Genomic DNA, 45,787 nt, shown 5'->3' with positions numbered 1-45,787 from the left:
GGGGCTACGGCGGCCCCGCGCGTCAAGGCGCCCCAGCGCGTGGCCGCCGTAGCCCCCGAGGCAACCTCCGCCATCGCCGCCCCGCCGCCCGTCGCGGCAGCACCCTCCGCGGGCGGTGGCGGCTACGCCGTCCAGCTCGGCGTCCGCACCAGCGAGAGCGAGGCCCAGGCCGCCTTCCGCCAGATGCAGGGCAAGTACAGCCAGCTCTCCGGCCAGCCGGCCCTGATCCGTCAGGCCGAGGTCAACGGCAAGACGATCTACCGCGTCCGTGTCGGGCCCCTCGGCAAGACCGAGGCGACCAGCCTGTGCACCCAGCTCCAGGGCGCGGGCGGCCAGTGCTTCGTGGCCAAGAACTGAGGTCCAATCCGGGCCCCTGAAATGACCGGGCGCCGGCGCGCGCCCGGTCGCCCGGCCGGGCGGCGAGCGCGGCGCCTTCCGGGAGCCCATCCCACCCTGTGGCCACCAGGCCACGCGTGCTTTCTCCCATGCCCCCCCATTCCGTTCGACGTTTTCCGGCCGCATCCTGCCCCGATTGGCGTAGGGTCGATTCGTCGCCGAGCCCTTCCGACGGCCGTCCCACCCCGCCAGTCCACTCCCCGAGCCAATCCACCGAGGATGCGTCCCCGATCATGACCTCCCGTGCCCTGATCCTTGGTTGCGCCGGCAAGACCCTCTCGGCGCAGGAGGCCGCCTTCTTCCGGGACGTGGCGCCCTGGGGCTTCATCCTGTTCAAGCGCAACATCGGGACGCCCGACGAGGTCCGCGCGCTCACCGACGCCCTCCGAGAGACGGTCGGCCGCGCGGACGCCCCGATCCTCATCGACCAAGAGGGCGGCCGGGTGCAGCGCATGGGACCGCCGCATTGGCCGGCCTATCCGGCGGGGCGTCGTTTCGGCGGGCTCAACGGCTCGGCCGCGGCGATCGCGCATCTGGGCGCCCGGCTGATGGCCCATGACCTTGCCAGCGTCGGCATCAACGTCGACTGCGCCCCTGTCCTCGACGTGCCGGTGGCCGGAGCCCATGACGTGATCGGCGACCGCGCCTACGACACCACGCCCGACCGCGTGGCCGAGATCGGCCGGGCCGTGGCGGAGGGCCTGATGCAGGGTGGCGTGCTGCCTGTCATGAAGCACATTCCCGGGCATGGCCGCGCCGGCTGCGACAGCCACAAGGGCCTGCCGGTGGTGGAGGCCGACCTCGCCACCCTGAGCGCCCAGGATTTCATACCCTTCCGGGCGCTCGCCGACCTGCCGATGGCCATGAGTGCCCATGTGGTGCTCACCGCCCTCGATGCCGCCCACCCGGCGACGCAGTCGGCCATCGTGATTCGCGACATCATCCGCGGCGCCATCGGCTTCGACGGGCTGTTGATGACCGACGACCTCTCGATGCACGCCCTCCAGGGCACGTTCCGCGGCCGGACCGAGGCCTGCTTCGCTGCCGGCGTCGATGTCGGCCTGCACTGCAACGGCGATCCGGACGAGATGCAGGGCGTCGCCGAGGGTGCGCCTGCCCTGGCCGGCGCGGCCCTGCGTCGGGCCGAGGCTGCCCTGGCCCGCCTGCCCGCCGGGACCGACACCTTCGACGTGCAAGAGGCCCGGGCCCGGTTCGCGGCGGCCCTGTCGATGGCCGCGTGAATTCCCGCTCTCCCGCCATCCCGCGCACCGCGCGCCGGATGAGGCGACAACGGCGCGCGGCTGGTCTATGAACCGGCGGCGGGCCGGAAACTTGCATGCCCGCGATGCGGCGATCGGAACGGAGCGAGAGTCACCCGCACTTCTTGTGCTCGGGGTACCCGATCCTTAGGTTCGCCCTCAACCGACACACGAGACGGCGCCGCGCGGTGTTTGAGCTGCGGCGCGGGAGGTTGCCATGGGCAGCATGAGTATCTGGCACTGGATCATCGTCGCCGGCATCGTGATGCTGCTGTTCGGTCGCGGCAAGATCTCCGACCTGATGGGTGACGTCGCCAAGGGCATCAAGGCCTTCAAGAAGGGCATGGCCGAGGACGAGACGCCGGCCACCACGGCCGTGCCGCCGCCGAGCGCGGGCGAGCCGGTGCGGACGTTGCCCCATCAGGGGGAGCCCGCCACCGCCAACACGGTGTCGGCCGACCGCAAGGTCGTCTGATCCCCTACGCGAGAATCGGGCGCTGCGGCCGATCGCGGGTCTGGCGCAGGGCGCCACGACCTGCCATGGGCGGCGCGCCGTTGATGGACGGCGCACGGTCGCGGGACAGTCGACACCATGTTTGACATGAGTTGGGGCGAGGTGATGCTGATCGGCGGCGTCGCCCTCATCGTCATCGGCCCGAAGGATCTGCCGAAGGCCCTGCGTACGGTGGGGCAGATCACGGGCAAGATGCGCCGCATGGCCGGCGAGTTCCAGTCGCAGTTCAACGAGGCGATCCGTGAGGCGGAGTTCGACGAAATCCGCCGCGAGGTGGATGGGGTCAAGCGCTCGGCGAGCACGATGGGGCCGACATTCAACCCGGTGCAGACCATCCGCGACGAGCTGAAGGGGGCCGTCGACGGTCGGACCGAGACGAAGACGACCCCTTCGCCGACCCAGGGCCTCGCCAACGTCGCCGACCAGCTGGCCGAGCGCGAAACTTCGTCGTCCGGGCCCGTTCGAGACATGCCAAACCCCGTGCCAGCCCCCGTGGAAGCGCTGCCCGACCTGCCGCCGCACCCGTCTTCGGGGGCGCCCGGTCCGGCTGCGACCCACGCCTGGACCGCCGAACCGCCGCCCGGCTCCCCCGACCCAGCTCCCAGCGCGTCGCCTCACTCCGAGACGCCGGCCAAACCCCAGCTTGATTCCGGCCGATGATCAACGAGACCGACGAAGCCGAGATCGAAGCCTCGCGGGCCCCGCTCCTCGACCATCTCATCGAGTTGCGGTCGCGGCTGATCAAGTCGCTGGCTGCGTTCGTGGTGATGTTCTTCGGGTGCTTCTTCTTCTCGCGGCACATCTACAACATCCTGGTCTACCCCTACGTCTCCGTGGTGGGTGTCGAGAACGCGAAGCTGATCGCGACGCACTTCCTCGAGCAGGTGTTCACCAACATCAAACTCAGCGTGTTCGGGGCCGGCTTCCTGGCCTTCCCGGTCATCGCCACGCAGATCTACGCCTTCGTGGCCCCGGGCCTCTATCGCAACGAGCGCCAAGCCTTCCTGCCGTACCTCATCGCCACGCCGATCTTCTTCATCCTCGGCGCCCTGGTGGTGTTCTTCCTGGCGATGCCGCTGCTGATCCAGTTCTCGGTCTCGCTGCAGCAGATCGGCCAGCCCGGCGAGGCGACGATCGCACTCCTGCCGAAGGTGGACGAGTACCTCTCGCTCATCATGACGCTCATCTTCGCCTTTGGCATCGCTTTCCAGCTGCCCGTAATCCTGACCCTGCTCGGGCAGATCGGCGTGATCGACACAGCGTTCCTGCGCGAGAAGCGCCGCTACGCCATCGTCCTGGTCTTCGTGGCCGCCGCCGTGCTCACGCCGCCGGACGTGATCTCGCAGCTCTCGCTCGCAATCCCGATGCTGCTGCTCTACGAGGCCTCGATCTTCTCGGTGGCCCGCGTCGAGCGCCGTCGAGCCGCCCAGCGCAAGGCCGAGGGGCTCGACCCGTAAAACGCCGCCCCTACGGGGCCTCGGCCGTCACGGCCGAGGCGACGGGCGCGGCAGGATTACGCCAGCGGTTCAGCTCGGCGTCGATCGCCCCCTGCGTCCCACGCATGAACTCAGCGCCGCTCAGCCCCGGGGGCAGGGGCGGAAGGTAGCTCACGGTCACGGCGCCGGGGCTGTGGCGGGCGCCGCCATGGGGCCAGTACAGGCCGGAATTCACCGCCACCGGCAGCACAGGTAGGCCGAGCTTGGCGTAGAGCAGTTCGACCCCGCGCTTGAACTGGACCGGCTCGGCGATGCCGCCGCGGGTGCCTTCCGGAAACATCAGCACCGAACGCCCCTGCGCGATCGCCGCGCGGCTCTCGTCGATCATCACCCGCAGGGCCTGGGTGCCGTTGGCCCGGTCGATGATGATCATCGGCGAGCGGCGCAGGAACCAGCCGACGATGGGGATCGCCACCAGCTCGCGCTTGGCCACGATGGCGACGTTGGGCACCAGAACGAGGAAGGCCAGGGTTTCCCAGGCCGACTGGTGGTTAGCCACGATGAGGCAGGGCTCGACCGGAATGCGGGCGCGGCCCTCCTCCACATAGGTGAGCCCGACGATGCGGGCGAGGCCGAACAGGATGCCCCGCGACCACAGGCGGGTGAAGGCCCGGATCGGCCGTGCCGGCGCGCCCAGCAGGGCGAGCACTGCCAGCGGCAGGATGAACAGGGCGGTCCAGGCGGCCCAGTAGGCGTTGAAGAGCGCGGAACGGATGCGCGACACGTGACGATCCCTCGATCTCGCCCCGGGTGCGATCCCTCGCGGATCAGGAGCCCCAGGCGCGGCATTTCCCCGGCGACGGCGGCGGCGATCCGGTCTATGCCGGCCCGCCGCGCCGACGCGCGCACGATCCTTTAAACATTTTCCAGTTTCACGCGAGCCGAACGCCGTGCGCCTCACCGTCACCACCTGGAACATCAACTCGGTGCGCCTGCGCATCGATTCGGTCCTGCGCTTCCTCGCCGAGGCCCAGCCGGACGTGCTCTGCCTGCAGGAGACGAAGTGCCCGGACGACGCGTTTCCGCTGAAGGCCCTGCGGGGCTCCGGCTACGAGAACGTCGTGTTCGCCGGCCAGAAGGGCTATAACGGCGTCGCGATCCTCTCGCGCTTTCCCCTCCTCACGCGCGACGTGATGGCGTTCTGCGAGCGCCAGGACGCGCGTCACATCTCGGCGGTCCTGGGGCCCGAAGCCGGGAAGGCGGCCGGGATCGTGCTGCACGATTTCTACGTGCCGGCGGGCGGCGACGTCCCCGACCGCGGCCTCAATCCGAAATTCGCGCACAAGCTCGACTTCCTCGACGAACTGCGCGCCTGGGGTGGGCGGCGGGTCACGGGCCCGGCGATCCTGGTCGGCGACCTCAACGTGGCGCCGCTGGAGCACGACGTCTGGTCGCACAAGCAGCTCCTCGATGTGGTGAGCCACACCCCCATCGAGACCGAGCGGCTCGAGACCCTGCGGGGCGAGGCCGGCTGGGTCGATGCCGCCCGCCTGCTGGTGCCGGAGCCGACGAAGATCTACACGTGGTGGAGCTACCGCTCTCCCGACTGGGCGGCGGCCGACAAGGGCCGGCGCCTCGACCATGCCTGGGTCTCCTCCGACCTTGCCGGCACGGTGCGCGACATGACGGTCGCCCGCCACGTCCGGGGCTGGGACCGCCCCTCCGACCATGCGCCGGTGACGCTGACCCTGGAACTCTAAGGGCTGTCACCGGCCGGTCATGCGCGAGGCGTAGGGGCGGCGTCCATCATCCCCGATGGACAGTCCGAGAGCCCGCATGAATCCCGCAGCACGGGCGGTCCGCCGCGAAACCAGCCTCGGCCTGACCCAGGCCGTGCATCGCAGCCGCGCCCTGTCCCGCGCCGGCTTGTCCGAACGGCTGTTCACCCTGGCCTTCAGCGGGCTGGTCTATCCCCAGATCTGGGAGGATCCGGCGGTCGATCTGGAAGCCCTGGCGCTGGGGCCGGAGGACCACGTCGTCGCCATCGCGTCGGGCAGTTGCAACGTCCTGTCCTACCTCACCGCCGATCCGGCACGGATCAGCGCGGTCGATCTGAACGGCGCGCACATCGCCCTGGGGCGCCTCAAGCTCGCGGCCCTGATGCGGCTGCCCGATTCGGCAGCCTACCTGCGCTTCTTCGGGCGTGCCGACACGGCCGGCAACATCGCCGCCTACGATGCGCGAATCGCGCCCCACCTGGACGCCACCGCGCGCGCGTATTGGGAGGCCCGTCGCCTGGATGGGCGCCGGCGCATCGCTGCCTTCTCCGAGAACGTCTTCCGCCACGGCCTGCTCGGGCGCTTCATCGGGACCGGGCATCGGCTGGCCCGGCTCTACGGCTGCGACCTCTCCGCCGTCCTCAAGGCCCGCGACCGCGCCGAACAGCGCAGCCTGTTCGCGGCACACGTGGCGCCGCTGTTCGAGAAGCGCCTCGTGCGCTGGCTGATCCGGCGCCCGGCCTCCCTCTACGGCCTCGGGATCCCCCCGGCTCAGTACCGGGCCCTCGCCCAGGACCACCCGGGCGGCATGGTCGACGTCCTACGCCACCGCCTGGAGCGCCTCGCCTGCGACTTCGACCTCGCCGACAACTACTTTGCCTGGCAGGCCTTCGGCCGGGGCTACGCCCCGGGTCCGGACGCGGCCCTGCCGCCCTACCTGCAGCCGCGCCACTTCGAGACCCTGCGGGCCCGGGCCGGACGCGTGAGCTACCGCCAGCAGTCGATGACGGCGTTCCTGGCGGCCAGCCCGGACAGGAGCGCGGATGCCTACGTGCTCCTCGACGCGCAGGATTGGATGAGCGACGCCGACCTGACCGCCCTGTGGACGGAGATCACCCGTACCGCCCGGCCGGGCGCACGGGTCATCTTCCGCACGGCCGCCGACGAGCGCTGCCTGCCGGGCCGGGTGCCGGACGGGATCCTCTCCGCCTGGGACTATGCCGAGGCCGAGAGCCGCGCAGGACAGGCCCGCGACCGCTCCGCCATCTACGGCGGCTTCCATCTCTACCGTCGGCGGGCCGCGTGAGCGACGCCGCGCAGGCGATGGACCGGATGTACCGGCGCCAGCGCCACCTCTACGACGCCAGCCGCAAATTCTATCTCCTCGGGCGCGACCGGGCGATCGCGGACCTCACCGTTCCGGCGGGCGGTACGGTGCTGGAGATCGGCTGCGGCACCGGACGCAATCTCGTGCGCATCGCCCGAACCTACCCGGAGGCCGCCTGCCACGGCCTCGACGTCTCGGCGGCGATGCTCGCCACGGCCGCCCGCAGCGTCGCGCGCGCCGGACTCGAGTCCCGCATTCGCCTCGCGCGCGGGGATGCGACGGCCTTCGACCCGGAGGCCCTGTTCGGGCGGGCAAGCTTCGACCGGATCGTAATCTCCTACGCCCTGTCGATGATCCCGCCCTGGGAGCGGGTGCTGGCCGAGGCCGCCGGACACCTCGCACCGGGCGGACGTCTCCATGTGGTGGATTTCGGCGATCAGGCGGGCCTGCCCCGCCCCGCCCGCAGCCTCCTCAACCGATGGCTCGCGGCCTTCGCGGTGACGCCGCGCGCAGCCCTGCCACAGGCGGTCGCGGCCGTGGCCTCCACCCTGGACGCCGAGGCGCAGGTGCACCAGCGCTTCCGCGGCTACTGCGTGCACGCGGTGATCACGCGCTGAGGGCGCAGGATCCGCCTGGCGAGCGCCCATCGCAGAGATTGATTCAGCCGGCTTCGGCGGAACGCCCTGGCGCGACCCCGCATTGGGTTTCCGACGCGGCGGCTTCCAGGCCGCCCATCCCAACCGGAGGTTTTCCCATGCGCAAGCTCCTCGTCGCCTTCCTGCTCCCGAAGCTCGTCTCCTATCTGCGCCGGCGCTATTCCGGCCGTCCGAGCCCGCGCCACTACTCCTGAGATTCAGCGCGCCGGGACGGCAGGCAGTCCCGGCGCGCTCATCCGGCGCAGCCGAGCCGCCCGTCGACCGTATCCGAAATAGATCGCCAGCCCCACGACGAGCCACAGGGCGAGCCGCAGCCAGGTGTCCACGGGCAGGCCGAGCATCAGCCCGAGGCAGGACAGGATGCCGAGGATCGGCACCACCGGCATGCCCGGCACCCGGAAGGGGCGAGGGCGCCCCGGATCCGTCCGGCGCAGCACCAGGACGGCGGTGCAGATGACCACGAAGGCGAAGAGTGTGCCGATGCTCACCAGTTCGCCCAGGAGGTCGATCGGAACCAGCCCCGCCACCAGGGCCGTCACGGCACCGATGGTGATCTGACTGGTCGCCGGCGTCCGGAAGCGGGGATGCACCCGCGCGAAGGCCGGCGGCAGCAGACCGTCGCGCGCCATGGCGTAGAAGATCCGGGCCTGCCCGTAGAGGGCAGCGAGCGCCGCCGTGGTCAGGCCGAGGATCGCCCCGAACTTGATCGCAACCGCGAAAGCCCCGAAGCCGATCGCTTCCACCGCCTTGGCGATGGGGTCGGGCACGTCGAGGGCCCGATAGGGGACGAGGCCGGTGAGCACCGCCGCCACCGCCACGTAGAGCACCGTGCTGATCGCCAGCGACCCGAGGAGCCCGATCGGTGCGTCGCGTTGGGGACGGCGCGTCTCGCCCGCCGCGGTCGAGATCGTCTCGAAGCCGATGAAGGCGAAGAACACCACGCCGGCCCCGCGCAGCACGCCGCTCCAGCCGAACGCACCGAAGGTGCCGGTGTTCTCCGGCACCAGGGGAGACCACAGGCCCACATTCACGTGGGCCGCACCGACGCCGATGAAGGCCAGGATGATCGCAACCTTGATCGCCACCATTAGGACGTTCACCCGAGCCGATTCGCGGTTGCCGCGCACGAGGAGCAGGGTCAGCAGGCCGATGATGGCCGCCGCCGGCAGGTCGAACCCTGCGTTGACCCCGCCGGGGAGGGGGGTGAAGGGCGCCGCCGAGAGGAATGGAGGAAGATGCAGGCCGACATCGGCGAGGAGCGAGCGGGCATAGCCCGACCAGCCCACCGCCACGGTCGCAGCGCTCATGGCGTATTCGAGGACGAGGTCCCAGCCGATGATCCAGGCGCAGGCCTCACCTAGGGTTGCGTAGGCGTAGGTGTAGGTGCTCCCCGGGACCGGCACCATCGCGGCGAGTTCGGCATAGCAGAGCGCGACGAACCCACAGGCGATGCCGCCGAGCACGAAGGACAGGGTCAGGCCCGGACCGGCATAATTGGCCGCCGCCGTACCGGTGAGGACGAAGATGCCCGCCCCGATGGTCGCCCCGACCCCGAGGGCGACGAGGTCGAAAGCCGAGAGCGAACGCGGCAGGCGCGAGGTCCCATCGCCATCGGCGTCGGCCGCCAGGATGTCGGCGATGGATTTTCGCGCGGTGAGGCGGTTGCCCGTCATCGGCCGGACCTTCGCATGACGGTGGATCGTGTGCCAATCCGGGCAAGTCCCGCGCCAAGGCCTTCTCTCGCACCAAGGCCTTCTCCCGCACCAAGGCCTGCGTGCCGAACACCGGTCCAGACTTTCTCGCCAGGATCAGCTCTCGCGCCAGGCAGCAACCTGGCCGTGTTGTCAGCGCCGGTCCCCTCTGGTAGATCTTGAACAGCATCAAGAGTCGGGGCGATCCCTGACGCCAACCTGCTCTCCCGGGCAAGGTGGCACCCTCCGGCAATCGGCGGGGATGTGGCCGGACCGGCAACCGAACGGGCTTCGCCATATCTCTATCCGGTCGGTCGCTGCACTCCTGATGCGGACCTTGACCAGACGAGAGCGACCGATGCCCCCCGAGCCCCAGCAATTCGCGAGCGACAACTACGCCGGCATCTGCCCCGAGGCCTGGGCCGCCATGGACGCGGCCAATCGCGGCGCGGTGCCGGCCTACGGCGAGGACCCGTGGACGAAGCGGGCCGCCGATGCCTTCAGGACCCTGTTCGAGACCGACGCCGCCGACGTCTTTTTCGCCTTCAACGGGACGGCTGCCAACGCCCTGGCCCTGGCCTCCCTCTGCCAGTCCTACCACAGCGTCATCTGCTCGGCCTCGGCCCATGTCGAGACGGACGAGTGCGGCGCGCCCGAGTTCTTCTCCAACGGCTCGAAGCTGCTCGTGGTGGCGAGCCCCGACGGCAAGCTGGACCCGGCCTTGATTCGAAGCGTCGCCACCGGTCGCTCGGACATCCACTTTCCGAAGCCTCGCGTGGTCACGATCACCCAGCCCACCGAGACGGGCCAGCTCTACAGCCTCGCCGAGATCCGGGCGATCGCCGCCACATGCCGAGATCTGGGCCTGCGCCTCCACATGGACGGAGCGCGCTTTGCCAATGCCTGCGCCAGCCTCGGCTGCAGCCCCGCCGACATGACCTGGAAGGCCGGCGTCGATCTCCTGTGCTTCGGCGGCACCAAGAACGGCATGGCGGCGGGCGAGGCGATCCTGTTCTTCGATGCCGCCCTGGCGGAGGATTTTGGCTATCGCTGCAAGCAGGCGGGCCAACTCGCCTCGAAGATGCGCTTCCTCTCGGCGCCCTGGGTCGGCGTGCTGGAGGGCGGTGCCTGGCTGCGCCACGCCGCCCATGCCAATGCCTGCGCGCAACGCCTCGCTGCCGCCGTGGCGGACGTAAGCGCCTTCGCGCTGATGTTCCCGGTGGCGGCCAACGCGGTCTTCCTGCGCGCTGCACCCGAGCACCTCGAGGCCCTGCGCACCCGGGGCTGGCGCTTCTACACCTTCATCGGTGGAGGCGCGCGCTTCATGTTCGCCTGGGATTCGGATCCGGCACGGATCGAGGCGCTCGCAAGGGACATCCGCGCGGTGGCCGGATGCGAGGCCGCCGCGGCCTGAGCGCTTCCCTCTTCCAACGCCTCCGTACCGGGCCGCGACACCCCGAGGGCTGGCGTCGGAGCGGGTTTCGTGTATGGTCCGCGCCGCTCCGACCCGTGCGAACGGGGCCGGGGCACAAGCTGCTTGTGGGTCTGACCGTGCTGGACGACATCCCGGCACCGGCCTTCCACGAGCGTGGCGCGGCCCTCGCGACGAGGCCGCCCTTTCCGAAAACCCGTACCGAAAGGCACTGCGATGTCGATCACGGCAGAGCGCAAGACCGCGCTCATCAAGGAATACGCGACCGGCGGCAAGGACACCGGTTCTCCGGAGGTCCAGGTGGCGATCCTGACCGAGCGGATCACCAACCTGACCGGCCACTTCAAGACCCACGGCAAGGACAACCATTCCCGCCGCGGCCTCCTGAAGATGGTCTCGCAGCGCCGCTCGCTGCTCGACTACGTCAAGCGCAAGGACGAGGCCCGCTACCGCAGCCTCATCGAGCGTCTCGGCATCCGCCGCTAAGCACAGCACTCTCATGCGGTTCCGGGCCCGGCCCGGGGCCGCGTTTTGACAGTTCGGGCGGCCGGAATGGGTCCGGCCACCCGAAGACCCGGGCGACTTGAAGGCGGATGCGTCGGGGACAGGATCGCGGGGGGCACGGCGTGCGGCGCCCCCCGCCATCTTGCCCCTGACGGCGCCGGGTTCGCCCGATCGCAGGAAGGCTAGACACTATGTTCGATATCCAACGCGAAGAGCTGATGTGGGGCGACCGCAAGCTCGTCCTCGAGACGGGTAAGGTCGCCCGCCAGGCCGACGGCGCCGTGATGGCGACCTACGGCGAGACCTCGGTGCTCGCCACCGTCGTGTCCGCCAAGGAGCCAAAGGCCGGCATCGACTTCCTGCCGCTCACGGTGAACTACCAGGAGCGTGCCTACGCCGCCGGCCGCATCCCCGGCGGGTACTTCAAGCGCGAGGGCCGTCCGTCCGAGAAGGAGACCCTGGTCTCCCGCCTCATCGACCGTCCGATCCGCCCCCTCTTCATCGAGGGCTGGCGCAACGACACCCAGGTCGTCGTCACCGTCCTGACCCACGACCTCGAGAACGATCCCGACATCCTCGCGATGGTCGCGGCCTCCGCTGCCCTGACCCTGTCGGGCGTGCCCTTCATGGGTCCGATCGGTGCCGCCCGCGTCGGCTACACCAATGGTCAGTACACCCTGAACCCGCACGTGGCCGACCTCGAGGCCTCGACCCTCGACCTCGTCGTCGCCGGCACCCAGGACGCCGTCCTGATGGTCGAGTCCGAGGCCAAGGAGCTCGACGAGGAGGTCATGCTCGGCGCCGTGATGTTCGGCCACAAGCACTTCCAGCCGGTCATCGAGGCGATCATCCGCCTCGCCGAGAAGGCCGCCAAGGAGCCCCGCAACTTCTCCGCCCCCGAGAACGGCGACGTGGAAGCCGCCGTGCTCGAGGTCTGCGAGGCCGACCTGCGCGCCGCCTACAAGAACACCGTCAAGCAGGAGCGCTACGCCGCCGTCGATGCTGTGAAGGCGAAGGTGATGGCCGCGCTCTGCCCCGCCGAGGGCGAGGCGCGCTTCCCGGCCGAGAAGGTCAAGGCCGCGTTCAAGGAAGCGCAGTCGAAGGTCGTGCGCTGGAACATCCTCGACACCGGCTCGCGCATCGACGGCCGTGACGTCCGCACCGTGCGACCGATCGAGTCCCAGGTCGGGGTGCTGCCCCGCGCCCATGGCTCCTCGCTGTTCACGCGCGGCGAGACCCAGGCCCTCGTGGTCGCCACCCTCGGCACCGGCGAGGACGAGCAGTTCATCGACGCACTGGAAGGCACCTACAAGGAGACCTTCCTGCTGCACTACAACTTCCCTCCCTACTCGGTGGGCGAGACCGGCCGCATGGGCTCCCCGGGCCGTCGCGAGATCGGCCACGGCAAGCTCGCCTGGCGCGCCGTGCATCCCGTGCTGCCGCCGGCCCACGAGTTCCCGTACACGATCCGCGTCGTGTCCGAGATCACCGAGTCGAACGGCTCCTCCTCGATGGCCTCCGTCTGCGGCGCCTCGCTGTCGCTGATGGATGCCGGCGTGCCGCTGCGCCGTCCGGTGGCGGGCATCGCCATGGGCCTCATCCTCGAGGGTGAGCGCTACGCGGTGCTGTCCGACATCCTCGGCGACGAGGATCACCTCGGCGACATGGACTTCAAGGTCGCGGGCACCGAGTCCGGCATCACCTCGCTGCAGATGGACATCAAGATCGCCGGCATCACCGAGGAGATCATGAAGGTCGCCCTGCACCAGGCGCAGGAAGGCCGCGTTCACATCCTCGGCGAGATGGCGAAGGCCCTGACCGACGCCCGTCCCGAGCTCGGCGAGTACGCGCCGCGCATCGAGACGATGCAGATCCCCACCGACAAGATCCGGGAAGTGATCGGCACCGGCGGCAAGGTGATCCGCGAGATCGTCGAGAAGACCGGCGCCAAGATCAACATCGACGACACCGGCACGGTGAAGATCGCGTCCAGCGACGGCAAGGCCATCAAGGCCGCCTACAACTGGATCCGCTCGATCGTGGCCGAGGCCGAGCCGGGCATGATCTACGATGGCACGGTCGTGAAGACGATGGAGTTCGGCGCTTTCGTGAACTTCTTCGGCGCCAAGGACGGCCTCGTCCACATCTCGGAGCTCGCCGCCCAGCGGGTCGCCAAGGTGACGGACGTCGTTAAGGAGGGCCAGAAGGTCAAGGTGAAGTTCCTCGGCCAGGACGATCGCGGCAAGATCCGCCTCTCGATGAAGGTCGTCGACCAAGAGACCGGCGAGGACATCACCGAGAAGCTCAAGGCCGAGCGCAACGCCGAGCAGGACCGCGCCCGCGGACCCCGCCAGGAGGCGTAAGCGACCAGTTCCGGCCGGGTGCGTCAGCGCTCGGCCGAAGCGATCAAAACGAGAAGAGCGCGGTCCCGTCAGGGCCGCGCTCTTCTTCGTTTTGAGAGCAAGACTTAAGCTGCGATCGGCCGCGGCTCAGGCCGCTCGCTCCCGCAGGTGCGCGACCAACACGGCGGCGGCGCTGTCCGGATCGCGATCGTTCCAGATCGTGTACTCGGCGGCAATTGGGACGACGCGGTCGAGGCGGGTGCGCAAATCGCCGTCCTCGGGCCGGGCGCGGGCGGCGAGGCGTTGAGCGAGCACCGCCGGAGCCGCCGTGATGGCGACGACGCCGACATGCGGCAGGGTCGCGCGAGCCTGCGCCACGATGTGCCGGGAGACGTTGCAGATCACCACCCGTCCCGCCTGCGCCTGGTTCCGGGTCTCGCCGGGGATCGCGTAGCCGAGACCGTGCGCCCGCCAATGCAGGGCGAAGGCGCCAGCGGCGGCGCCCGCGGCAAAGGCCTCCTCGGTGAGGGCGACATTGTCCTCGTGGGCCGAGGGAGCCCGGGTGACGAGGCGACGTGGGAAGACGAAGCGCGGGTCCGGGCCGAGCGTATCGCGCGCGAGCCGCAGGAGGGTATCCTTCCCGGCGCCGCTCGGGCCGACCACGAGAACGAAGCCGCCCGGCATCACACCACCCGCTCGCCGGCCCGCCAGACCTGGCGTACCACCGGCACGCCCCGGGCGAGGCGGACGCGGACGAGATCGGCGCGCAGGCCCGGCGCCAGCCGTCCGCGATCGGTCAGGCCAGTGGCGCGGGCAGGGTTGGCCGTCACGGTGGCCAGGGCCTCTGGCAGGGTGATGCCGGGAACGCGCTCGGGCAAGCCGAAAGCCGCCATCAGCAGGCTCGCCGGTACGTAGTCCGAGGACAGGATGCTGAGGGTCCCGGCCTCCGCCAGGGTGTGAGCCGCGACGTTGCCGGAATGCGAGCCGCCCCGGATCAGGTTGGGCGCCCCCATCATCACGGTGATGCCGGCCGCGTGCGAGGCCTCGGCCGCCTCCAGGGTGGTGGGGAATTCGGCGAGCACCACGGATTCGTCCCGCGAGAGCGCGACATCCGCCAGGGTGGTGTCGTCGTGGCTGGCCAGAGGGATGCCGTGGGCGTGGGCGAATGCCACCAGGGCGGGCCTGTTCACGGCGTTGAGGGCGTGGCCGTCGCGCATCTTACGGGCGGTGCTGCGCTTTATCTCCTCCAGGGAGCGGCCGCCGCGCCCGGCATACACGTAGTACTTGTCGACGTCACGGAACTGGCGCTGGCCCGGCGTGTGGTCCATCAGCGACAGCAGGCCGATGGCGTAGCGCCCGGCGAAGGCGCGCACGGTCTCGACCACGTCGGGGGAGGGAATCTCGCAGCGCAGGTGGGTGCGGTGCTCGGCCCGGAACAGACCGGCCTCCTGCGCCTCCGCCAGGGCGGCGGCGAGCAGCTCCAGCTCGGTGCCGAGGCCGCTGCCGTCCGGATCGGTGCCGGCGCGCAGCGAATCGAACACCGTGGTGATGCCGGACGCCGCGATCTGCGCGTCGTAGGCCAGCACCGCCCCGAGGGGATGCCAGCGCACGCCGGGGCGCGGGGCGTAGTGGCTCTCCAGGTGGTCGGTGTGGAGCTCGACGAGGCCCGGGATGAGGATGTCGCCGGCGCAGTCGAGGCCGCGCCCGGGGGCACGCCCGGTGCCGATCTCGGCGATGCGCCCGTCGACCACGGCGAGCCAGCCATCCTCGACCCGGTCGGGCAGGACCAGGCGCGCGTTCTCGAGGATCTCGACCCGATCCGTGCGGCTTGGCTGATCTTGCAGGCTCGCCTGATCCCGCACGCTTGCCTGGTCCCGCACGCTTGCCTGGTCCCGCATGCTCGCCTGTTCCCGATCCGGTGTCATGCCGCCAGCGCTCCGTGGAAGGCCGAGACGTCGACGATGCGCGTCGCCACCGCCTGGCGCACGTCCGCATCGTGGAAGATGCCGAGGATGGCGGTGCCGGCGGCCCGCTTCTCGGCGATGAGGTCCACCACCACGGCGCGGTTCTGCGCGTCGAGGGAGGCGGTGGGCTCGTCCATGAGCAGGATCGGCCGGTCGGCGATGAGGCCCCGGGCGATGTTCACCCGCTGCTGCTCGCCCCCCGAGAAGGTGGCGGGCGGGAGCGCCCACAGGCGCTCGGGCAGGTTGAGCCGGGCCAGCAGGTCGGCCGCCCGGGTCCGGGCCGCCGCGGGGGCGAGGCCGCCCTCGATCCCGGCGGCCTCCACCACGGCGCGGGCGCCGACCCGGGGGATCACCCGCAGGAACTGCGAGACGTAGGCGAGGGTGGTGCGGCGAAGCCCCAGGATCTCCCGCGGCGCGGCCGTGGCGAGGTCGACGCTGCGGTCCCCGTCGCGGACCCGGATCGCCCCGGCGGCGCAGCGGTAGTTGCCGTAGGCCATCTTCAGCAGGGAGGACTTGCCCGCGCCGGAGGCCCCGCCGAGCACGACGCACTCGCCCGGGTGGACCGCCAGAGTGGCGCCGGCGATCACCGGCAGCACGGCGCCGCCGCGCAGGTGCAGGGTGAAGCTCTTGGCCACGTCTTCGAAGACGAGGAGGGGGAGAGGAGACGGGGAGGGAGCGGGCGTCATGCGGCGAGCACCGAGGAGACGAGGAGCTGGGTATAGGCGGCCTGCGGGTCGTCGAGGACCTGGTCGGTCAGGCCGGTCTCGATCACCCGGCCGGCCCGCATCACGAGGACGCGGTGCGAGAGCAGGCGCGCCACGGCGAGGTCGTGGGTGACGATGATGACCGCGAGGCCGAGCTCGGCCACCAGGCCCCGGATCATGTCGAGGAGCCGGGCCTGGACCGAGACGTCGAGGCCCGAGGTCGGCTCGTCCATCAGCACGAGGCGGGGCGCGGTGACGAGGTTGCGGGCGATCTGCAGGCGCTGGCGCATGCCGCCGGAGAACCGGGTGGGCGGGTCGTCGATCCGGTCCGCGGCGATCTCGACGCGGGCGAGCCAGTCGAGGGCGGTGGCGCGGATGCGGCCGTAATGGCGGTCGCCGACCCCCATCAGGCGCTCGCCGACATTGCCTCCGGCCGAGACCGCCATGCGCAGGCCCTGCGTCGCGTCCTGGCGCACGAACCCCCAGTCGGTGCGCATCAGCGCGCGCCGCTCGACCAGGCTCAGGGTGTCGAGGTCGCGCGTGGCGCCGTCGCGCATGCGGTAGGCGACCGACCCGGCATCGGCCGCGACCTCGCCGGCGATGAGCGAGAGCAGGGTCGACTTGCCGGAGCCCGATTCGCCGACCACCGCCAGGACCTCGCCGGGGTCGAGGGTGAAGCCGATGCCGTCGCAGGCGAGGCGGCCGCCGTAGCGCTTGGTCAGGCCCGCGACGCTCAGGAGCGGTTCCATCACGCGGCCTCCCCGGTATGGCCGTCGGCAAGACGGGTTTCGGCAAGACGGGTTTCGGCAAGGCGGGTCTCGCCAAGACGGGTTTCGGCAAGACGGGTCTCGGCAAGACGGGTCTCGCCAAGGCGGGCCTCGGCAAGGCGGGTTTCGCAATGGTCGGTGTCCGAGCAGACGAACATCCGACCGCCGGCATCGTCGAGGACGACCTCGTCGAGGTAGACGTCCTCGGCGCCGCAGAGGGCGCAGGGGCGATCGAAGCGCTGGACCCGGAAGGGATGGTCCTCGAAGTCGAGGCTGCGCACCCGGGTGTAGGGCGGGATCGCGTAGATGCGCTTCTCGCGGCCGGCCCCGAAGAGCTGGAGGGCGGGGCAGTCGTCCATCTTGGGGTTGTCGAATTTCGGGGTCGGGGAGGGGTCCATCACGTAGCGGCCGGCCACCTCCACCGGGTAGGCGTAGGTGGTGGCGATGTGGCCGTGGCGGGCGATGTCCTCGTAGAGCTTGACGTGCATGAGGCCGTACTCGGCCAGCGCGTGGAGCTGGCGCGTCTCGGTCTCGCGCGGTTCGAGGAAGCGCAGGGGCTCGGGGATCGGCACCTGGTAGACGAGGACCTGCCCCTCGGCGAGCGGCGCCTCCGGGATGCGGTGGCGGGTCTGGATCACCGTGGCCTCGGCCGTCCGCGTCGTGGTGGCGATTCCGGCGGTGGCGGTGAAGAAGCGCCGGATCGAGACCGCGTTGGTGGTGTCGTCCGCCCCCTGGTCGATCACCTTGAGCACGTCGGCGGCGCCGAGGATCGCGGCGGTGACCTGCACCCCGCCGGTGCCCCAGCCGTAGGGCATCGGCATCTCGCGGGCGGCGAAGGGCACCTGGTAGCCCGGGATCGCGATGGCCTTGAGGATGGCCCGGCGAATCATCCGCTTCGTGCCCTCGTCGAGATAGGCGAAGTTGTAGCCGGCGCCGGCCGAGACGGTGACGGTTGCGCGGGCGACGGCAGGATTTGGCGGGTTCATTCGGCGGCCTCCCGCAGGGGGGATTCGTCGGAAGCGGGCGCCGGCGCGGCCGCCCGGGCGGCGTGCTCGGCCCGCAGGCGCCGCACCAGTTCGAGCTCGGCCTGGAAGTCGACGTAGTGCGGCAGCTTCATGTGCTCGACGAAGCCGGTCGCCTGCAGGCTGTCGCAATGGGCGAGGACGAATTCCTGGTCCTGGGCCGGCACCGCCACGGGCTCGCCGAGTTCGGCGGCCCGGAGCGAGCGGTCGACCAGCGCCATCGCCATGGCCTTGCGCTCGCCCTGGCCGAAGACGAGGCCGTAGCCCCGGGTGAATTGCGGCGGCACCGCGCCGTGGCCGTGGAACTGGTTGATCATCTGGCACTCGGTCAGCGCGACCGTGCCGAGGCTGACGGGAAAGCCGAGCTCCTCCGGCGTGAAGGCGAGCTCCACCGCCCCGACCCGGATCTCGCCGACGAAGGGATGGGTGCGGCCGTAGCCGCGCTGGGTCGAGTAGCCGAGGGCCAGGAGGAAGCCCTCGTCGCCCCGGGCCAGCCCCTGGAGCCGCACCGCGCGGTCGGCCGGGTAGTCCACCGGCTCGCGGGTGAGGTCGCCGACGGGGGCGCCTTCGTCCGGGGGGGAGGGTTCAAGCAGGCCGGCCTGGCCCAGGAGATCGGTGACCCGCGGGCAGGCGGCGGCATCGGCCTCCGGCTCGGCCTCGGCGGCGGGGTCGGGGGAGCCTGCATCGGCCAGGCCGAAATCCACGAGGCGGTGGGTGTAGTCGAAGGTCGGGCCGAGCACCTGTCCGCCGGGCAGGTCCTTGAAGGTGGCGGAGATGCGCCGCGCCAGCGTCATCGCGCCGGTGTCGACCGGCTCGGTGGCGCCGAAGCGCGGCAGGGTGGTGCGGTAGGCCCGCACCAGGAACACCGCCTCGACCACGTCCCCCCGGGCCTGCTTCAGGGCGAGGGCGGCGAGGTCCGGGTCGTAGAGGGAGCCCTCGGTCATCACCCGGTCGACGAGGAGGCGCATCTGCTCGCGGATCTGCGCCACGGTGAGCTCGGGCACGGCCGGGTCGCCGCGCCGGACCTCGGCCAGAAGCCGGTGGGCGTTGTCGATGGCGGCCTCGCCGCCCTTTACCGCGACGTACATGGCAGTGCCTCCGAACCTGCAGACCCGTCCGACCCCGGCACGGTTTCAGCGTCGACGGGCCGGGCCGAGCGGGGCAGCCCAGCGAGGCGGCCCGGCGCCACAAAGAGACAATCGATCCCGAGCGGGAAGCCCGCATGATTCGCGGCCCAGCGCGCGGTCCAGTCGGCGGGCAGGGGCCCGGCGGCGAACGGCGCCGTGCCGCGGATGCCAGGTCCGGCGAAAACCTGTCTCGCGCAAGCCTGTTCCGCGAAGTCCCGCCCATCCGCGTCCGAGAGGGTGTCGACGGCCAGGATCAGCGTGGCGGAGGCATCCGGGTAGGCGGGGGTGCCCGGCGCGAAATCCGTGAAGGGCGGGCAGCGGGCCGGATCGGCGATCAGCGCGAAGGCCGCCCCTCCGGGGTTCGCGACCAGGGGCGCCCCGGTGTGGAAGCGCAGGAAGCCGGCGACCGCCGGGTCCGCCCACAGGGGTGCATCGAGCCAGACCGGCGTGTCGGCGTCGGTGAGCGCCAGGGCCAGGGCCGCGAGTTCGGGGGTGAGGGGGGCGGGGGGCGCCAGGGCGGTGACCAGGGGGCGGATCCGGCCGGGCCGGCTCAGGGCCTCCATGGCGGCGCGGAACACGGCCTGACCCGCATGGACGGGGTCGGCGAAGCCGTGGGCGAGCGTGGGCGCCATCAATTCTCTCCCCGCGCCAGGGTGAAGAAGGTCACCCGGGTGGCCGCTGCCTTGCGGGCGGCCTGCTGCGCCGCGTCCGCCCGGCGGCCGGCGATCTCGGCCAGGGCCGCCGCGAGGGCCGGGCGCGCCTCCGGGCGCTGCCAGTGGGCATCCAGGATGGCGGCGAGGCGGGCGCGGGCCCGGTCGCGGCCGAGGTGATAGGCGAAGCCGGTCTCGCCGCCGGGCAGGCGCACCGCCGCCCGGGTCACCGTGGCCTCGCCGGCATTGAAGGCCCGGCCGTCGCCGCCGATCCGGCCGCGAACCATGACGAGGCCCGTCTCGGGGGCCCGCAGGTCCTCCGCCTCCGGGAGGGCGCCGGCCTGCGCCAGGGCGTCCCGCAATTCGTCGGCGGTCGCCGCACCGGCCCACGCCATCGCCTGCCGGCGCGCGGCGAGGTCTGGCATCCCGGGCTCAGGTGGTGTTTGGCTGGCGCTCGGCATCGATCGGTCTCCAAACCTGTCTATATGTATAGACAAGTGGATGAGCGGGCGCAAGGGCTATCGAAGGGCTATCCAAAGGCTATCGAGGACGTGATGCAGGCCACCCACGCGAGACATCCATGACCGAGGCGGGCGACACCCGCGTGACGGCGCTCCAGCGCGGGGGCGGCCTCGCCGCCTGGCGGCAGATCGCGGACACCCTGGCGGGCGAGATCCGCAGCGGGACCCTGGCCGCCGGGGCGCAGCTGCCGGCCGAATCGGCCCTGGCGGCGCGCTTCGGCGTGAACCGGCACACGGTGCGCCGGGCGCTCGGCGTGCTGGCCGAGGGCGGGCTGGTGCGGACCACCCAGGGCCGGGGCAGCTTCGTGGAGCAGGGGCCGATTGCCTATCCGATCGGCCCGCGCACCCGCTTCTCCGAGATCGTGTCGCGCACCGGGCGCGAGGCCTGGGGCGACCTGATCACGGCCGCCACCGTCCCGGCGGATGCCGACTGGGCCGAGGCCCTCGGGATCGCCCCGGGCGCGCCGATCCTCGAACTCCTCACCGTGCACCGGGCCGACGGCGCCCCGATCTCGACGGCCCGGACCTGCCTGCCCCTGCCGCGCTTCGCCGGCTTCGACGCCGCCTACGCCGCCAGCGGCTCGCTCACCCGCGCCTATGCGGGCTTCGGCGTGGCCGACTACACCCGGCTCTCGACCCGGATCGGCGCCCGCCCGGCCAGCCCCGAGGAGGCGGAGCGCCTGGACATCGCCCCCGGCCGCACCCTGATCGCCCTGTCGAGCGTGAACGTGGACGGCGCCGGCACACGCATCCAGGCCACCCGCAGCCTCTTCGCCGCCGACCGGGTGGAGCTGGTGGTGGAGTGAGGCCCCCCGCCGGGGCGGGCGAGGCGCCGGCGGCAAGGGGAGGGCGCGGGACGCGGCAAGGGAGGCGGCAAGGAAAACGGCAAGGGACGGGGCAAGGGAAGCGGCAAGGTGGACGGACGGCCCGCGGCAGCCGCCCGGATGCCGTCGCGGCATCCGGTCCCCGCGCGCTTCGTTGAGCTCGCGGCCCGGTCGGGCTATGCACGGGCCCCATGGACCTCCAAGCTTCCGTGAGTCGATCCGTGGCTCCCCTCGCCTGCACGCCGCCGCTGAACAGGACGGCGGCGCCGTTCCTGCCCATGAGTCGCGCCGAGATGGACGCGCTCGGGTGGGACGCCTGCGACATCGTCCTGGTGACGGGTGACGCCTACGTGGATCATCCGAGCTTCGGCATGGCCATCATCGGCCGGCTGCTCGAGGCGCAGGGCTTCCGGGTCGGCATCATCGCGCAGCCCGACTGGCAATCGGCGGAGCCGTTCAAGGCGCTGGGCCGGCCGACGCTGTTCTTCGGCGTCACCGGCGGCAATCTCGACTCGATGGTGAACCGCTACACGGCGGACCGGCGCCTGCGCAGCGACGACGCCTATACGGCCGGCGGCGAAGGCGGCGCCCGGCCGGACCGCTGCACCATCGTCTACACGCAGCGCTGCCGCGAGGCCTACAAGGACGTGCCGATCATCCTCGGCGGCATCGAGGCCTCCCTGCGCCGCATCGCCCACTACGATTACTGGTCCGACAAGGTGCGCCGCTCGATCCTGGCGGATGCCAAGGCCGACCTGCTCCTCTACGGCAATGCCGAGCGCGCCGTGGTCGAGGTGGCCAACCGCCTCGCGGCCGGCGAGGCGCCGCAGGATCTCCATTCGGTCCGGGGCGTCGCCCTGTTCCGCCGCGTGCCCGAGGGCTACACCGAACTGCCCGCCGACGACCTCGATTCGGCCGACGAGGCCGCGAGCCGCCGCCCCGGCGAGACCGTGATCCGGCTCCCGGCCTACGACGAGGTCAAGGACGACAAGGAGGCCTATGCCCGCGCAAGCCGTGTGCTGCACCGGGAGGCCAACCCCGGCAACGCCCGTCCCCTGGTCCAGCGCCACGGCGACCGCGACCTGTGGCTGAACCCGCCGCCGATCCCGCTCTCCAGCGCGGAGATGGATGCGGTCTACGACCTGCCCTACGCCCGCGCCCCCCATCCGGCCTACGGCGACGCGAAGATCCCCGCCTGGGACATGATCAAGTTCTCGGTGACGATCATGCGCGGCTGCTTCGGCGGCTGCACCTTCTGCTCCATCACCGAGCACGAGGGCCGCGTCATCCAGAACCGCTCGGAGGGCTCGATCCTGCGCGAGATCGAGCACATCCGCGACAAGACCCCGGGTTTTACGGGCGTGATCTCCGACGTGGGTGGGCCCACGGCCAACATGTACCGGATGGCCTGCAAGGACCCGAAGATCGAGGCGGCCTGCCGGCTGCCCTCCTGCGTCTTCCCCGACATCTGCCCGAACCTGAACACCTCGCACGACGACCTGATCCGGCTCTATCGCAAGGTCCGCGAGGTGAAGGGCGTCAAGAAGGTGATGGTCGCCTCCGGCGTGCGCTACGACCTCGCGGTCCGAAGCCCCGAATACGTCGAGGAGCTGGTGACCCACCACGTCGGCGGCCGCCTCAAGATCGCCCCCGAGCACACCGAGCGCGGGCCTCTCGACCTGATGATGAAGCCGGGCATCGGCACCTACGACCGCTTCAAGGAGATGTTCGACGCCGCCGCCCAGAAGGCCGGCAAGAAGTACTACCTGATCCCGTACTTCATCGCGGCGCATCCGGGCACGACCGACGCGGACATGCTGAACCTCGCCCTGTGGCTGAAGAAGAACGACTACCGGGCCGACCAGGTCCAGACGTTCCTGCCCTCGCCCATGGCGACCGCCACGACCATGTACCACACCGAGATCAACCCGCTGCAGGGCGTGCGGCGCGGCGGCAGCGAGCCGGTCGACGCGATCAAGGGGATGCGGCAGCGCCGGCTGCACAAGGCGTTCCTGCGCTATCACGACCCCGAGAACTGGCCGCTGCTGCGCGAGGCGCTTCGGGCGATGGGCCGGGCGGATCTCATCGGGCCGCGGCCGGACCAGCTGATTCCGGTCTCGCAGCCCTTCGGAACCGGCCCTGCGGCGGGCAAGGGGCGCGGCCAGCCGCACCCTGCGCGCCATCCGGGCGCACCGCGCTTCACCACGAAGGGCGTGCCGCTGCGCAAGTGACCGCCCCGGGCCGATGACGGCCGCGCGCCATGTGCGCCGTCTCACCCCGCTTCGGGGACGGGGGGCTTACGCAGGCCGGATGAGCATCCCTCTCTACGACGTCAGCGTCCCGGTCTTCGTCAACGCCCTGCGCGCCATGAGCGCGTGGCTCGACAAGGCGGCCTCGGAACAGCCGGAGGCCGCGCTGATCGGCCGGAGGCTGGCGCCGGACATGAAGCCGCTGCCGGCCCAGTACCAGATGGCGTCCGACAGCGCGAAGAACGCGGTGGCCCGGCTCGCCGGGATCGAGGCGCCGGCGATGCCCGACGTCGAGGCGACCTTCGCCGAACTCCAGGCCCGCTGCGCCCGGACGATCGCCTTCGTCGAGGGCGTCGATCCGGCCGCCCTGGCCGCGGGCGCGGAGCGCGCGGTGGAGCTGAAATTCCCGAACGGCATGGGATACCGCTTCAGCGGGCAGGCCTACCTCACCGGCTTCGCGCTTCCGAACTTCTTCTTCCACGTCACCACGGCCTACGGAATCCTGCGCAGCGCCGGCGTCGGCCTCGGCAAGGTCGACTACCTCCAGCATCTCGGCCCGCCGACCCTCCACGCGGCGAAGTAGCCGCGCCGGCGCCCTAGCGCGCGGCCCCGCCGATCAGGGCCCGGCGCAGGCGCCCCGAAACGGCGTCGATCAGGGCCACCGTGACCAGGATCATCAGGATCAGGAAGGCGACCTGGCGCAGTTCGAGCACGCGGATCAGCTCGCTGAGATACTGGCCGATGCCGCCCGCGCCGACGATGCCGATGATGGTGGCCGAGCGGGTGTTCGATTCGAAGAAGTACAGCACCTGGCTGCCGAGCACCGGCAGCACCGCCGGGATCAGGCCGAAGCGGACGCGGTGCAGCGCGGTGCCGCCGGAGGCGGCGACGCCCTCGCCGGCCTTGGCGTCGGCGGTCTCCACCGCCTCGGAGAACAGCTTGCCGAGCGCTCCGAAATCCGCGCACGCGATGGCGAGGGCCCCGGCGAAGGGGCCGAGCCCGACGACGTTGATCCAGATCAGGGCCCAGATCAGCACGTCGACGGAGCGCATCACGTCGAGGCCGCGCCGGACGGCGAAGTGCACGAAGGGGTTCGGCACGACGTTGCGGGCGGCGAGGAACGCCACCGGGAAGGCCAGGAGCGCGGCCGTCAGCGTGCCGATGAAGGCGATGCCGAGGGTCTCGGCCAGCGCCTGCAGGAAGGCCCAGGCCCGGCCGCCGGTCTCCGGCGGCAGCATCAGCAGGCTGAACTCGCCGAGGCGGCCGAGGCCGGCGAGGAGGCGCGCCGGGGAGACGTCGAGGCGGACCAGGGCGTAGCCCGCCAGGGCGAGGAGGCCGGCGAGGGCGAGGCCCCCCAGGAGGCGCCCCCGCCAGGCCGGCCGGAAGCTGTCGGGAAAGCGCCGGCGCAGGGCGGCGATCTCGGCCGGGCCGAGGTCGGGGCCGGTCATCGCAGGCCTCCGAGCAGCCCGTGGCGCAGGCGCTCGGTGCCGAGGTCGATCGCCATCACGGTGAGGATGATCAGGACCAGGATGGCGCTGACATCGGCGTAGTAGAAGTTCCGGATGGCCACGAGGAGCTCCTGCCCGATGCCGCCGGCCCCGACGAAGCCCATCACGCCGGCGCCGCGCACGTTGATCTCGAAGCGCAGCAGCCCGTAGGAGGCGAAGTTCGACAGCACCTGCGGCAGCACGGCGAAGCGCAGGATCTCGATCCGCCCGGCCCCGGCGGCGGTGAGGCTCTCCACCGGCTTCATGTCGATGTTCTCGACCACCTCGGCGAACAGCTTGCCCAGCGCCCCCGTGGTGTGGATCGCCAGGGCCAGCACGCCCACCATCGGCCCCAGGCCGAAGGCGATGACGAAGATCAGCGCGAACACGATCTCCGGCACGGTGCGGCAGACCTCCAGCCCGCGCCGCACGAGGATGCAGGCCGTCCGGCTGCCCGCCACGTTGGCGGCGGCGGAGAAGCACAGGAGGAAGCCGCCGATGCCCCCCAGGAGGGTGCCGAGATAGGCCATCAGCAGGGTCTCGCCCAGGAGCCCGAGCCATTTCGGCCCGCCCCAGTACCAGTCCGCCAGGTCCCCCGGCAGGTTCGCCAGGGTCAGGGGCGGCAGGATCTGGACGATGTAGTCGGTGAAGCGGCCGAGATGGGTCGCCAGCACCCAGGGGCGCACCTCCGCGGCCCAGGCGGCGAGGCCGGTGAGGACCACGAGCCCGGCGAGGCCGGCCCAGGTCCGGCGCCGGGTCGCGGCGATGGCGGCCTCGTAGGCCCCCGCCAGGGCGGCGGCCCGGTCCGGAGGCAGGGGCGTGATCCGCTCAGGCATCGGTCGTCACCGGCGCGCCCGCGCGCCCGCGTCCCGGGACGGGGCAGGTCAGGAGGGGCGGGATCAAGATTTGCGGCGCTGGTCGTCGTTGAACTTCAGCATGTCGATGATCGGCTGGTAGTCCTTCAGGGTCACGGGGGTGAGGCCCAGATCCTTGCCGTCCGAGAGCCGGTCGAAGGCCGCCTTGTCGGCCGTGGGCATCGCCACCAGGGCCTCGCGGATCTTCGCCTTGAGGGCGTCGGGCAGGCTCGCCAGCATGGCGAAGGGCCCCTCGGGCAGGAAGTCGGACTTGAACACCACCCGGAAATCCGCCTGCGTCAGCGGCGTCCCGTCGGGCTTCTTCAGCATGCCCTTGGCGGCCATGCGGGTGACCATGGTGTCGGTGTCGGTGTTGTAGAGGTTGGCCGCCGCGTCCACGGTGCCCTGCACCAGGGCCAGGACGGCGTTCTCGTGGCTGCCGGCATAGACGGTCTTGCCGAAGAACGTGTCGACCGGGTGGCCGGCCTTGTGCAGGAAGTAGCGCGGCGCCTGGTTGCCGGAGGTGGAGTTCGGGTCGACCAGGGCGAGGTTCTTGCCCTTCAGGTCCTCGATCGTCTTGTACGGGCTGTCGGCGCGCACGTAGATCACCGAGTAGTAGCCCGAGGCGCCGGTGTCGTGGCGCTGGTTGACGATGGGCTCGACCTTGACCCCGGTCATCACCGCGCGGGCGAAGGAGGCGGGGCCGTAGAAGGCGAGCTGGGCGTTGCCGGCCCGCTGGCTCTCGATCACGGCGGCGTAGTCGTTGGCGATGCGCAGCGTCACCGGAACGCCGAGGGCCTTCGACAGGTAGGCGGTCATCGGCGCGTAGCGATCGGTGGTGCCCGAGGCGTTCTCGGCCGGGATCACCGCCAGGGTCAGGGCCGGATAGGCGGCCTTCCAGTCCTGGGCCGCGGCCGGGAGGGCGAGGAGGGCGAGCGCGACGGCGCCGGCGAGGGATCGACGGGTCAGCATGGGAAACTCCCGGTGGGGGTGGGAAATCAGGCCGCAGGATCGGGGCGAAGGATCGAGCCGGAGGATCAGGCAACCAGGGCGGCGGGATAGGTCGGGGGCCGCACCGGCTCGGGGGCATCGAGGACCTCGCCGGCCTCCAGCCCGTAGAGCTGGCGGGCCACCGCCTCGGTGAGGTCGGCGGGGGCGCCGTCGAACACGAGGCGGCCGTCGGCGAGGCCGACGAGGCGGTCGCAGTAGCGGCGGGCCAGATCCAGGGAATGCAGGTTGCACAGGACCGTGATGCCGTGGCGCCGGTTGGCCTCGGCCAGGGCGTCCATGACGATGCGGGTGTTGCGCGGATCGAGGGAGGCCACGGGCTCGTCGGCGAGGATCAGGTCGGGGGCCTGCATCATCGCCCGCGCGATGGCGACGCGCTGCTGCTGGCCGCCGGAGAGCTGGTCGGCCCGGTGCCCGGCGAAATCGCCCATGCCGAACCCGTCGAGGGCGGCCAGGGCCAGGGCGCGCTCGCGCTCGGACCAGAGCTTGAGCAGCGCGCGGTGCCGGGGCACCTCGGAGAGCCGGCCCATCAGCACGTTGCTCAGCACGTCGAGGCGGCCGACGAGGTGGAACTGCTGGAAGATCATGGCGCAGCGCGTCCGCCAGCGCCGCAGCTCGCGGCCGCGCAGGGCCGTGACGTCGAGGCCGTCGAACAGGATGCGGCCACCCGTCGGCTCGGCCAGGCGGTTGATCATCCGCAGCAGGGTCGACTTGCCGGCGCCCGAGCGCCCGATCACGCCCACGAAGCGGCCGCGGGGGATGGCGAGGGAGACGCGCTCCACGGCACGGCGGTCGCCGTAACGGCGCGTCAGATCTTCGAGGATCAGCATGCGGGTATCCGGCGATTCACGATGAGCGCCGGTAAACCCGCGGGGCACGACAGCATCATGACAGTTGTTCGGCTAACCGATAGCCGGAACGCTTATGCCTCTGCTTCGTAGCGCTCCAGGAACGCGTCGATCGACAGGGCACGGAAATCCGGCAGGGCCCGGCGCAGGCGCGCATGGTCCCAGTCCCACCAGGCCAGCGCCTGCAGGCGCTCGGCGATCGCCTCCGGGAACCGGCGGCGCACCACCCGGCCCGGATTGCCGACCACGATCGTGTAGGGCGCCACGTCGCGGGTCAGGATGGTGCCCGCGCCCACCACCGCCCCGGTGCCGATGCGGCGCCCGGGCAGGATGACGGCGCCGTGCCCGATCCAGACGTCGTGGCCGATGCTGACGGGCAGGGCCCGGCGCCGGGCGAAGAAGGCCGCCTCGTCCGCTTCCCCCGGCCAGTAGGCGCTGGCCCGGTAGGTGATGTGGGATTGCGAGGCCCGCTCCATCGGGTGGTTGCCGGGGTTGATCCGCACGTGGGAGGCGATGGAGCAGAACTTGCCGATGGTGGTGTCGTCCGCCTGCCCGTCCTCGACGATGTACGAGTAATCGTCGAGGCTGGTCTCGCGGAGGCGGGTGCGCGCGCCGACCTCGGTGTAGCGGCCGAGGCGGCCCCCCGAGATCTGGGCGGTCGGGTGGACGGCCGGTTCGAGGCCGAGGCGATCGGAGGCCATCGCGGGATCCTGTCGGGCGGGCAAGGGATGTCGGGCGGGCAAGGAATGTCGGGCGGAGAAGGGATGTCAGGCGGAGAAGGGGAGGCGGCGCAGCAGGCGGAACGGCGCCGCGCCGTCCTGGACCACCACGCTCACCGCATCGACCGCCAGGTCGGGCAGGCCCGCGGCCGCCGCGGCCAGGAGGGGCAGGGCGGTCGCCCCGTCCTCCGGCCCGAGGGGGCCGGTGAGCGTCATGTGGAAGCGGAAGGCCTCGAAGACGTGCGGGTAGCCCCAGCGCTCCAGCAGCGCCCGGCCGCGGGGATCGAGCCGCTCGGGGCGGCGGCGGGCCCGCTCGGCCTCGGTGAGGGGGGCGCGCAGGGGATCGAGGGCCGCGACGCACTCGGCGGCCAGGAGGCCGAGGGCGGCCGGGGGCGCTTCCGGCACCAGGGCGGCGAAGGCCCCGAGGGCGGTGACCCGCAGGGGGCCGACGGGCAGGGGGCTCCGGTGCGCCGCCAGGGCCTCGGCCGCCGCCAGGAGATCGGCCTCGGTGGCGCCGGGGGCGAGGCGCATCGGCGCCTTCAGGGTGGCGTGGAACCCGTAGGTGCGCGGCTCGGCGGTGTGGGCGGCCAGGATCGCCCGGAGCGCCTCCGGGCCGGGCGCCGGGCCGGGACCCAGGATCGCGTCACCGAAGGCGGCCAGGGCCGAGCCGGGGGCGGGCGTGAAGTAGAGGGCGTATCGGGCGGGTCGATCCAACGCAGTCGTGTCCGGCAAGGGGGGCGTGTCCGGCGAGGGCGCGTGTTCTGGCGGCACGCGAGGGGATGGGTGAGCCGCGCGGGGTTGAGCCTGCGCGCGAGGTGCCGAAGCGCGCATACTACGGGCTCCCGACGCCGATATGACAGCTTGAGCGCCGTTCGGGGCGCGATGAGGCGATGGCCGTGTCCGCTCGCAGGCACAGACAGATCCGGGCCCTGATCGCCCTGTCCCTGGCGACCGCCGTGCTGGGGGCCGGCGCGCAGGCCGCGGGGGAGGCACCCGCGGCCCGCTTCACGGCGGCCTACGGCCTGAGCTTCCTGAACCTGCCGGCGGGCGAGGCGAGCCTCGCGGTCGAGCGGTCGGGCGAGCGCTACGCCCTGGAGCTCGAGGCGGGCCTGCGCGGCCTCGCCGGCGTCTTCTTCGACGGGGCCGGCAAGGCCACCGTCGCCGGATCGGCGACCCGGGCCGGCGCGGTGACCGCCACCTTCCGGATCGACAGCCGCTACGGCGGCAAGCCGATCGCGGTGGCCCTCGACCTCGCCGGCGGGCGCGTGCGCAGCGCCAGTGTCGCGCCGCCCCCGACCCCGCGCGAGGACCGGGTCCCGGTGGCGCCGGAGGACAAGGTCGGCGTGGTCGACCCCCTGACCATGCTGACGATTCCCCTCGGGGCCGCCCCCCTGGACGTCGCCCTGTGCGACCGGCGCATCCCGGTCTTCGACGGGGCGAGCCGGGCCGACCTCGTGCTGTCGCGGGGCCGCCTCGCAACGGTGACGGAGGGCGCCTATCGCGGCCCCGCCCTCGACTGCCGGGTGCGCTGGGTGCCGATCTCGGGCCACCGCTCCGGCGGGAGCAACGTCCGCCGCATGGCCGCCAACGACGACATGCAGGTGCGCTTCGCCCCAATCCTCGACGGGACGCTGCTGCTGCCGCTGTCGATCACGGTCGCCACCGGATGGGGCACGGTGCGCATCGAGGCCACCCGCTGGGGCGGGGCGCCGCCCGGCCCGGAAGCCCCGGCGGCGAAGGCCGGCGTGACGGTGCGCCTGCCCAATGCCCGCTAGGGGCGCGCCAACGGTTTCCCGCCGTCGCGGCCATCGGGATCGCGCGGGTCGCGGACGCGTCGAGAACCTGACGCCGGCCCGGCTCTGCTTGCCTGTCTTCTTGCCTCGGACGATCGCGCGACCACCGCCTAGGTGTCGGGGGCGCGGCGACGGCGGGCGTGCGGGGCCCCCGGCCGGGCCTCCGGCACCAGCACGGCGCTGACCGGGTTCGGGGTATGGTCCAGGGCCGCCCCCGTATAGGCATCGACGCCGATGCCGATCACCCCGCCGGCGAGCACGTTGCCCGCCATCCCGGCAGCGCCCGCGCCCACCACCTGGGTGCGGACCGGGATGAGCGCGGGCTGGAAGCCGGGCTTGGCGAAGGTCACGTCGAACGCGTCCGAGCGATCCACCTCGAGGGAGCACGGGGTCGCCGGGCAGGCATAGCCCTTGGTGCTCGTCATCGTCGCGCCGGAGGGCTCCGTGAGAAAGGCCATCTTCTCCGTCGTGCCGCGCGTGATGCTGCCGCAAGCCCCGACGCTCACCGCGATCAGCATCGCGGCGGTGAGTGTCCGCGTGCCCGTGGTCCTGGTGCTCATGGTCCTGGTGCTCATGTCGTCCCCCCGCGCCGTATTCTGTGACGGCCCCGCCGGTTTCACGCCTTCTGCACGCAGGAACAAGATCCCGCCCCGATCACAACTTCCGATATACACAAAGATCGCGCCGGATCCCGGCGGTGCGTTCCGGGGCGGCCGGCGCGGTCGGCGGCCCGGTGCCGCGCCACACCCGCGCGGTGGAACGCCCGTTCCCCCGCCGCGTTCGCCCCGCGACGCAGCACAGGAGACGCCCGCATGGCCAACGCGATGATCCAAGACATCTTCAGCGGCACCCCGAACCTCACCACCACGGAGCGCGCCGTCTCGGTGGTGCTCGGCCTCGGCATCGCCGCGGCGGCCGCGCAGCCGCGCCCGAACAAGTGGCTCAGCCTCGCGGCCCTGGTGGTCGGCGCCGGCCTCGCCATCCGCGGCGCCACCGGTCACTGCGCCGTCAAGGCCGTGACCGAGGCCTGACCGGCCTCGCGCCCGACCGGACACGAAAAAGGGGCGCCTCGCTGAGGCGCCCCTTTCTCCGTTGCGCCTGCGCTGTCAGCGCAGGCGTGGCGTGGACCTTACAGGGAGGTGGTCGAGCGACGGCCCTGGATGAAGCCGTAGATCGCCAGCACGACGATCGCGCCGACGACGGCACCGATCAGGCCCGCACCCTGGTTCGGACCGTACCAGCCGAGGGCCTGGCCGAGGAACGTGGCGACGAAGGCGCCGACGATGCCGAGGATCGTGGTCAGGATGAAGCCGCCCGGCTCGTTGCTGCCCGGCATGATGAACTTGGCGATGACACCGGCCAGAAAGCCGATGATGATGGTCCAGATGATACCCATGAGCTGATCCTCGAACTTGGCCGAACCCACAGGGTCGGACGTCACTGGCGGTAGCGGCCGGCTTGCTAGCCTTGGCCTTAGCGCATGGGGTGAGAACGCCGCACCGGTGGGATGGGTTGCGCTGCACGCAGCGACTTTGTCGCGGCGCCGGCGAAGCCGATCCGGCGCGGCCGGATCGCGGCGTGCACCGGGCGCCGGGGGGCCTTTACGTTCGGGTCCCCGACGCGGCACAACGCTTGCCCCGAGCCGGGATGCCAAGGGGGCATCCCAGGGGTGCCTCGAGGCATCCCGCGGCCGACACGCGAGAGGCACGTATCCCCGCCATGACGATCCAGCGCTTCGAATCCGGTCCCCGCATGAGCCAGGCCGTCACCTACGGCGACATGGTCTTCCTCGCGGGCCAGGTGGCCGGCACGGTGGTGGGCGCCGGCGTCACCGCACAGACCCAGGAGATCCTGGGCGAGATCGACCGCCTGCTGGCGGCGGCCGGCACCGACAAGAGCCGCATCCTCACCGCCACCATCTACCTGGCCGACATCGCCACGTTCTCCGAGATGAACGCCGCGTGGGACGCCTGGGTGCCCCAGGACAACCCGCCGGCCCGCGCCACCGTGGAGGCCAAGCTCGCTGCCCCCGAATACCGCGTCGAGATCGTGGTGGTGGCTGCGAAAGGACAGGCATGATCCGAGCCGGCAGCCGCCGCGCGCTCCTGTCCGGGGGGCTGGTCGCCGGGGCGTTCGCCGCCCTGGCGCTCGGCCTGCCCGGGGCGCGGGCCGAGACGCCCGCGCCGCAGGGCGAGCGCGTGGTCAACATCTACAACTGGTCGGACTACATCGACCCGAAGATGCTCGAGGCCTTCACCCGGGAGACCGGCATCAAGGTCGTGTACGACACCTACGACAACAACGAGATCCTCGAGACCAAGCTGCTGGCCGGGCGCTCGGGCTACGACGTGGTGGCGCCCTCCGGGCCGTTCCTGCAGCGGTTGATCCGGGCGGGCGTGTTCCAGCCCCTCGACAAGGCCCGGATCCCCAACCTGGTCCATGCCTGGCCCGAGATCGCGGCGCGGCTCGCCACCTACGACCCCGGCAACACCTACGCCGTGGACTACATGTGGGGCACCACCGGCATCGGCGTGAATCTCGCCCAGGTGCGCGAGCGCCTGGGGGCGAGCCAGCCCCTCAACACCTGGAGCCTCGTCCTCAATCCGGGCCTGATGGCCAAGCTCAAGGATTGCGGGGTGATGCTGCTCGATTCCCCCGAGGACCTGATCCCGAGCCTGCTGCCGTTCTACGGCTTCAAGCCGGATTCCAAGCGCTGGGACGACATCACCCAGGTCACCGACGCCCTGTTCAAGGTCCGCGGCTCGGTGCGCAAGTTCCACTCCTCGGAATACATCAACGGGCTGGCCAACGGCGACCTCTGCCTGGCGGTCGGCTATTCCGGCGACATCATGCAGGCCCGCAAGCGGGCCGAGGAGGCCAAGAACGGGGTCGAGATCGGCTACGTCATTCCCCGCGAGGGCGCGCTGATGTGGTTCGACGCCTTCGCGATCCCGAAGGACGCCCCCCATCCCGCCGAGGCCCACCAGTTCCTCGACTACATGATGCGGCCCGAGGTGGCGGCGGCCAACACCAACTTCGTCTCCTACGCCAGCGGCAACGCGGCGGCCCGGAAGTTCATCAAGCCCGAGATCCTGGCCAATCCGGGCATCTACCCGGACGAGGCGACGATGCAGCGCCTAGCCAGCAACACCGCCTGGGACGACCGCACCCAGCGCTTCGTCACCCGGAGCTGGACCCGGGTGCGCACCGGCCGCTGAGGCCGTCGCCGACCGGCCCCCCGAACGAGAACGGCGGCCCCGAGGGGCCGCCGTTTCGGGATCGCGGGCTTCCGACCGGAGGGTCAGTTGCTGGCGAGGTGGGGCATCGGGTCGACCGGGGTCGCGCCTTTGCGGATCTCGAAGTGGAGCTGGGGCGAGGTGACGTTGCCGGAGGCGCCGGACTTCGCGATGGTCTGGCCGCGCTTCACCTTCTCGCCGGGGCGGACGTCGAGCTCGCCGTTATGGGCATAGGCCGAGACGTAGCCGTTGGAGTGGCGCACCAGGACGAGCTTGCCGTAGCCCTTCACGTCGGAGCCCGCATAGGCCACGGTGCCGTCCTCGGCCGCCTTCACCGCGGTGCCCTCGGGCACCGAGATGTTGATGCCCTCGTTGCCGGAGGTGCCGTAGCCCGAGATCACCCGGCCCTTGGCGGGCCAGCGGAACGACTGCTCCGCGGCGGCCGCGACGGACCCGGTGCTGGCGGGCTCGGCCTTGGGGGCCTCGACCGCGGCGACCTTCACGGGCGCCTTGCTGGCTTCCTTGCTGGCTTCCTTGGCGGCGGCCTCCGCGGCCTTCGCCTCGGCGACCTTGCGGGCCGCCTCCTTGGCGGCGTCGGCCTTGGCCAGCTTGGCCGCCTCGGCCTCGGCCGTCTTGCGGGCCGCCTCGGCCTTCCTGGCCGCGTCCTTGGCGGCGTCCACCTTCGCCTCGGCCTTCACCTCGGCCTTCACCTCGGCCTTGGCTTCCTTGATCTCGATCTTGCGGACCGCCTTGTCCTCGGCCTTGGCGACGGCCTGGCCGGGACGGAGATGGGCCTTGCGGGCGTCGGCGGCCTTGGTCTCGGCGAGCTTGGCGGCGTTGGCCGCCTTCTCCGAGGCCTTGCGGGCCTCGACAGCCTTGGTCTCGTTCGCCTTGGCGGCTTCCACGACCTTGCGGGCTTCGGCGAGCTTGGCGGCCTCGGCCTGGCGCTTGGCCTCCACCTTGGCCTCGGCGGCCTCGCGGGCCTCCGCCTCGCGGCGGGCGTCGGCGGCCCGCTTCTCGGCGGCCCGGTCGATCATCTTCGGGGCCGGCGCGGCGGGCACCGCGCGGGTGCTCATGCGGGCCGCATCGGGGTTCATGCCCGAGACCGCGGAGGCCGTCATGCCGCCCGAGACCGGCTCGGTGGAGGCGAGGCGGGTGGTCTGGGGCCGGGCCGGGACGGGGGCCGCCGCCATCGGGCGGGGCGACATGGCCGCCGCCGAGGTGGCCGCGCCCGGAGCCCCGAGGGCCTGGGACTGGATGCGGCTGGTGCGCACCACCGGTGCCGGGGCGATCTCGCCGTCGGGCAGGCTGCCCGTCGCGGCGGGCTCGCTCGACAGGTTCGAGGCAAATGGATTGCCGAAGGGATCGCCCAATCGGGACGCATCCGAAGAACAGGCGGCCGCACCGCCTCCAATCACGCCGATGAGCGCGAAACGCGACAGCGTCCTCAACCCTCGACCAGTCCCGCGAACCCGCATCGACGCACCTGTTTGCCTGACGCAACTTGATGACGTCATTCAAACCCGATTCAGGTTAAGCAACCGTTCCGATTCACCACGTTTGCGCCGACGCCGGGCTCTCGCGGGAACCTTTCGCTCTACAGGACGCGGGCGCGCCCCGGGGTGAGCGGCGCCAGCCGGACGGCCGCGCCGGGGCGCGCGTCCAGGGTGCCGTCCGGCCCCCGCGTCCAGGTGACGAGGCCCGCCGCCTCGGGCCGGCCGACCGGGGCGACGAGGCGGCCGCCGGGGCCGAGCAGGTCGCCGAGGTGACCCGGAATCGCCGACACCGTGCCGTTGAGGAGGATGCGGTCGAAGGGCTCCGCCCCCCGCAGGGTCGCCGGATGCAGCCCGTCCCCGACGGCGATCTCGGCGAGCGGCCGGTCCTCCGGCACGAGGTTGTCGCGGGCCTCGTCCGCCAGGGTGGCGTAGCGCTCGACGCTGTGAACACGGGCCGCCCCGAGGCGCAGCAGCAGGGCGGTGACGTAGCCCGAGCCGGTGCCGATCTCGAGGATGCGGGCGCCCGGGCGCAGGGCCAGCGCCTTCAGCATCGCCGCCACCGTGGTCGGGGCCGTCATGGTCTGGCCGCAGGCCAGCGGCAGGGCGAGGTCGCGCCGGGCGAGGTCGCGGTGCAGGGCCGGGGCGAAGCGCTCGCGCGGCACCCGCTCCAGCGCCCGCAGGGTGTCGGTGTCGCGCACGCCGCGGCCCCGCAGGGCCATGACGAAGGCGGCATCCTCGATCGAGCCCTCGTGCATCATGGCTGGACCTCGATCGGTTCCGCGGTGACCGGCCCTACGGCGCGAAGCCCTGCGCGAAGCGGGTCAGGCTCGGCTCGTCGGTGAGGTCGAGGCGCAGGGGCGTGACCGAGATGCGCTTCTCCGCGATGGCCTTGAGGTCGGTGCCGTGGCCGGGCTGGAAGGTGGCCTTGGCGAAGGCGAGCCAGAAATAGGGATTGCCGCGCCCGTCCTGGCGCGCATCGATCTGGAGCAGGGCCTGGTTGCGGAACCCCTGGGCCGTCACCGCCGTGCCCAGGACCTCCTCGGGCTCGCAGTCGGGGAAGTTCACGTTGACGACGATGCCGGGCTCGATGCCGATGTCGAGGATCTTGCGGACCACCCCGGGCCCGTGCTCGGCGGCGCAGTGCCACTTGATGGCGCCGCGCCCGCCGGCCCCGTAGGCCTGGCTCAGCGCGATGGAGCGCACGTTGAGGATCGTCCCCTCCATGGCCGCCGCGATGGTGCCCGAGTAGGTCACGTCCTCGGCGACGTTCTGGCCGCGGTTGACCCCCGAGAGCACCAGGTCGGGGCCGTGCTCCTTGAGGATGTGGCGCACGCCCATGATCACGCAGTCGGACGGCGTGCCCTTCACGGCGAAGCGCTTCTCGGCGACCTGGCGCAGGCGCAGGGGGTCGTTCAGCGAGAGGGAGTGCGAGACGCCGGACTGGTCGGTCTCCGGCGCCACCACCCAGACGTCGTCCGAGATGGCCCGGGCGATCCCCTCCAGGGTCTCGAGCCCCGGCGCGTGGATGCCGTCGTCGTTGGTGACGAGAATGCGCATCAGCTCTTGAACCCCTCGATCCGCTCGATCCCGCCCATATAGGCCTTCAGCACCGACGGCACCGTGACGCTGCCATCCGGGTTCTGGTAGTTTTCCATGACGGCGATGAGCGCGCGGCCCACGGCCACGCCGGACCCGTTGAGGGTGTGGACGAAATTCACCGCCTTGCCATCCCGGGCGCGGACGCGCGCGTTCATCCGCCGCGCCTGGAAGTCGCCACAGACCGAGCAGGACGAGATCTCGCGGAAGGTCTCCTGGCCCGGCATCCAGACCTCGATGTCGTAGGTCTTCTGGGAGGCGAAGCCCATGTCGCCGGTGCAGAGCGTCATGATCCGGTAGGGCAGGTCGAGCTTCTTCAGCACGGCCTCGGCCGAGCCCAGCATGCGCTCGTGCTCCGTGGCCGACTGCTCCGGCGTGGTGATCGAGACGAGCTCGACCTTGTTGAACTGGTGCTGGCGCAGCATGCCGCGGGTGTCGCGGCCCGCCGAGCCGGCCTCCGCCCGGAAGCACGGGGTGAGGGCGGTGAAGCGGAGGGGAAGCTCCTCCTCGCGAAGAATGCTCTCGCGCACGAGGTTGGTGAGGGGGACTTCCGCCGTGGGGATGAGCCAACGGCGAGTATTTTTCAACACAATCTCACGAAATGCCCGCCTTTCGTTTTCGGCCAGCATCTCAGAGATACTATCCGCTCGATCTGAGACTGGGCTTATCTGGTCTACGTACTGCAAAGCTTCATCGACACCCTTGTCGATCTCGGTGATATTCCCCGAAAAAAATTGATCGTCCTCGAATTTTGGCAACTGTGCCGTGCCGAACATCGCCTCGTCGCGGACCATGAGGGGCGGCGCCACCTCGGTGTAGCCGTGCTCGCCGGTATGCAGGTCGAGCATGAACTGCCCGAGCGCCCGCTCCAGGCGGGCGAGCTGGCCCTTGAGCACCACGAAGCGGGCCCCGGACATCCGGGCGGCGGCCTCGAAATCCATCAGGCCGGAGGCTTCGCCGAGTTCGAAGTGCTGTTTACCGGTGGCGAGTTGCGGGCGATGGGCCTCGAAGCGCCGGTACTCGACGTTGCCGTGCTCGTCCGCGCCCTCCGGCACGTCCGGGTTCGGGCGATTCGGGATCGCGGCGAGACGGTCGTCGAGGGTCTTGCCGGCCTCGGCCTGGGCGGCCTCCAGGGCCGGGGCCTCGTCCTTCAGGCGGGCGACCTCGGCCATGAGGTCCTGGGCCCTGGCCTCGTCCTTGGCCTTCTTGGCGCCGCCGATCTCCTTGGCGAGCGCGTTGCGGCGCTCCTGGTTGGCTTGCGCGGCCGAGATCGCGGATTTGCGCGCGTCGTCCAGGGCGATGAGGTCCGCGGCGAGCGGCGCCAGCCCGCGGCGGCGCAGGGCCTCGTCGAAGGCGTCCGGATTGTCGCGGATGGCGCGGATGTCGTGCATGGGCTCGGCTCGTACGATGCGAGCCCGACGCTTAGCCGCTTCGGCACCGGCGGGACAAGCGCGGCGCCGCCCCGGACGTCCGACGCGGCGCTACTGCGCGCGGATCTGGCGCTCGGCCGCCTTGTCCTCGCTGCGCCCGTAATTGATGAAGAACAGGCTGCCCTCGACCGGGCGGCCCTTCTGCAGGTTCGCGAGCTGCACCGTGGTCTGGTAGCCCTGCGGGTCGGTGATCCGCCACTGGCTCAGGGTCTTCACCTCGGAGTCGAAGAACAGCTGGATCCGCGAGGTGCCGCCGAGCGTCGAGCGGTCCTCCAGGGAGATCCGCAGGCCGCCCGGATCGTTCGCCACGTCGGTGACGGAGAGGTCGCGGGCGAGGTCGATCTTTTCGCGGAGCAGGAATTTCAGGGGCGTCTGCGAGATGAAGTAGAGGTCCTGGGTGCCGAGCTTGCGGTCCTTGACCGCCACCGAGGTGCCGTCGGCCACGATCTCCAGGGGGGAGGGCTGGTCGTAGTCGAAGCGCAGCCGGCCGGGCTTGGCGAGCGTCAGCTTGCCGCCGATGCGGCGCCCGTCCGGGCCGACCTGGACGAAGTTGCCGGTGAGCGTGGTCATGCCGTTGAAGTAGGCGTTGGCCTGCGCGATCACGGTGGCGTCGTCGGCCTCGCCCGCGACGGCGGCGGCGGGCGCCCCCACGGCCGCGACCTTGGCGGCCTTCCCGTCCGCAGCCTTGCCGTCCGAAGCCCTGGCGTCCGCACCTTTGGCCTCGCCCTTGGGGGCTTTCGCGTCGGCCTTGGCGGACGGTTTCGTGGTCTTCGGCGCCTGGGCGACGGGCTTCTTCGGGGCGGCGGCCGGGGGCGCGGCCTCCGGGGCGGGCTCCGGCTCGGGCGCGGGGGCCGGCTGCTCCTTGCGGCCGAACAGGCCGTCGAGGAACGAGGAGACCTGGGCGGCGGCGGGCTGCGGCTGCGCGAGGCTGGCCGCCAGGACGAGCAGCGGACCGGCGGCGAGGCGGTGACGGCGGCCGATCATCGGGACGCTCCCTTGAGGCGATGCGAAGGCGTGCGGGTCGAGCGCGGGTGGTGCCCGCTTAGAAGCCCGCCCTGTGGCGAATATGCGACGGGTGGGACGGCAACCGCCCCACCCGTGCCATCCGGCTCAGTCGTCGTAGTCCATCATGCCGGAGGCGGCGTGGCCGCCCTCCATCAGGATCTCGCGCTTGCCGGCATGGTTGGCCGGGCCGACGATGCCCTCGATCTCCATCCGCTCCATGATGGAGGCGGCGCGGTTGTAGCCGATCTGCAGGCGGCGCTGGATGTAGGAGGTCGAGGCCTTGCGGTCCCGCATCACCACCTGCACCGCCTGGTCGTAGAGCTCGGCGCCGGGATCGATGCCGCCGCTGCCCGCATAGGCCCCCGCATCGAAGATCGGGGCGTCGATGTCATCGATCTCGGTGGCCTGGGCCTTCTCGGCCCGGTCGGCCTTGTCGGCCTTCGAGCCCTTGGCGGGCTTCTCGTCGCCGCTGCCGTCGTCGGCCGTGACGGCCTCGAGGTAGGAGGGCCGGCCCTGGCGCTTGAGGTGGGCGACCACGCTCTCGACCTCCGAGTCGGAGCAGAACGGCCCGTGCACGCGCGTCGTGCGCCCGCCGCCGGCCATGAACAGCATGTCGCCCTGGCCCAGCAGCTGCTCGGCGCCCATCTCGCCCAGGATCGTGCGGCTGTCGATCTTGCTCGTCACCTGGAAGGAGATCCGGGTCGGGAAGTTGGCCTTGATCGTGCCCGTGATCACGTCGACCGAGGGACGCTGGGTCGCCATGATCAGGTGGATGCCGGCCGCGCGCGCCATCTGCGCCAGGCGCTGGATCGCGCCCTCGATGTCCTTGCCCGCCACCATCATCAGGTCGGCCATCTCGTCGACCACGATCACGATGTAGGGCAGCGCCGAGAGGTCCATCTCCTCCGTCTCGTAGACGGCCTGGCCGGTCTCGCGGTTGAAGCCGGTATGGACCTCGCGGGTGATCACCTCGCCCTTGGCCCGGGCCTCCGCCATGCGCGCGTTGTAGCCGTCGATGTTGCGCACGGCGATCTTGGACATCTTCTTGTAGCGCTCCTCCATCTCGCGCACGGCCCACTTGAGGGCGATGACCGCCTTCTTCGGGTCGATGACGACGGGGGAGAGCAGGTGCGGGATGCCGTCATAGACGGAGAGCTCCAGCATCTTGGGGTCGACCATGATCAGGCGGCACTCTTCCGGCTTCATCCGGTAGAGCAGCGACAGGATCATGGTGTTGATGGCCACCGACTTGCCCGAGCCCGTGGTGCCCGCCACCAGCAGGTGGGGCATCTTGGCCAGATCGGCGATGATCGGCTCGCCGCCGATGTTCTTGCCGAGACACAGGGCGAGCTTGTGCTTGCTCATCCCGAAATCGGCCGAGGCGAGGAGCTCGCGCAGGTAGACGGTCTCGCGGGTGTCGTTGGGCAGCTCGATGCCGATGACGTTGCGGCCGGGGACGACGGCGACGCGGGCGGAGACCGCCGACATCGAGCGGGCGATGTCGTCCGAGAGCGAGATCACGCGGCTCGACTTGGTGCCGGGCGCCGGCTCCAGCTCGTAGAGGGTGACGACCGGGCCGGGGCGCACCGCCAGGATGTCGCCGCGCACGCCGAAATCCTGGACCGTCTGCTGCAGGTTGAGGGCGTTCTGCTCCAGCACGTCGGCATCGACCTCCTCGGTGCCGGTGGCCGGCGGCTCGGCCAGGAGGTCGAGGGCGGGGTGCTCGTAGTCGGCGTTCTCCACGAAGGACATCGGCACGTGCCGGCCGGCCGGGATGAGCAGCGGGCGCTCGGGCAGGATCGCGCGCGGCATGTGCACGGCCGGAACCTCCGGCGCGGCGACGGCCTCCGCCTCGGGGGCAGGCGCCCCGGCCTCGACCGCGAGGGCTTCCTCAACCGCGAGGGCCTCCTCGACCGGGTCGGTCGACGCGACCGCCTCGCTCGACGCCACGGGCGCGGAGACCTCGATCTCGGGCTCGGGGGCGGACAGGCCCTTGGGGTTGCGCAGCAGCACCGGACGCGTCGGGATCGGGGTCGGCACGAAGGCGGGCTCGGCCGCCCGGGGCGCCGCCGGCACAAGGGCCGGCATGCCTGAAGCCGGGACGCCGGAAGCCGGGACAAAGGGAGCCGGGACGCCGGGAGCCGGGACGAAGGGCGCGACGGGCACGAACTGCATCGCCCCCGGCAGGGCAGGGGAGGGGGCCGGGTGCGGAGCCACGGCCATCGCGGCGGCCACCGGGGCCGGGGCCGCCATCGGCGCAGCGGCCTCGGCGCCGACGGGGGCGGCCGGACGGCCGGCGCGGATCGCCGCGCGGGCCGCCATGGCGTGGAGGGGAGCCGGACGGGCCGGCGCGGCCCCCGGAACCGCATTGTCCTGGCCCTCGACCGGGCACGGCGGGCCGAAGGTCTCGAACCGCACGAGGTGTTCCAGGCGGTAGCCGGCCCGGGCCGGGGCCGTCTCGGCGGTCATGGACGCATCGGCCGGGGCAGGGGCCTCGGACGCGATCACCGCCTCGACGACGTCGAAGGCCGAGAGCGTGGGCGTGTTGATCTCGGGGGTGTCGATCGCGGACACCGGCAGCGGCGCGGGCTCGGCCTGGATCGCCGACCAGGCGTCGAGGGCCGCGCCGTCGCGCCCGTCGAACCAGGCATGGACCTCGGACCAGTCCGGCACGTCCGACCAGTCGCGATCGTCGGGGATCACGGCCGCCTCGACGGGCACGATGCTTCCGGAGGCGGTCTCGGCCAAGCCGGTCTCGGCCAGGGTGGTCTCGGCCAAGCTGGTCTCGGCCAAGCCGGTCTCGACCAAGCCGGTCTCGGCGTGAGACGGTTCGGCCGGAGACATCTCGGCCGAGACGGCCTCGACGGGCGCGGGCTCCGGCGCGAGCGCGGCGGGCGCCTCCGCGTTGGGGCGGCCCTGGCGACGGTCGGGGCTGCGGAAGAAGCGCACGCCGGGAGGGGCGACGAAGGGCTGGCGCCACAGGGGCTCGGGCACCTGGGCGGCCAGGGCCTCGGCCTCGGCCTGCGCCGCGAGGGCGGCCTGCGCCCGCGCCTCGGCCTCGAGCCGGAGCGCCTCCTCCTCGGCCTGGAGGCGCAGGGCCTCCGCCTCGGCCTCCGCATGGGCCTGGGCGCGGGCGGCGCGCTCGGCATCCAGCGCCCGCTGGCGGCGCTCGTGCAGCACCGGGTCGGGGGTGCGGGTGTAGCGCACGGCCGGGCCGGCCGGCTCCGCCGCGACGGAGGCCGGGGCCTCGCCCGCCTCGGGCATGATCGCGGAAGGGCGGCGCGGGGTCCGGATCAGGACGCGGGGCGCGGGGGCGTCGGCCTCCATCAGGCCGTCATCGAACCCGGCCGTGGGGGCGGCGCGGCGCGGGATCATGTCGAGGGTGGCGCGGTCGTCGAAGACCTGGGCGGGCCAGGCCTGGATCGCGGGGGCGGGCCGGAAGGCGAGGCCGACCTCGTTGCGGCCGACCAGGGCCTGCGGGCTCGTCATCCAGCTCGGAGCCGGGCGGGTGGCCGCCACCGTGTAGTCCGGCCGCTGCGGCGGGCCGGCGAGGCGACGGGACAGGGTCGCCCGCAGATTCATCAACCGGTGCGCCAGGGCGCCGATCGACAGGCCGAGGCGGTCGCCGCCGCGAACGGGGCGCGAAGGATCACGATGGGAGTAGGGGAGCCGTCCCGATGCGCGCATGATTGGCCGGATGTACTCAAAACGGGTCCGCCGCCGGGAGCGGCGCGGTTCAGCGCTGAGTTAGGGGCATCGTCGTTAACAGACGCTTGATCCGACCCCGCGACCGTGGCCCGATCGCCTCGACCCAGGCGCTTAAAACCGCGCCCGCCGGCCCCGGAGCCCCCTGGCCCCTGCCCTTCGCTTGCCCTTAAGCCTTTCGCTGGAGGCGGATGGCCACAGGCGTTAAGGTGCGGCGCGACCAGCCCGGAGCCCCGCCCCTTGCCCAGTCCCTCGGCGACCACCCCCGCCCCGGCCGATCCCGGCTTCCGCTCCCTCTACCGGCACGGCTTCGCCCGGGTCGCCGCCTGCACCACCCGCAGCCACCCGGCCGACCCGGCCCGCAACGCGGAAGGCATCCTCGCCCTCGCCCGCTCGTGCGATCGCGCCGGGGCCGCCGTGGCGGTGTTCCCGGAGCTCTGCGTCTCGGCCTATGCCATCGAGGACCTGTTCCTGCAGGTGACGGTGCTGGAGGCCGTGGAGGCGGCGGTGGCGCGCCTCGTGGCGGATTCGGCCGCGCTCCAGCCCGTCCTCGTCGTCGGCGCGCCCCTGCGCTGGGGCCACCGGCTCTACAACTGCGCCCTGGCCATCCACCGCGGCCGGCTCCTCGGGGTGGTGCCGAAAAGCTTCCTGCCGACCTACCGGGAGTTCTACGAGAAGCGCCACTTCGCCTCCGGCGCCGGGATCGCGGGCGAGACCATCCGGGTCGCCGGCCTGGAGGCGCCCTTCGGCACCGACCTGCTGTTCGCCGCCGCGGACGTGCCGAACCTGGTGCTCGGCCTCGAGGTCTGCGAGGACCTCTGGGTGCCCGCCTCCCCCGGCACCGACGCGGCGCTGGCCGGCGCCACCGTGCTCGCCAACCTGTCGGGCAGCCCAATCACGGTGGGCCGGGCGGAATCCCGGGCGATGCTGTCGCGGGCCGCCTCGATGCGCTGCCTCTGCGCCTACGTCTACGCCGCCGCCGGCACCGGCGAATCCACCACCGACCTGTCCTGGGACGGGCAGACCAGCATCGACGAGAACGGGGAGCGCCTCGCCGAGGGGCCGCGGTTCTCCTCCGAGCCCGTGATGACCCTGGCCGACATCGATCTCGGCCGCCTCGCCCAGGAGCGGCTCCAGATGGGCAGCTTCGACGATTCGGGCCGGGCCGTGCCCCGCGGGCCCACCTATCGCCGGGTGGCCTTCCGGCTCGATCCGCCGGCGGCCGACCTCGGGCTGAAGCGCGCGGTCGAGCGCTTCCCCTTCGTGCCCGCCGATCCGGCCCGCCTCGCCCAGGATTGCTACGAGGCCTACAACATCCAGGTGGCGGGCCTCGCCCAGCGCCTGGAGGCGACGGGGACGAAGAAGGTCGTCATCGGCGTCTCGGGCGGCCTCGATTCGACCCACGCCCTCATCGTGGTGGCCAAGGCGCTCGACCGCCTCGGCCTGCCCCGGTCGAACATCCTGGCCTACACCCTGCCGGGCTTCGCCACCTCGGAGGGCACCAAGGCCAACGCCCACGCGCTGATGGAGGCGCTCGGCACCACCGCCCGCGAGATCGACATCCGCGAGGCCGCCACCGTGATGCTCAAGGGGATGGACCACCCGTTCGGGCGCGGCGAGCCGGTCTACGACGTCAGCTTCGAGAACGTGCAGGCGGGCCTGCGCACGGACTACCTGTTCCGGCTCGCCAACCAGAACGGCGCTCTCGTTATCGGCACGGGCGACCTGTCGGAACTGGCCCTCGGCTGGTGCACCTACGGCGTCGGCGACCAGATGAGCCATTACGGCGTCAATGCCGGCGTGCCCAAGACCCTGATCCAGCACCTGATCCGCTGGGTCATCGCCTCGGGCCAGTTCGCGCCGGATGTCGGCGTCACCCTGCGGGCGATCCTCGACACCGAGATCTCGCCCGAACTGGTGCCGGTGGAAGCGGGCGCGGCGCCGCAGAGCACCCAAGGGGTGATCGGCCCCTACGCGCTGCAGGATTTCAACCTGTTCTACACCCTGCGCTACGGCTTCCCGCCCTCCAAGATCGCCTTCCTGGCCCTGCATGCCTGGGGCGACGCGGGCGCCGGCTCCTGGCCGCCGGACTTCCCCGACTCCGAGCGCGGCGCCTACGACCTGGGAGAGATCCGGCGCTGGCTCGCGGTCTTCCTGAAGCGGTTCTTCGGCTTCAGCCAGTTCAAGCGCTCCGCCCTGCCCAACGGACCCAAGGTCTCGGCCGGGGGCTCCCTGTCTCCGCGCGGCGACTGGCGCGCGCCCTCCGATGGAAGCGCCGCGCCCTGGCTCGAAGACCTGGCCCGTAACGTTCCGGAGACCTGATCGACACAGTGCTGTCCGATTGCCTGCTTAGGGCGTAGCTTGGGTGGGCGAATCGGAGGTTGACCGATGCAGAATTACAACGTTTTCTGCCTCAGGAGCGTCGAGGGCCTGTGCTGCGCCGTGCCGGAGAGCCGCGCCGTGCCGCCCTTCCTCGGGAACGACCGCTGGGCCTTCGGCGGCAAGCTCGAGGCGGCCGGCGACGCCCCCGCCGATTTCGACGACCGCGCGGCCGAGACCGCCGTACGCTTCAACGGCTTCTACCTGTTCCAGACCATGGACAGCCGCTTCCACTGACCCGATGGGCAAACGCGGCGTCAGGTCCGACGCCGGGCGCGCCGTCGCGCCGCGCGGCGATCATTCCTTAAGGGCCCCCGTGCCAGGGTGCCCGCCGTGTGACGCGGAGTCGGAGACCGACCCAGGGTGGAGCAGCACGGCATGTCGGAGCATCGCAGGGAGTCGCGCCTGAGGACCTTCCTCAAGGGCCGGATCATCTTCAACAAGGGTGCCTCGACCATGGACTGCCTGGTCCGGGACCTGTCCGCCTCCGGCGCCCGGCTCGCCCTGACCGAGACCACGACGCTGCCCGAGAGCTTCGACCTCTACATTCCGCAGAAGGACCGGACCTACCGCGCCACCCTGTGCTGGCGCCGGGCGGACGGCATCGGCATCACCTTCGTGGACGAGGCCGCGCCGGCGCCGGTCCCCGTGCCCGTCCCCGCCGCGGCGGCTCCGCCCCCGGCGGACGAGGCCGCCGCGATGCTCGCCCTGGTGCGCCGGATCAGCGAACTCGAGGCCGAGAACGCCGCCCTGCGCCGGCTCCTCGCCAACCCGCCGGTGAGCGGCGCCGCCTGATTCAGCCGGCCGCGAGGGCGGCCCGGATGCGGGCGGCGTGCTCCGCCAGGACCGCCCGGTCCGCCATGCCGCCGGTGTGGCGCTGAAGCGGCACGCCCTCGAAGCGCGGCACGATGTGGACGTGCAGGTGGAACACCGTCTGCCCCCCCGCCGGCTCGTTGTACTGGAACACCGTCAGCCCCTCGGCCGCGAAGGCCGCCTTCACCGCCCGGGCGACGCGCTGCACCGTCCTGGCCAGGGCCGCGAGAGAATCCGGGTCGGCGTCGAGGAGGC

General features: G+C 71.8%; 46 protein-coding genes and 1 riboswitch (1 of these 47 running past the window's edge). Of the genes, 21 read left to right on the top strand and 25 right to left on the bottom strand.

The window, feature by feature from the left end; all coding sequences use genetic code 11:
* The 5 genes from AC0IY1_RS13850 to tatC form a co-directional block, all read left to right on the top strand.
* On the top strand, positions 1-357 hold a 357-nt coding region (locus tag AC0IY1_RS13850), incomplete at its 5' end, for an SPOR domain-containing protein (protein ID WP_471770222.1).
* A 272-nt stretch (positions 358-629) separates the two neighbouring features.
* On the top strand, positions 630-1,637 hold the full coding sequence (gene nagZ / locus AC0IY1_RS13845; RefSeq protein WP_471770220.1) for a beta-N-acetylhexosaminidase: 1,008 nt from the start codon (positions 630-632) through the stop codon (positions 1,635-1,637).
* Between the two features lie 235 nt (positions 1,638-1,872).
* Positions 1,873-2,130, top strand: coding sequence for a twin-arginine translocase TatA/TatE family subunit (locus AC0IY1_RS13840; RefSeq protein WP_264047723.1), 258 nt, complete (start codon positions 1,873-1,875; stop codon positions 2,128-2,130).
* A 117-nt stretch (positions 2,131-2,247) separates the two neighbouring features.
* The gene (tatB, locus tag AC0IY1_RS13835; RefSeq protein WP_471770218.1) at positions 2,248-2,829 is read left to right on the top strand and encodes a Sec-independent protein translocase protein TatB; all 582 of its coding nucleotides are present in this window, start codon (positions 2,248-2,250) and stop codon (positions 2,827-2,829) included.
* On the top strand, positions 2,826-3,626 hold the full coding sequence (gene tatC, locus AC0IY1_RS13830) for a twin-arginine translocase subunit TatC (protein ID WP_055950733.1): 801 nt from the start codon (positions 2,826-2,828) through the stop codon (positions 3,624-3,626). Before tatB ends, tatC begins: the two co-directional genes overlap by 4 nt.
* Positions 3,627-3,636: 10 nt before the next feature.
* Here the strand turns inward: tatC and AC0IY1_RS13825 are convergent, their stop codons facing one another.
* On the bottom strand, positions 3,637-4,389 hold the full coding sequence (locus AC0IY1_RS13825; RefSeq protein ID WP_471770216.1) for a lysophospholipid acyltransferase family protein: 753 nt from the start codon (positions 4,387-4,389) through the stop codon (positions 3,637-3,639).
* A 166-nt stretch (positions 4,390-4,555) separates the two neighbouring features.
* Here AC0IY1_RS13825 and AC0IY1_RS13820 point away from each other — a divergent pair, with 166 nt between their 5' ends.
* The 3 genes from AC0IY1_RS13820 to AC0IY1_RS13810 all read left to right on the top strand — a co-directional run bounded on the left by AC0IY1_RS13820 (position 4,556) and on the right by AC0IY1_RS13810 (position 7,327).
* A complete protein-coding gene (locus tag AC0IY1_RS13820) occupies positions 4,556-5,365 on the top strand; it encodes an exodeoxyribonuclease III (RefSeq protein ID WP_055950739.1) in 810 nt (269 codons plus the stop codon).
* A 76-nt stretch (positions 5,366-5,441) separates the two neighbouring features.
* On the top strand, positions 5,442-6,689 hold the full coding sequence (locus tag AC0IY1_RS13815) for a BtaA family protein (protein WP_471770213.1): 1,248 nt from the start codon (positions 5,442-5,444) through the stop codon (positions 6,687-6,689).
* A 26-nt stretch (positions 6,690-6,715) separates the two neighbouring features.
* Positions 6,716-7,327, top strand: coding sequence for a class I SAM-dependent methyltransferase (locus AC0IY1_RS13810; protein WP_471770232.1), 612 nt, complete (start codon positions 6,716-6,718; stop codon positions 7,325-7,327).
* A gap of 236 nt (positions 7,328-7,563) precedes the next feature.
* Here the strand turns inward: AC0IY1_RS13810 and AC0IY1_RS13805 are convergent, their stop codons facing one another.
* Entirely contained in the window at positions 7,564-9,039 is a 1,476-nt protein-coding gene (locus AC0IY1_RS13805; protein ID WP_471770212.1) for an amino acid permease, read from the bottom strand.
* 199 nt (positions 9,040-9,238) lie between these two features.
* A riboswitch (SAM-I-IV-variant riboswitch) is annotated at positions 9,239-9,351 on the top strand.
* A gap of 64 nt (positions 9,352-9,415) precedes the next feature.
* Between AC0IY1_RS13805 and AC0IY1_RS13800 the strand changes: the two genes are divergently transcribed.
* The 3 genes from AC0IY1_RS13800 to pnp all read left to right on the top strand — a co-directional run bounded on the left by AC0IY1_RS13800 (position 9,416) and on the right by pnp (position 13,356).
* Entirely contained in the window at positions 9,416-10,471 is a 1,056-nt protein-coding gene (locus AC0IY1_RS13800) for a threonine aldolase family protein (RefSeq protein WP_471770211.1), read from the top strand.
* A 234-nt stretch (positions 10,472-10,705) separates the two neighbouring features.
* Entirely contained in the window at positions 10,706-10,975 is a 270-nt protein-coding gene (gene rpsO / locus AC0IY1_RS13795) for a 30S ribosomal protein S15 (RefSeq protein ID WP_055950756.1), read from the top strand.
* 209 nt (positions 10,976-11,184) lie between these two features.
* Positions 11,185-13,356: a polyribonucleotide nucleotidyltransferase gene (pnp, locus tag AC0IY1_RS13790; protein WP_103711873.1), complete on the top strand. Its 2,172-nt coding sequence runs from the start codon at positions 11,185-11,187 to the stop codon at positions 13,354-13,356.
* A 126-nt stretch (positions 13,357-13,482) separates the two neighbouring features.
* Here the strand turns inward: pnp and phnN are convergent, their stop codons facing one another.
* From phnN to phnG, 8 genes are read right to left on the bottom strand one after another with little or no spacing between them, the layout of a single operon-like run.
* Positions 13,483-14,019 (bottom strand): phosphonate metabolism protein/1,5-bisphosphokinase (PRPP-forming) PhnN, encoded by a 537-nt coding sequence (phnN, locus tag AC0IY1_RS13785; protein WP_471770208.1) that lies wholly within the window; start codon positions 14,017-14,019, stop codon positions 13,483-13,485.
* The gene (locus tag AC0IY1_RS13780) at positions 14,019-15,233 is read right to left on the bottom strand and encodes an alpha-D-ribose 1-methylphosphonate 5-triphosphate diphosphatase (RefSeq protein WP_471770206.1); all 1,215 of its coding nucleotides are present in this window, start codon (positions 15,231-15,233) and stop codon (positions 14,019-14,021) included. Before AC0IY1_RS13780 ends, phnN begins: the two co-directional genes overlap by 1 nt.
* Before the next feature lie 23 nt (positions 15,234-15,256).
* Complete coding sequence (gene phnL / locus AC0IY1_RS13775; RefSeq protein ID WP_471770204.1) at positions 15,257-15,985, bottom strand: phosphonate C-P lyase system protein PhnL; 729 nt, start codon at positions 15,983-15,985, stop codon at positions 15,257-15,259.
* A complete protein-coding gene (phnK, locus tag AC0IY1_RS13770) occupies positions 15,982-16,752 on the bottom strand; it encodes a phosphonate C-P lyase system protein PhnK (RefSeq protein ID WP_055950770.1) in 771 nt (256 codons plus the stop codon). Before phnK ends, phnL begins: the two co-directional genes overlap by 4 nt.
* Positions 16,752-17,756: an alpha-D-ribose 1-methylphosphonate 5-phosphate C-P-lyase PhnJ gene (locus tag AC0IY1_RS13765; RefSeq protein ID WP_471770202.1), complete on the bottom strand. Its 1,005-nt coding sequence runs from the start codon at positions 17,754-17,756 to the stop codon at positions 16,752-16,754. Before AC0IY1_RS13765 ends, phnK begins: the two co-directional genes overlap by 1 nt.
* Positions 17,753-18,880, bottom strand: coding sequence for a carbon-phosphorus lyase complex subunit (locus AC0IY1_RS13760; protein WP_055950776.1), 1,128 nt, complete (start codon positions 18,878-18,880; stop codon positions 17,753-17,755). The genes AC0IY1_RS13765 and AC0IY1_RS13760 overlap by 4 nt, the downstream gene beginning before the upstream one ends.
* Entirely contained in the window at positions 18,865-19,551 is a 687-nt protein-coding gene (gene phnH / locus AC0IY1_RS13755) for a phosphonate C-P lyase system protein PhnH (protein WP_471770200.1), read from the bottom strand. The genes AC0IY1_RS13760 and phnH overlap by 16 nt, the downstream gene beginning before the upstream one ends.
* Entirely contained in the window at positions 19,551-19,994 is a 444-nt protein-coding gene (phnG, locus tag AC0IY1_RS13750; protein WP_471770198.1) for a phosphonate C-P lyase system protein PhnG, read from the bottom strand. The genes phnH and phnG overlap by 1 nt, the downstream gene beginning before the upstream one ends.
* 155 nt (positions 19,995-20,149) lie before the next feature.
* On the opposite strand from phnG, the gene phnF reads away from it, so the two are divergent.
* The 3 genes from phnF to AC0IY1_RS13735 all read left to right on the top strand — a co-directional run bounded on the left by phnF (position 20,150) and on the right by AC0IY1_RS13735 (position 23,746).
* Positions 20,150-20,896: a phosphonate metabolism transcriptional regulator PhnF gene (phnF, locus tag AC0IY1_RS13745; protein ID WP_471770196.1), complete on the top strand. Its 747-nt coding sequence runs from the start codon at positions 20,150-20,152 to the stop codon at positions 20,894-20,896.
* A gap of 209 nt (positions 20,897-21,105) precedes the next feature.
* Complete coding sequence (locus tag AC0IY1_RS13740; RefSeq protein WP_471770194.1) at positions 21,106-23,145, top strand: YgiQ family radical SAM protein; 2,040 nt, start codon at positions 21,106-21,108, stop codon at positions 23,143-23,145.
* A gap of 79 nt (positions 23,146-23,224) precedes the next feature.
* Positions 23,225-23,746: a DUF1993 domain-containing protein gene (locus AC0IY1_RS13735; RefSeq protein WP_471770192.1), complete on the top strand. Its 522-nt coding sequence runs from the start codon at positions 23,225-23,227 to the stop codon at positions 23,744-23,746.
* A gap of 13 nt (positions 23,747-23,759) precedes the next feature.
* Here the strand turns inward: AC0IY1_RS13735 and phnE (AC0IY1_RS13730) are convergent, their stop codons facing one another.
* From phnE (AC0IY1_RS13730) to AC0IY1_RS13705, 6 genes are all read right to left on the bottom strand, one after another.
* Positions 23,760-24,611 (bottom strand): phosphonate ABC transporter, permease protein PhnE, encoded by an 852-nt coding sequence (gene phnE / locus AC0IY1_RS13730; protein WP_471770190.1) that lies wholly within the window; start codon positions 24,609-24,611, stop codon positions 23,760-23,762.
* Positions 24,608-25,486, bottom strand: coding sequence for a phosphonate ABC transporter, permease protein PhnE (gene phnE / locus AC0IY1_RS13725; RefSeq protein ID WP_055950791.1), 879 nt, complete (start codon positions 25,484-25,486; stop codon positions 24,608-24,610). The genes phnE (AC0IY1_RS13730) and phnE (AC0IY1_RS13725) overlap by 4 nt, the downstream gene beginning before the upstream one ends.
* Positions 25,487-25,549: 63 nt before the next feature.
* On the bottom strand, positions 25,550-26,476 hold the full coding sequence (gene phnD / locus AC0IY1_RS13720; RefSeq protein WP_471770189.1) for a phosphonate ABC transporter substrate-binding protein: 927 nt from the start codon (positions 26,474-26,476) through the stop codon (positions 25,550-25,552).
* A gap of 65 nt (positions 26,477-26,541) precedes the next feature.
* Positions 26,542-27,342 (bottom strand): phosphonate ABC transporter ATP-binding protein, encoded by an 801-nt coding sequence (phnC, locus tag AC0IY1_RS13715; protein ID WP_055950797.1) that lies wholly within the window; start codon positions 27,340-27,342, stop codon positions 26,542-26,544.
* 92 nt (positions 27,343-27,434) lie between these two features.
* Positions 27,435-28,061, bottom strand: a complete 627-nt coding sequence (locus AC0IY1_RS13710; protein WP_471770187.1) for a DapH/DapD/GlmU-related protein — start codon at positions 28,059-28,061, stop codon at positions 27,435-27,437.
* Between the two features lie 66 nt (positions 28,062-28,127).
* On the bottom strand, positions 28,128-28,811 hold the full coding sequence (locus AC0IY1_RS13705; RefSeq protein ID WP_471770185.1) for a DUF1045 domain-containing protein: 684 nt from the start codon (positions 28,809-28,811) through the stop codon (positions 28,128-28,130).
* Between the two features lie 158 nt (positions 28,812-28,969).
* On the opposite strand from AC0IY1_RS13705, the gene AC0IY1_RS13700 reads away from it, so the two are divergent.
* Entirely contained in the window at positions 28,970-29,854 is an 885-nt protein-coding gene (locus AC0IY1_RS13700; RefSeq protein ID WP_082512954.1) for a DUF3108 domain-containing protein, read from the top strand.
* Between the two features lie 128 nt (positions 29,855-29,982).
* Here AC0IY1_RS13700 and AC0IY1_RS13695 read toward each other — a convergent pair whose 3' ends face one another.
* Positions 29,983-30,432, bottom strand: a complete 450-nt coding sequence (locus AC0IY1_RS13695; RefSeq protein WP_471770183.1) for a translation initiation factor 2 — start codon at positions 30,430-30,432, stop codon at positions 29,983-29,985.
* A gap of 252 nt (positions 30,433-30,684) precedes the next feature.
* Here AC0IY1_RS13695 and AC0IY1_RS13690 point away from each other — a divergent pair, with 252 nt between their 5' ends.
* The gene (locus tag AC0IY1_RS13690; RefSeq protein WP_055950811.1) at positions 30,685-30,903 is read left to right on the top strand and encodes a YgaP family membrane protein; all 219 of its coding nucleotides are present in this window, start codon (positions 30,685-30,687) and stop codon (positions 30,901-30,903) included.
* A 98-nt stretch (positions 30,904-31,001) separates the two neighbouring features.
* Here the strand turns inward: AC0IY1_RS13690 and AC0IY1_RS13685 are convergent, their stop codons facing one another.
* Positions 31,002-31,268, bottom strand: coding sequence for a GlsB/YeaQ/YmgE family stress response membrane protein (locus AC0IY1_RS13685; protein ID WP_055950814.1), 267 nt, complete (start codon positions 31,266-31,268; stop codon positions 31,002-31,004).
* A 323-nt stretch (positions 31,269-31,591) separates the two neighbouring features.
* Here AC0IY1_RS13685 and AC0IY1_RS13680 point away from each other — a divergent pair, with 323 nt between their 5' ends.
* Both AC0IY1_RS13680 and AC0IY1_RS13675 read left to right on the top strand, forming a co-directional pair.
* Positions 31,592-31,951, top strand: coding sequence for a RidA family protein (locus AC0IY1_RS13680; protein WP_055950818.1), 360 nt, complete (start codon positions 31,592-31,594; stop codon positions 31,949-31,951).
* The gene (locus AC0IY1_RS13675; RefSeq protein ID WP_055950822.1) at positions 31,948-33,090 is read left to right on the top strand and encodes a polyamine ABC transporter substrate-binding protein; all 1,143 of its coding nucleotides are present in this window, start codon (positions 31,948-31,950) and stop codon (positions 33,088-33,090) included. Before AC0IY1_RS13680 ends, AC0IY1_RS13675 begins: the two co-directional genes overlap by 4 nt.
* A gap of 83 nt (positions 33,091-33,173) precedes the next feature.
* Here the strand turns inward: AC0IY1_RS13675 and AC0IY1_RS13670 are convergent, their stop codons facing one another.
* The 6 genes from AC0IY1_RS13670 to AC0IY1_RS13645 form a co-directional block, all read right to left on the bottom strand.
* On the bottom strand, positions 33,174-34,586 hold the full coding sequence (locus tag AC0IY1_RS13670; protein WP_471770181.1) for a M23 family metallopeptidase: 1,413 nt from the start codon (positions 34,584-34,586) through the stop codon (positions 33,174-33,176).
* Between the two features lie 119 nt (positions 34,587-34,705).
* The gene (locus AC0IY1_RS13665) at positions 34,706-35,362 is read right to left on the bottom strand and encodes a protein-L-isoaspartate O-methyltransferase family protein (RefSeq protein WP_471770179.1); all 657 of its coding nucleotides are present in this window, start codon (positions 35,360-35,362) and stop codon (positions 34,706-34,708) included.
* Between the two features lie 34 nt (positions 35,363-35,396).
* Positions 35,397-36,161: a 5'/3'-nucleotidase SurE gene (surE, locus tag AC0IY1_RS13660; RefSeq protein ID WP_055950831.1), complete on the bottom strand. Its 765-nt coding sequence runs from the start codon at positions 36,159-36,161 to the stop codon at positions 35,397-35,399.
* Positions 36,161-37,591, bottom strand: a complete 1,431-nt coding sequence (serS, locus tag AC0IY1_RS13655; protein WP_471770177.1) for a serine--tRNA ligase — start codon at positions 37,589-37,591, stop codon at positions 36,161-36,163. The genes surE and serS overlap by 1 nt, the downstream gene beginning before the upstream one ends.
* A 90-nt stretch (positions 37,592-37,681) precedes the next feature.
* Positions 37,682-38,614 (bottom strand): LolA family protein, encoded by a 933-nt coding sequence (locus AC0IY1_RS13650; RefSeq protein ID WP_471770176.1) that lies wholly within the window; start codon positions 38,612-38,614, stop codon positions 37,682-37,684.
* Positions 38,615-38,740: 126 nt separating this feature from the next.
* Positions 38,741-42,322 carry a DNA translocase FtsK gene (locus tag AC0IY1_RS13645; RefSeq protein ID WP_471770175.1) on the bottom strand — a complete coding sequence of 1,194 codons (3,582 nt, stop codon included), beginning with the start codon at positions 42,320-42,322 and terminating at the stop codon, positions 38,741-38,743.
* Between the two features lie 258 nt (positions 42,323-42,580).
* Here AC0IY1_RS13645 and AC0IY1_RS13640 point away from each other — a divergent pair, with 258 nt between their 5' ends.
* From AC0IY1_RS13640 to AC0IY1_RS13630, 3 genes are all read left to right on the top strand, one after another.
* Positions 42,581-44,662 (top strand): NAD(+) synthase, encoded by a 2,082-nt coding sequence (locus AC0IY1_RS13640; RefSeq protein WP_471770174.1) that lies wholly within the window; start codon positions 42,581-42,583, stop codon positions 44,660-44,662.
* Positions 44,663-44,728: 66 nt separating this feature from the next.
* Entirely contained in the window at positions 44,729-44,956 is a 228-nt protein-coding gene (locus AC0IY1_RS13635) for a hypothetical protein (protein ID WP_055950842.1), read from the top strand.
* Between the two features lie 141 nt (positions 44,957-45,097).
* Entirely contained in the window at positions 45,098-45,514 is a 417-nt protein-coding gene (locus AC0IY1_RS13630; RefSeq protein ID WP_055950844.1) for a PilZ domain-containing protein, read from the top strand.
* Between the two features lies 1 nt (position 45,515).
* Here AC0IY1_RS13630 and AC0IY1_RS13625 read toward each other — a convergent pair whose 3' ends face one another.
* Positions 45,516-45,787: the 3' portion of an HIT family protein gene (locus tag AC0IY1_RS13625; protein WP_055950847.1), read on the bottom strand. Its footprint extends 175 nt past the window's final position; only the last 272 of its 447 coding nucleotides appear in the window; its start codon lies beyond the right edge, outside the window; the stop codon is at positions 45,516-45,518.

This window comes from Methylobacterium sp. AC690 (assembly GCF_979256535.1).
This window is presented reverse-complemented; position numbering and strand designations above follow the sequence as displayed.

Coding starts and splice junctions, on each gene's coding strand:
- AC0IY1_RS13630 (WP_055950844.1), top strand. CDS start 45,098: ATGTCGGAGCATCGCAGGGAGTCGCGCCTGAGGACCTTCCTCAAGGGC.
- phnH (WP_471770200.1), bottom strand. CDS start 19,551: ATGGCGCCCACGCTCGCCCACGGCTTCGCCGACCCCGTCCATGCGGGT.
- AC0IY1_RS13635 (WP_055950842.1), top strand. CDS start 44,729: ATGCAGAATTACAACGTTTTCTGCCTCAGGAGCGTCGAGGGCCTGTGC.
- AC0IY1_RS13800 (WP_471770211.1), top strand. CDS start 9,416: ATGCCCCCCGAGCCCCAGCAATTCGCGAGCGACAACTACGCCGGCATC.
- serS (WP_471770177.1), bottom strand. CDS start 37,591: ATGCACGACATCCGCGCCATCCGCGACAATCCGGACGCCTTCGACGAG.
- phnE (WP_055950791.1), bottom strand. CDS start 25,486: ATGCCTGAGCGGATCACGCCCCTGCCTCCGGACCGGGCCGCCGCCCTG.
- tatB (WP_471770218.1), top strand. CDS start 2,248: ATGTTTGACATGAGTTGGGGCGAGGTGATGCTGATCGGCGGCGTCGCC.
- AC0IY1_RS13685 (WP_055950814.1), bottom strand. CDS start 31,268: ATGGGTATCATCTGGACCATCATCATCGGCTTTCTGGCCGGTGTCATC.
- phnG (WP_471770198.1), bottom strand. CDS start 19,994: ATGCCAGACCTCGCCGCGCGCCGGCAGGCGATGGCGTGGGCCGGTGCG.
- AC0IY1_RS13675 (WP_055950822.1), top strand. CDS start 31,948: ATGATCCGAGCCGGCAGCCGCCGCGCGCTCCTGTCCGGGGGGCTGGTC.
- AC0IY1_RS13690 (WP_055950811.1), top strand. CDS start 30,685: ATGGCCAACGCGATGATCCAAGACATCTTCAGCGGCACCCCGAACCTC.
- phnL (WP_471770204.1), bottom strand. CDS start 15,985: ATGACGCCCGCTCCCTCCCCGTCTCCTCTCCCCCTCCTCGTCTTCGAA.
- AC0IY1_RS13780 (WP_471770206.1), bottom strand. CDS start 15,233: ATGCGGGACCAGGCAAGCGTGCGGGACCAGGCAAGCGTGCGGGATCAG.
- AC0IY1_RS13710 (WP_471770187.1), bottom strand. CDS start 28,061: ATGGCCTCCGATCGCCTCGGCCTCGAACCGGCCGTCCACCCGACCGCC.
- phnF (WP_471770196.1), top strand. CDS start 20,150: ATGACCGAGGCGGGCGACACCCGCGTGACGGCGCTCCAGCGCGGGGGC.
- AC0IY1_RS13805 (WP_471770212.1), bottom strand. CDS start 9,039: ATGACGGGCAACCGCCTCACCGCGCGAAAATCCATCGCCGACATCCTG.
- phnE (WP_471770190.1), bottom strand. CDS start 24,611: ATGACCGGCCCCGACCTCGGCCCGGCCGAGATCGCCGCCCTGCGCCGG.
- AC0IY1_RS13645 (WP_471770175.1), bottom strand. CDS start 42,322: ATGCGCGCATCGGGACGGCTCCCCTACTCCCATCGTGATCCTTCGCGC.
- AC0IY1_RS13665 (WP_471770179.1), bottom strand. CDS start 35,362: ATGATGCACGAGGGCTCGATCGAGGATGCCGCCTTCGTCATGGCCCTG.
- AC0IY1_RS13700 (WP_082512954.1), top strand. CDS start 28,970: ATGGCCGTGTCCGCTCGCAGGCACAGACAGATCCGGGCCCTGATCGCC.
- phnC (WP_055950797.1), bottom strand. CDS start 27,342: ATGCTGATCCTCGAAGATCTGACGCGCCGTTACGGCGACCGCCGTGCC.
- AC0IY1_RS13695 (WP_471770183.1), bottom strand. CDS start 30,432: ATGAGCACCAGGACCACGGGCACGCGGACACTCACCGCCGCGATGCTG.
- AC0IY1_RS13740 (WP_471770194.1), top strand. CDS start 21,106: ATGGACCTCCAAGCTTCCGTGAGTCGATCCGTGGCTCCCCTCGCCTGC.
- pnp (WP_103711873.1), top strand. CDS start 11,185: ATGTTCGATATCCAACGCGAAGAGCTGATGTGGGGCGACCGCAAGCTC.
- AC0IY1_RS13680 (WP_055950818.1), top strand. CDS start 31,592: ATGACGATCCAGCGCTTCGAATCCGGTCCCCGCATGAGCCAGGCCGTC.
- phnD (WP_471770189.1), bottom strand. CDS start 26,476: ATGCTGACCCGTCGATCCCTCGCCGGCGCCGTCGCGCTCGCCCTCCTC.
- AC0IY1_RS13735 (WP_471770192.1), top strand. CDS start 23,225: ATGAGCATCCCTCTCTACGACGTCAGCGTCCCGGTCTTCGTCAACGCC.
- AC0IY1_RS13670 (WP_471770181.1), bottom strand. CDS start 34,586: ATGCGGGTTCGCGGGACTGGTCGAGGGTTGAGGACGCTGTCGCGTTTC.
- tatC (WP_055950733.1), top strand. CDS start 2,826: ATGATCAACGAGACCGACGAAGCCGAGATCGAAGCCTCGCGGGCCCCG.
- nagZ (WP_471770220.1), top strand. CDS start 630: ATGACCTCCCGTGCCCTGATCCTTGGTTGCGCCGGCAAGACCCTCTCG.
- AC0IY1_RS13760 (WP_055950776.1), bottom strand. CDS start 18,880: ATGTACGTCGCGGTAAAGGGCGGCGAGGCCGCCATCGACAACGCCCAC.
- AC0IY1_RS13815 (WP_471770213.1), top strand. CDS start 5,442: ATGAATCCCGCAGCACGGGCGGTCCGCCGCGAAACCAGCCTCGGCCTG.
- phnN (WP_471770208.1), bottom strand. CDS start 14,019: ATGCCGGGCGGCTTCGTTCTCGTGGTCGGCCCGAGCGGCGCCGGGAAG.
- AC0IY1_RS13840 (WP_264047723.1), top strand. CDS start 1,873: ATGGGCAGCATGAGTATCTGGCACTGGATCATCGTCGCCGGCATCGTG.
- AC0IY1_RS13810 (WP_471770232.1), top strand. CDS start 6,716: ATGTACCGGCGCCAGCGCCACCTCTACGACGCCAGCCGCAAATTCTAT.
- AC0IY1_RS13765 (WP_471770202.1), bottom strand. CDS start 17,756: ATGAACCCGCCAAATCCTGCCGTCGCCCGCGCAACCGTCACCGTCTCG.
- surE (WP_055950831.1), bottom strand. CDS start 36,161: ATGCGCATTCTCGTCACCAACGACGACGGCATCCACGCGCCGGGGCTC.
- AC0IY1_RS13650 (WP_471770176.1), bottom strand. CDS start 38,614: ATGATCGGCCGCCGTCACCGCCTCGCCGCCGGTCCGCTGCTCGTCCTG.
- rpsO (WP_055950756.1), top strand. CDS start 10,706: ATGTCGATCACGGCAGAGCGCAAGACCGCGCTCATCAAGGAATACGCG.
- phnK (WP_055950770.1), bottom strand. CDS start 16,752: ATGGAACCGCTCCTGAGCGTCGCGGGCCTGACCAAGCGCTACGGCGGC.